Raw genomic sequence first — 57,671 nt, 5'->3', positions numbered from 1 at the left:
CGACATCGGCGCGATGATCGACCGCAAGCAGCCGTTCGACTGCGCGCGCGCTTTCTTCGCGGAGGATCAGGGCGTGTACATCGTCACGATCAACGACCACGCGCTGCTCGATTTCCTGGGGACGGCGCACGCCGCCGGGGTGGAGGTCGAACCGCTCGGCCGGACCGGCGGTAAGCGGCTGATCTTCGAGCGGCCGGATCGCGACGACGTGGTGACGCTGGACGCGCTCAGGCAGGCGCACGAGGCCTTCCTGCCTGCGCTGATGGGAGCCGACGCCGCGCTGGCCTGATGCGAATTGTTCGCGAAAAGGCTTGCGAACGTTTCTCATTAGCTGCTACCTCCTCCGTCACGGAGCGGGAGCGAACATGGTCGTCTGTATCTGCAACGCCATTCGGGAAAGTCAGGTGCGTGAGTGCGCGCGGGCCGGATGCGAGACGCCGTGCCAGGCATTCGACTCGCTCGGCCGCAAGCCGAAGTGCGGTCAATGCGCCGGCGCGGCGCGGGCGATCATCAACGAAGAGCGGGACGCCGCCTGACCGAAAACCTCTCGCCATCGGGTTGCCCTGCCCCTCCTTCCGCGGTTAGGTGCGTTGAACGGAGGAATACGGCATGGCAGTCAAAGGCGATCCCAAGGTCATCGACCTTCTGAACGAAGCGCTCAAGAACGAGCTGACCGCGATCAATCAATATTGGCTGCACTACCGCCTGCTCGACCATTGGGGTGTCTACAAGCTCGCCCAATATGAGCGGATGGAGTCGATTGACGAGATGAAGCACGCCGACTGGCTGTCGGAGCGCATCCTGTTTCTCGATGGGCTTCCCAACTTCCAGCTGCTCGGCCGTCTGCGCATCGGCGAGACCGTCGAGGAGGTCATCCGCTCCGATCTCGACATGGAGCTGGAGGCGGTGAAGCAGCTTCGCGGCGCGATCGCCTATTGCGAAGAAGTACAGGACTTCATCAGCCGCGACCTGTTCTCCCGCATCCTTGCGAGCGAAGAGGAGCATGTCGACACGCTGGAACGGCAGTTCGAGATGATCGGCCGCATGGGCATCCACAATTACGTGCAGCTCAACTCGCTGCCCGAACACGACAAACCCCAGGCTGGCGCCGCCCCCTACCTCAAGGGTGAGTGATCAACCGGCGCGGCCGAACCCTCCGGGGTTCCGCCGCCCGAAACCGCCGCCCGGCCCGCCTGGCGGCGGACGTCGTTCGATCAGCGGGTTGGCCTCCCGCTCCAGCAGGGTCAGTGTTTCCTCGAAGCACGGGCGCAGCTTCACCACGAGTTCCAGCGCCTGATCGGGCGTATCGTGCGCCTCCACGCAATCCCGCGCGATCGTCTCGATCTGTTCGGCCAAGTCGCCCAGCGGCTCCGCGCCGAACTGACGCGCCTCGCCCTTCAGGGTGTGCGCCGGGATGACGAGCGCGGTCGCATTCGCCGCGCGCATCGCCGCTTCGATCGCGGCGACCGACTTGACGCCGTCCTCGCGGAAATATCCGAGGATCCGCACGAAACCCGCGCCCAATTCGCTACGTGCCTGGGCGAAGATGGTCCAGTCGACCAATGTGCTGCCTTCGAACGACACCTGCGCCTCCTTTGTCGACCGCAGGGCGCGGCAACGGTTGCGCGAATGCCTTAACGGTCAGGAGTAAACAGGCGGTTGCCGTCAGCCCGACTTGTTGCCGAACGGGTTTTTCGGCGCGCGTAGTGTCATCCGGATCGGCACTGCGCCGAAGCCGAGTTCGCGTCGGGCGGAATTCACCAGATAGCGTTCGTAGCTGGCGGGCAGCTGGTCCACCCGCGTCCCGAACACGACAAAGGTTGGCGGCCGCGTCTTGACCTGTGTGACGTAGCGAAGCTTGATACGTTTGCCGCCGGGCGCGGGCGGCGGGTTCGCCTCGATCGCGCGTTCGAACCAGCGGTTGAGCTCGCCGGTGCCGACCCGCTGCGACCAGGCCGCGCGTGTCTCGAACGCCACCTGCAACAGCACGTCCAGCCCTTTGCCCGTGTTGGCGGACACCGTCAGCAGCGGCACGCCCTTGACCTGGCTGAGGCCATCCTCAAGCGCCTTGCGCACACCGTTGAACAGCGACGACGCGTTTTCCGCGACATCCCACTTGTTCAGCGCGATGACCAAAGCGCGTCCTTCCTCCAGCACGCGGTCGGCGATGCGCAGGTCCTGCGCCTCCAGCCCCAGCGTGGCGTCGAGCAACAGCACCACAACCTCCGCGAAGTCGACCGCGCGCAGGGCGTCGGCGACGGACAGCTTCTCCAGCTTGTCCTGCACCTTGGCGCGTTTGCGCATGCCGGCGGTGTCGATCAGGCGCACCTGACGCGTCTTTCCGTCGGGCGCAACCCAGTCCCAATCGACAGCAATCGAATCGCGGGTGATCCCCGCCTCCGGTCCGGTAATCAGGCGGTCCTCGCCCAGCATCTTGTTGACCAGCGTCGACTTGCCGGCGTTCGGACGCCCAACGATCGCGAGTTTCAGCGGCGCGTCGAGGCTCTCGTCCTCTTCCTCGATCTCCGGCGTTTCCCATTCGCCGATATGCGGCAGCAGCGCCTCGAACAGGTCCGCGACACCCTCGCCATGCTCGGCCGACATTTGCACCGGATCGCCGAAGCCGAGCGCGAGAGCCTCCAACACGCCTTGATCGCCGGCCCGGCCTTCCGCCTTGTTGGCGACCAGGATGACGGGCGTGTCCGCGGTGCGCAGCCAGCGGGCGATCTCCTCGTCCAGCGGCACCACGCCGGCGCGCGCGTCGACCAGGAACAGCGCCACATCCGCCTCGTCCACCGCCGACTGGGTCTGCCGGCGCATGCGACCCGGCAGCGTGTCCGGGTCCTCATCCTCGTACCCGGCCGTGTCCATGATGCGGAAGTCGAGCCCGAGCAGGTGCGCATCACCCTCCCGGCGGTCGCGCGTCACCCCCGGGCGGTCATCGACCAGCGCCAGCCGCTTTCCGACTAGACGGTTGAACAGAGTCGACTTGCCGACATTGGGACGACCGACGATCGCGACGGTGGGAAGATGAGACATGCGCTGCCCTTAGGCGGGATCGTCGCCGACGGCAAAGCGCGCCAGCAACTATCGCGTCCGCGTCAGCGGAATGCGGTGATCCGGCCCCGGCCGTCCAGCGTGTACAGCGTCTGATTGGCGACCACCGGCGGCAGCGTGATCGACGTCTTCGTCTCCGTCGTGCCGAGCAGCTTGCCGTCGGCAGGCGAGACATAGCCGATCTGGCCGTCGCTGTTGGTCAGCACCAGTCGGCCACCCGCCAGCACGGGACCGAACCAGGTGATCGGCCCCTTCTTCTTCTTGGCGTTGCGGAATCCGGGCAGCTGGACGATCCAGCGCGCCTTGCCGTTGGTGCGCGCCAGGCAGACCAGGCGGGCGTCGTCAGTCACAACGTAGAGCCAGTCACCCGCGATCCACGGGGTGGAGATCCCGGCGAAGTTCTGCTCCCAAAGGCGCTGACCGGTCGACAGTTCCAGTGCAACCATGCGCCCGCCCTGCCCGACCGCATAGACGCGACCATCGTCGATCACCGGATCGGCATCGATGTCGGCCAAGCTGGACACGGAGGTGGTGATCGACGTGCGCGACAGGGCGTCCTGCCACAGCACACGGCCGTTCTCGTAGCGATAGGCGTTCAGCTCACCCGACGAAAAGCCGGTGACCACGGTCCCCTGGCTCGCGGCGGGCGCGGCGACGCCGAACACCCCCTGCGATTCCAGCGTGCCGGATTGGGTCCACACGACCTTGCCGTCGTTCTGGCCCAGCGCGAAGATCTGGTTGTCCTGGCTGAGGACATAGACGTTGCCGTTGGAGATCGTCGGCGCGCCACGCAGCGGCCCGCCCGGCTTCGACCGCCAGACCTCCTTGCCGTCGGCCGCGGTCAGCGCGACCAAGTCACCCAGCCCGTCCGTGGCATAAACGTTGCCGTCGTCGTAACTGACGCCGCCACCGAACAACGCGGCGTGGTTCTTCTTGTCCTCAGACAGCGTGGTGCTCCACAGCACCGCGCCGGTATCCGCCGAAAAAGCGTGTACGGTCGCATCCACGTCGATCACGAACAGCTTGCCGTCGGCGATCACCGGCGACGATCCCAGGCGCTCGCGATTGGATCCGCCGTTGATCGTCGCCTGCCACAACCGCACAGGTTGTTCGCCCAGCGCCAGGTGGCCCATAGACTTTGAGGCATTGCCGCCGCTCTGCGTCCAACTGTCGTTGGGCGCGGGCGCGGGCAAGGTCACTTCCACCGCCGCCATCGACGGATCGGTTTCGACGCCGTTCTCGGAGGTCAGGATCGGCACGCGGTTGCCGACGGTGGGCGTCTTCTTCGGCGCGCCCTTGAACACGCCGCACCCCGACAGCATCGCGAGCGCGGCCAACGCCACGCCCGCCCGGAACCCGCCGCGCCGCACGTTGGAAATCATCGCGTTTTGACACCCTTGTTACTGGCCACGGCGTCGACGCCCATGGCGCCGGCCATCTGAACCGCGCGTTGACGGATGGAGTCTGGCACGTCCTTGTCGTTGGCGATCTGCCCGAACAACTGGCCTGCCAGGTCACGCCGGCCGGCACGCAGTTGCGCCATGGCGACCATCTCGGCCGCGCTGCCGAAGAACGGGTTCTCCTTGGCGGTCAGGGGTCGCAGGCGCTCGATCACCACCTGCGGCTTCAGCTGGTCGAACTCGGCCGCCGTCTGGCGAACAAGCGCCAGGTCGCGGAACGGCTGCGCGATGGACGTGTCGTTGGCGATTGCCGCGAACTTCGCAGCGGCCCCCTTCAGGTCCTTTTTCTGAAGCAGGATGTCCGCCTCGGTCTGCAACGCCACCGCGCGGTAACCGCCACTGTCCGACTTTGCGAGATTGGCGAGCGTGCCTTGCGCCTTTGCTGGCTGGTCCTGCGCGATGTCCTGATAGGCGGACGAAAGCTGTTCGCCCTCCACACCAGCCGCGGCCTGCTGACGATGCTGCCAGAACAGCCAGCCACCAAACGCCGCCAGCGCGCCGACGACAGCGATCATCAGCCACAGCCCCCATTGGCGCCAGAAGCCGACCAGCTGGTCGCGGCGCAGTTCGTCATCGACCTCGCGCAGCAAGGCTTGGTTGTTCTGGGGAGTGATGGCCAACAAAAGGCTCCGGATCAGCAACGGGACAGGAAAGGCGCGAGCATTAGGGCCGCGCGCGGCGTCCCGCAATGGGGGCCCTCACGGATGCCTACGCGGGCGGCTTCGCGGCGTAGACCTGGCCCTCGCCCGGGAACGCGCGGGACCGCACGTCCTCGGCATAGGACGCAGCGGCGCCGTCGATCAGCCCGGCCATGTCCGCAAACCGCTTCACGAAGCGCGGCGTGCGTTCGAAAAGACCCAGCATGTCTTCGGCAACCAGCACCTGGCCGTCGCATTGGGCGGAGGCGCCGATGCCGATGGTGGGACAAGCGACGCCATGAGTGAGGTCCAGCGCGACCGGCTCCACCACGCCCTCGATCACCAGCGCGAAACAACCGGCGTCCGCGACCGCGCGACCGTCCGCGACGATCTTCGCCGCCTCCTCCTCGCTGCGACCACGCGCACCATAGCCGCCCAGCACGTTGACCGCCTGCGGCGTCAGGCCGACATGGCCCATCACGGGAATGCCGCGCTCGGTCAGGAAGTGCACCGTCGGCGCCATCGCCTCGCCACCCTCCAGCTTCACCGCTGCGGCGCCCGTCTGCTTCAGCAGCCACGCCGCGCTCTCGAACGCCTTTTCGGGACTGGCCTCATAGCTGCCGAACGGCATGTCGACCGTGACCAGCGCGTGGAAGCTGCCGCGCACGACTGCCGCGCCATGCGCCGCCATCATCTCCAGCGTCACCGGCACGGTGGAGGGCAGTCCGTAGATCACTTGCCCCAGGCTGTCGCCCACCAGCAGCATGTCGCAATGCGGGTCCAGGATCTGCGCCGTCCTCACCGTGTACGCGGTCAGCATCACCAGCGGCGTGCGGCCCTTGCGCTGCCGGATCGCGGGCACGGTCAGTCGCTTCATCGGCGCGGGCGTAGGCGTCGCTCGACTGGTTCCGGTGTCGATTGTGAAGGTGGTGGACATCGGGCAGATTGTAGCGGCTGGCCGCCCGAGCGGCTAGCCATGCGGTGTGCCTACCCGAACAGTTGCGCGTACCGCTCCGGTGACCAGCCGACCACGATCTCATTGTCCAGCACCAGCACCGGCCGCCTGATCGCCGACGGGTGGGCGATCATGATCGCGATCGCCCGCTCCGCATCCAGGTCATGCTTCGCATCGTCGGGCAGCTTGCGGAAAATGGTGCCCGAGCGGTTGAGCAGCGCCTCCCAGCCCACGCGCTCTACCCATTCCCGCAGCGTGGCGGGATCGACGCCGGCCTTTTTGTAATCGTGAAAGGCATAGTCGACATCGTGGCTGCCGAGCCACGTCCGCGCCTTCTTCACGGTGTCGCAATTGGGGATGCCGAACAGGGTCGCGTTTGTCATGCATGCTCCCTGACCCACCGGCGCCCATACTCGCAAGCCCCGCTCGCTATCGTTCCGCTGCGCCCCACGTTAGTAGGGACCATGGCCGATCATCCCTTCTACGCCCTGTCCAGCCACCAGATGCTGCGGGTCGCCGCCGCGACACCTCAGGCGACGGTGGGCGATACCCAGGCCAATGCCGACGCCACGATCGCACTGGCTCGCGACGCCGATGCGCAGGGTGTCGACGTGTTGGTGTTTCCGGAGCTGAACCTGACCAGCTACGCCATCGACGATCTTCACATGCAGTCGGCGCATCAGCGCGCAACCCTTTCCGCAATCGAGAGAGTCCGGGTCGCGAGCGAGACGTTGCGGCCGTTGCTGCTGGTCGGTGCCGCGCTGATCCGGCATGGCCGGTTGTACAACTGCGCGCTGGCGATTGCAGCCGGCCGGGTGCTGGGCGTCGTGCCGAAGACCTTTCTGCCGAACTACCGCGAATATTACGAGAAGCGCTGGTTCGCGAGCGGCATGAACCTGACCGGTTTGTCGATCGAGCTGAACGGGGCGGAGGTACCGTTCGGAACCGACCTGTTGTTCGCGGCCGAGGATCGCCCCGGCTTCGTGGTGCATGCCGAAATCTGCGAGGACTATTGGGCTCCAACTCCACCCTCGACGGCGGGTGCGCTGGCGGGGGCGTTGGTGTGCTGCAACCTGTCGGCGTCCAACATCGTCATCGGCAAGGCGCGCGAGCGGATGATGCTGGCGGCGGCGCAATCGGCGCGGACCAGCAGCGCGTACATCTATTCCGCCGCCGGCATCGGGGAGAGCACGACCGACCTGTCTTGGGACGGACAGGGCTTCATCTACGAACTGGGTGAGTTGCTGGCCGAGTCGCAGCGCTTTTGCCGCCAACCGGAACTGGTGGTCGCGGATCTGGATCTGGAGCGGCTCTCCCAAGAGCGACTGCGCAACGGCACCTTCAACGACGCCGCGATCGCCATGGGACACCCGGAGCGCCGCTTTCGCCGGATCGGCTTCTCCCATCCTGCCGACGACGGCGACATCGGGTTGATGCGCGACATCCGCCGCTTCCCGTTCGTGCCGAACGACCCGGCCAAGCGCGATGCGGATTGTTTCGAGGCGTTCAACATCCAGGTGGAGGGGATCGCCAAGCGGCTGTCGGCCTCGGGCGCGAAGCGAATCGTGATCGGTGTGTCGGGCGGGCTCGATTCGACCCACGCGCTGATCGTCGCGGCCAAGGCGATGGACCGGCTGGACCGGCCACGCAGCGACATCCTCGGCTTCACCATGCCCGGCTTTGCGACCGGAGAAGGCACCAAGGGCAATGCCTGGGCGCTGATGCGCGCGCTGGGGATCACGGGCGCGGAGATCGACATCCGGCCGGCGGCGAAGCGCATGCTGGAGGACATGGACCACCCCTTCGGCCAGGGCGAGCCGGTCTACGACGTGACGTTCGAGAATGTGCAGGCGGGGTTGCGCACCGATTACCTCTTCCGGCTGGCCAACCAGCGTGAAGGGCTGGTGCTGGGCACCGGCGATCTGAGCGAACTGGCGCTGGGCTGGTGCACTTATGGCGTGGGCGACCAGATGAGCCATTATGCCGTCAACGCCGGCGTGCCCAAGACGCTGATCCAGTTCCTGATCCGGTGGTGCATCCGCACCAACCAATATGACGCTGACACCGACGCGGTACTTGCGGCGATCCTTGCGCAGGAGATCTCGCCCGAACTGGTGCCAGCGGATGCCGAGACCGGCGCGATGCAGAGCACCGAGGATCTCGTCGGCCCGTATGCGCTGAACGACTTCTTTGCGCATTACGTCATTCGGCACGGACTGGCACCGTCGAAGATCGCGTTTCTGGCATGGCACGCCTGGCGAGACGCGGAGGCTGGACGCTGGCCGGCAGACTTTCCGGTGGAAGCGCGGGTCGCTTACGACCTGCCGACGATCCGTCACTGGCTGGCCAAGTTCCTGCGCCGCTTCTTTCAGCTGAGCCAGTTCAAGCGCTCGGCCATCCCAAATGGGCCAAAGGTATCGGCAGGCGGCGCGCTGTCGCCGCGGGGCGACTGGCGGGCGCCGTCGGACGGAACGGCCGCCTCCTGGCTCGCGGAGCTGGAGGCGAACGTCCCGTCCTGATTGGATGCCGCTCAGCGCTTCGGTGAGAACGAGAAGAGCTGCGTCCGGATCGATGGCGGCGCACCCGGGGTGAACCACTGCGTGTCTTGGATGTGGCTGGCGGTCACGTAGATGCGTCCGTCCGGCCCCTCGGAAAAGGTATCCGGCCAGCGCAGGCGACGGTCGGTCAGCACCGTCTCCGTATGGTCCTTCACCAGCCGCGTGATCGAATAATCGGTGGGCGAGGTCAGGTAGAGGACGCCTGCCTTGCTCATCCACAAACCGTCGGCGACGTGGGTTGTCGCAACGCGCCGCACGCCCGCCGCCCGATCGGTCTCGCTGACATCGGGACGCAGCCGGGCCGTATCGATCGCGTACAAGGTCTTGCCGGTAAGCGCCTGATAGTAGAGCGTCTTGCCATCATTGGAGATCGCGATGCCGTCGGATGCGAACATCGGCTGACGGCCATCGGGACGGACCAGCGGCTTTCCATCCAGCGTGACCTTCACCGACTTCTCGACCTGCGTAGACGGGTGCCCATCCAGGGCGCGGAACCCCCGGCCGCTGTCCAGGTCGATAACGATGATCGCACCACGCGTGCCGCTGTCGGTGATGTAGGCGGTGCGCCCGTCCGGTGAGAAGCGGATGTCGTTAAGGTACGTCCCCTGCAGGGCGACGTCGGCCGCGACGGGGATGACCTTGCTGACGGTGTTGGTCGCCAGATCGATACGAACCAGCTTCGGCGCGCCCTCTAGGATGCGCTCGTTGCCCGGCGCTCCGGCGTCGACGACCCACAGATGCCCTTGGTTGTCGGGCACGATGGACTGCACGCAAACGAAGTGATCGGCCACCGAAAGCTCGCCCGCGCGCACGTTGCGCCAGCTGTTCCAGTTCGCATCCGGGTACGGCTTCAGGCTGCCATTAGGCAAAACCTCCGCCACGGAAATCGGCGCATCGTCGGTCCAGCGCGGGAAGTTGACGAAGCGTCGGCCATCCTGCGCGACCGCGACGCCCGTAACCTGATGGTCGAAGCTGGCAACCAACGTGGCGGGGCCGCTCGATTGTGCAAAGGCGGCGCCGCCCAGCGCGACGCCGAGTGCCGCCGCTCCCGCCAGCGCCAGCGCGACTGTCCGTGTCCTGTTCATGATCCTGCTGTCCGCCTGTTGTTTGAACAGTGCTCAACCCATTGAAACGCAATCGGTTCATGAACGGGGTTCTTTAAGCAGCGCCCGCCAGTCGGTCGCGCTCGGCCGCGCGCGACAGATATGCCTCCAACTCCGCGGCGCGGTGATTCGCGGTGTGCTCCGCCAGGACCCGCGCCCTCGCCGCTTCCCCGATCGTGGCACCGTCCGCTGCCGAAAGGGCTTCGATGACGGCGTCCGTCGTGTCGGCCAGGATGATCTCCGTACCCGGCTGCAAGAGGCTGTCGATGCCTTCCCACCGGTCGGAGATGATCGGACAGCCACAGGCCGCCGCCTCGAACAGGCGGACCGAGGGGGACCAGCCCGCCGCGATCATGTCCGCGCGCGTGACGTTCAGTGTGAAGCGCGAGGCGGAATAGAATTCCGCATGCTCCGATGGCGGCAGATGCTCGATCCGCTCGACATTGTCGGGCCACGCGATGGTCCCGGGATATTGCGGGCCCGCCACCACGAAGCGTTTGTCCGGCATGGCACGGGCGGTCTGGATCAGCAGGCGCTCCAGCGTCGGTTGCCGGTCATCGCTATAGGTGCCGAGATACGACAGGTCCCAGCGCTTCGATACATCGAGCGGGCGATAGGCTTGTCGGTCGACGGAGCAATACAATGCCCTCGCCGCGGGAGAACCATATTGCCGCTCGATCCGGGTCAGCGTCGGGCCGCCCGTGAACGACAGGTACACGTCGTAGCCGGGGATGACCTCCGGAGAGAGATATTCGAAGTCGTTCCGGTCCAGCTTGGCCAGCGTGACCGGTGTGTCGATGTCATAGAATGCGGTCGTAACCGCATGTTCGCGCACGAAATGTGCAACCGCCACGCCATCAGGAACGTAGGAGCCGACGATCACGGCATCCGCACCCGCGATCTCCGGCGTGAAGCGCGCCAGATCGTCGACGTCCTTGTAGAAGCACAAGGTACAGAAATCGGGGTCGGGCAGATCGCGATGCGCGGCGTACCAGGGGACGTCGCGTTCCAGGAACAGGATGTCGTGCCCGCGCGCGGCAAACGCCTTCAACAGCGCACGGAACGTGGTGGCGTGGCCGTTGCCCCAGCTGGACGACAGCGACAGCCCCAGGACGACCAGCCTCATGCCGCGTCCCGCGCGGCCGACAGGTGCTCGCTCCACAGGCGGTGCACCTGCTCCGCGCGCAGCGAATAGGTATGTTCGGCGAGGACACGGGCCAGTGCCGCGTCGCCGATCGCACGCGCGCGTTCCGGCGTCAGCGCGGCAAGATGGTCGGCAACGTCCTGTCCGTCGCGTGCCACCAAGACCTCGGTGTCTGGCTTCAGGAACTGCTCGATCCCCTCCCACGCGTCGGTGATGAGGCACGCGGCGGCGCCCGCCGCCTCGAACACGCGGGTCGCCGGGCTGAACCCGATGTTCGCCATCGAATCACGGGCCACGTTCAGCACCGCCTTAGGCGTGCAATTGAAGGCGTTGTGCTCGGCGGTGTAGACATGGCCGCGATGGCGGACGTTGCCCGGCATCGCCTTGCTCTCCCATCCGTTGCCGCCGATCAGGAACTGGCGCTCCGGCAACAGCGATGCGGGGCGCAGGAAGAATTCCTCCACCCGCGCCTCGCGGTCGGGCAGGCGATTGCCCAGGAATGCCAGGTCGCACGCGAACCGCGCATCGGGTTCGACCGGATGATGCGTGTCAGGGTCGAGCGCGTTGTAGACCGGAACGCACAGCGCCGCACCGAACCCGGTATAGGCATCGACGACCGGTGGACCGCCGCCATAGGTCAGCACCATGTCGAGGTCCGGCAACGCGCGCAGCACCGGGTGCGAAGCATCGCCGCGCATCTCGTCCAGCGTCGCCGCGGCATCGACATCCCAGAAGATCTTAAGCGCCCCTGGCCGGGCATGGCGCGTGATCCCCTCGATCAGTTCCGCATCGAACACGCCGACTCCGGAAGCCTTTATGACGATGTCGGCCTGCGCCGCCTCCGCCAGTACGCCGTTCAACGCGTCCGTGGTTGCGGTATAGACGACACTCTTGGCGTAGGCCGGCGGATCGATGTCGCGGTGCTGCTGGCGGTCGAACGCGTCCGGCTCGTAAAATGTGATGTCATAGCCATGGGACGCCAGCGCGCGCAGGATGCCGCGATAATAGGTCGCCGCCCCGTTCCAATAGGAGGACACCAGGCTTGATCCGTAGAAAGCGATCTTCATGCGGCACTCCGAAGGGATGGGGTGTCGAGCTGCTCCGCGATCGCCAGCAATTCGTCGACACGATGGGCGCATGTGTGACGCGCCAAGATGGTTTGAAGACCCGAGGCGGCGAGCGATGCCCGCAAAGCCGGATCGTCGCGCAGGTCGGTGAGGTGGCGGGTCATCTCCGCCCCATCCCGCGCGACCAGATAATCGGTGCCGGGGCGGAACAGCCCTTCCGCATCGTCCCAGGGCGCGGATACCAGCGGTATGCCGCAGGCCAGCGCCTCGAACACGCGAATGGTCGGGATGCCGGGCAGGATTGTCGAATAGTAGCGGCGCGGCACGTGCACCGTGGCCGTGTGCCGCGCAAAGATCTCCGGCGCGCGAGCATTCGGTGCCCAGCCGTGATAGGTCGCGCCATAGCGGGCCAGTGTCGCGCGGGCTTCGTTGGGATACCGCACGCCGTAGATGTCGAGCGGCAGGCCGGCGTCCGAAGCGGGCGCAAACAGGAAGCTTTCCAGTTCGCTTGTCCGCTCACCGTCGCCCCAATTGCCGATCCACACCAGGCCGGTGCGCTCCGCCTCCTGCGCCGGCGGGTGGAACAGGCGGGTGTCCGCCGCCTCGTGCCAAGTCCAGACGTTGCTCCAGCCCCACTCGCGATACACCCGCGAGATGGTTTCGCCGAACGCCAGCACCCCGTCATATCCCGACAGGTCGAACGCCTGCATCTCGTGCGGCGCGCTGACGACCCGGTGGTGCGTATCGTGGAACAGGAGGCGGAAGTCTCCTCCCGCAGCCCTGAGGCGCCCGACATCGGCCACGAGCGCCGGGTCGTTCCATTCGTGCACGATCACCAGATCGGCGTCACCGACAAGTTCCTCGACGGGCGTGTCGGTGGCGAAGCTGTTGGAGGACAGCTCGGGATAGGCGCGACGGAACGGATCAAGGCCACCCTCCCCCGCATCGGCCAACAGGTTGGCCAGGCTCCAGTTTCCCGCCGGCTCATGTACCCGCACGTCGTGCCCGCGCGCGGTCAGGTCGCGCAGCACCCCACGAAGGAAATGCGCGTTGCCGTGGTTCCAGCACGACAGAAGCGAATGGGTGAAATAGGCGATCTTCATGCGGCCCTCGCCGTTCGGTTGCCGAGCACGTCGGCGTACAATGCCGCCATCTCCGCGGCGACCCGCTCGGGGGTGTAGCGCAGCGCCCGTTGCGCGGCGGCGCGGCCCTCGCGGTCATGTCGCTGCGGATCGGCGAGCAGTGCGGAGACGGCGGCGGCGAAGCCGTCCTCGTCATCAGGATCGACGAAGGTCGCGGCGCCGTCCCACAACTCGCGAAAACTGGCGATGTCCGACAGGACCAGCGGGCAGCCGGCCTGCGCCGCCTCAAGCACGGCGAGCCCGAACGGCTCGAACCGCGCGGCGGAGACGTAGATCGGGCGGCTCGCCAACTCCGCACCGATCGCCATGCCGGACAGCTTGCCGAGCAGATCGAGATGGCGGGTCGTGACGGTTTCGCCATGGGGGGCGATCACCGGCCCGGCGGCGCGGAATGGCGCGTCGATCCGCCCCGCCACATTGTCCAGCAACGGCGTACCCTTCACGGGGTCCCACAACCGACCAGCGGTAAAGGCGTGGTTCGCGACGAACGTTCCGATCCCCGACGACCCCCGCCGTCCGTTGTGAACGGCCGCAGGCTGCTCAGGTAGCGCGTAGGTCGCGGCCACATCGGCTGCGAAGGCTCTGGTCGGTGCCACCACGCGCTCCGCCGCCAGCAACCCCTGTCGTGTCAGGTCGGCATGCCATGCCAGCCCGGCATCGATCGCACCGCCGCGTGCCGCCCGCCACCAGGTCGCGACGCAGCCATGCGCAACCGCCACAACCGGCTTGGTGAAGGCTCCACTCGCAGCCAATGCGGGCGAGTTAAGCTGGACGATGTCCACCCCACGCGCATCCGCCAGCGCCGCCACAGCATCGCCTGCAGCGAGGACGGATGCGGCACCTCGGGCCAGCCAGTCGAGCGGCAGGCCGGTCGCGACCATCTCCACGCCATCCGGGATCATCGCGCGCTGATCCTCATCGGGCGCCGGGCCGAGCACGGCCAGGATCGTCTCCACGGCATGCGCGCGCAACCCGGCCGCCAAGTCGACCGCGTAGCTCCACACACCGCCGACGGCATCGGCGGTCATCAGCAGGCGTGTCACGACGCCAGTGCCTGCTCCGCCTGAACGCCGACGGGGAAGTTGATGCGCCGCTCCTCTGCCAGCCAGTTGGCCAGCTTTGCGACGCCGTCACGCCACGGTACTCTGGGCGTCAGGCCAAGCGCGCTCTCCGCAGCGCGCGCATCGGCGACGAAATACCGCTGGTCGCCTGCACGCCAGTCGGAGAACTCGGTATCCACCTCGCGGCCGATCAGGTCGCCCATATGCGCGAGCAGTTCGCGCAACGACACCGCGTTGCCCGGTCCGCCGCCGAGGTTGAAGGCCCTTCCCTGCACCGCGTCGATGCGGCGCCACGCCTGGATGTACGCCTCCACCGCGTTCGACACGTCGAGGATGTCACGTACCTGATAGCCGTCGCCGTACAGCGTGATCCGCTTCCCCTCCAGCGCCCGGATCAAGAAATGGGCGACCCAGCCCTGATCCTCGGTGCCCATCTGTCGGCGACCGTAGATACAGCTCATCCGCAGCACGGCCGTCGGGATGTCGAAGCTGCGCGCATAGTCCAGAACATATTGGTCCGCCGCACCCTTCGACACGCCGTAGGGGGTGTGGAAGTCGAGCGGCCGCGCCTCGGATATCCCGTTCGCGCGCACCTCCGCGTCGGCGGGATGATAGGCGTCGCCCTCGCGGACGAACTCCAGGTCGGCGAGATCGCCATAGACCTTGTTGGTGGATGCGAAGATCAACGGCGTGCGTTCCCCGGAGCGGCGGATAGCTTCCAGCAGGTTGAAGGTGCCGCCGATGTTGATGTCGTGATCCTCACGCGGGTCGACCATCGATGTCGTCACAGCGACCTGAGCGGCCAGGTGGAACACGGCCTTTACCCCGCGTGCCGCCTCCGCCAGCGCATCCGCGTCGCGGATATCCCCAACCACTGCCTGGATGCGATCGCCGTGGTTCGCCTGCAACCATTGCAGGTTGCGCTCCACCCCGGCGCGCGAAAGGCGATCGAAGACCCGGACCACATGGCCCTCGGACGCGAGACGATCGGCAAGGTTGGAGCCGATGAAGCCCGCCCCGCCGGTGACCAGAACCGGGCGGGGATCGGTCGCCGGATCGGCCCGATCCGTCATGCCCGGTTCGGAATCCAGCGCGCTCACGCCACCAGACCTCGTGCTTCCAGTTCGGCGCGCATCTGTTCCGCGCGGTCGACCGCGGTCTGCTCCGCCACCCACTCCGCAAGCTCAGCCAGGCCCGCACCGAAATCCTGCCGCGCCTCGAAGCCCAGCTTCTCGCGGCTGTTGCTCGTGTCGCAGAAACAATGGCGAATGTCACCGATCCGCGCCTTGCCGACGATCTGCGGGGTGATGTCGTTCTTGCCCATCGCGCGCGCAAGTTCGGTCGCCACCTCGCTGACCGAGCGGTCATGGCCCGACCCGATGTTGAACGTACCGCCCGCCGCCTGCGGCAGCACCAGTGCGTCGGCAAAGGCGCGCGCCACGTCGGACACGTGCACGAAGTCGCGGCGTTGTTCGCCATCTTCGAAGATCATCGGCTGTTGCCCGTTGAGCAGGCGCGAGGCGAAGATCGCGAGGACGCCGGTATAGGGGTTCGACAGCGCCTGACCCGGACCATAGACGTTGAACAACCGCAGGCACACGCTTTCCATGCCATAGGGCGCGCCCATGATGTGGGTCGTGCGCTCCTGCACATATTTGTTGAGCGCGTAGATCGACGACAGGTTCGGCCGCTTCCACTCCGGCGTCGCCACCGGCGACAGCGGGCGCCCCTGCGCATCGACGGGTTCCCAGTTGGTCAGTCCATCCTTCAGCCCGTGCCGCTCGGCATCCTCGACCAGCTTGCCATCGGCATCCTTGTACAGCCCCTCGCCATAGATCGACATGGACGACGCGGTGACGACGCGCCGCACCGGACGATCGATCAGCGCCTCGAACAGAACGGCGGTGCCGACATCGTTGGTGGAGGTATAGCGTTCGACCTCGTACATCGACTGGCCGACCCCGACCTCTGCGGCCAGGTGGACGACGGCATCGACCTCCTCCAGCGCGCGGCGCACCGCGTCCTTGTCGCGCACGTCGCCGCGCAGCAGTTCGGCATCGCGGTTCAGAACCTCGGACCCGTCGACATCGCCATGGACCTGTTCGATCAGGGCATCGAGAACACGGACCTTGTTGCCCCGACGAAGCAGCTCGTCGGTCACCGACCGACCAATGAAACCCGCGCCGCCGGTCACCAGAACCGTTTCACTCATGCCGTACTCCTTGCCCCTGAAAACGCCGCGCCCATCCGGCGCGGCAGCATTGTTCTACATAGAACCGTTGCATCCCCGCGACGCAAGCCATTATGAAGCCTTGTGGAACGAAGCTTCTTCTTCTTTGTTCCTGCCGACGTGGTCCCATGTGACCCGGCTTCAGCAACGGTCGCTCGCCAGCCGGCGATGCGCCAACCGGGATGACCTCATCACGTGGCGGCGACCCTATTCCTTGTCAGGCACGCGGCGCACATCCACCTGAACCTGCGACTGTCCGGGCGGCTGGCCGACATCCCGCTGAGCGAGGCGGGACGGCAGCAGGCGAGCGCCCTTGCGATACGGCTCAGTCGCGCATCGCTGCGGCATGTGTTTTGCAGCCCGCTCGACCGCACGCGCGAGACGGCCGACGCCATCGCCGCCGCTTGTGGCATCGGTCCGGCGGAAGTCGCGGAACCGCTGATGGAGATCGACATGGGCGACTGGACCGGTCGCGCCTTCGACACGTTCGGCGACGATCCCGCATGGCGGGCGTGGAACGAGCAGCGCGGCACTGCACGCATTCCAGGCGGCGAGACGATGGCGGAGGCTCAGGCGCGGATCGTAGGCTTCATGACGGAGGTGGCGGCGCGCCACGACGGACAGGCGGTCGCGCTGGTCAGCCATGCGGACATGATAAAGGCAGCCGTCTGCCATGTGCTGAACCTGTCGCTCGATGATGTGGGGCGGTTCGACATAGACCCCGCATCGGTGACGCAGGTGGTGCTGGGTGATTGGGGCGGGCGCGTGATGCGGTTGAACGAAGGGGTTGAGTGAATGGTTACGCGATCGCGGGAAGAGCTGCGCGAACAGGTGCAGGCGCTGGCCCCCTGGTTCCACAATATCGATCTGGGCGATGGCATCCTGACCGCGCCCGATCATTTCCTGGGCGATTACCCGCGGTTCAAGTACGCCAAGTTCGCCGGCGTCATTCCTGCCGACCTGACCGGCAAAAGCGTTCTGGACATCGGCTGCAACGCCGGTTTCTACTCGGTGGAGATGAAGAAGCGCGGCGCCGACCGTGTGCTGGGCATCGATTCCGACGATCGATATTTGGCGCAGGCACGGTTCGCCACGGAAGCGCTGGGGTTTTCGGGCGTCGAGTTCCGCAACCTGTCCGTCTATGACGTTGGCGCGCTGGGCGAGACGTTCGACCTCGTGATCTTCATGGGCGTGCTGTACCATCTGCGTCACCCGCTGCTCGCGCTGGACCTGATCCGCGAACATGTCGCGCGCGACCTGATGCTGTTCCAGACGCTGCAACAGGGATCGCGTGACACGGTGGAGGTGCCGGAGAACCACCCCTTCTACATGCCCGGTACGGTGACTCCGCCGCCCTATTTCGACGATCCCGCTTATCCGAAGATGCATTTCATTGAGAAGCGGTTCGCCGACGACTGGACCAACTGGTGGGCCCCGAACCGCGCCTGTTCGGAGGCGATGCTGCGCGCCGCAGGGTTCACGGTGGAGGCGCAGCCGCAGAACGACGTTTATCTTTGCCGTGTCACGGACGTGCCGTACAGCGACCAGGGTGCGGCGGCCGTTTACCCCGCCAAGGAGAGTGCCAAGTGATCGAAGCCGCGATGATCTGGAACGAGCCGAACAACAAGTCCCATTGGGACCCGGCGCTCGATCCCGACTGGTCGCGCTTCTCCGACATGGTGACGCGCGCCGGTTCCGCCATCCGTCAGGCCAATCCCGACGTGACGCGGGTGCTGGGCGGCATGTCGCCGATCGATCCGCTGTGGCTGCAACGGGTCGAGGGGCATGGCGGGCTGGACGAGGTGGACGTGATCGCCATCCACGGCTTCCCGCTCGACTGGAACCTGTGGCCGATCCACGCATGGCCGGACAAGATCGCGGAGATCGAGGCGGTGACCGAGAAGCCCATCTGGGTGACGGAGGTGGGCGTCGGCTCCTTCGGGGCCGAGGAGGTGCAGGTGTTCGGCGTCAATCGCACCGCCGAACTGCTGATCGGGCGGGTGCCGCGCATCTTCTGGTATTCGCTGTTCGACCTGCCGCACAGCTGGGGCGCCGAAACCCGCCACCGGGAGGCGGAGGGGTCCAGCTATTACCGCCATTTCTACATGGGCCTGATCCGGGAGGATGGCACGCCCAAGCCGTCGCTGGACGATTATGCGCGTGTCGCCAGCGAGATGGGCCTAATGCAATGGTTCCATTATCAGGACCCGCGCTTAGACGATGCGGTGGCGTGGATGAAGCGGCTGGGCACGCGCCATCTGCGTACCGGCCTGTCCTGGGCCGACAGCTTTCGCCCGAACGCGACCGACTGGTTCGACCGCCAGATGGACGCCTTGGCGGACTTCGACGTCACGCTCACCTTCTGCTTCACACCGGAGCATCTTGGCGACGGGCAGCACCACACCAGCCCGCCGCGTGACCCACAGCAGTTCGCGGACTTCTGCGGCTGGGCGATCGACCGCTACGCCCCGGCAGTCACGCGGACGGCCGTCACGGCGTAAGGCCGCGCCGCCACGGGGACGTGATGATCATCAGTCGCGGACCGGCGTGCGCGACCAGGGCGGCGCGCAGCCGCTGGGCGCGCCGGCCGTGCAACAGGCGTTCCCACCAATGGTTGAGCGCCAGTTCGGGGATCAGGATCGCGACCGCACGGCCGGGGGTCGCCTCGTCGATGCGCTCGACCAGTTCCAGCACGGGCCCCTCGATCTCGCGATAGGGCGCGGGGATCTGCACCAGCCGCGGCGGCGTCAGCCCGCGGGCCGCCACCGGCTGGGCGATGTCGCGCTCGAACGCGTCGTGCAGGCGTGCGATCTCCTCCTCCTGCTCCGGCCCGCTCAGCCTCAAAAGATGAACGGCGAGGACATCGGGGCTGAGGGTCATCGCGAACTGCAGAGCCCGGTCGGTCATGCGATTGCGCTCCTCGTACGCGACCAGCACGGTGGGGCGATCCACATCGTCCAGCGCAAACGGCACGGTGGCCGCCATGCCGCGGCCAAGGCGATCGTAATAGCGCCGGATCAGCAGCAGGATTGCGATGGTCGCCGGCACGGCCAGGACGACGATCCACGCGCCCTCGACGAACTTCGCCGCGCCGATCACGAGCAGAGCGAAGAAGGTGGTGACGGCGCCCAGGGCATTGATCGCCAGCCGACCGGCGTTGCGCCCCTGCTGCTGCCGCCAGTGCGCCACCATGCCGACCTGACTGACGGTGAAGGTCAGGAACGCGCCGATCGCGAACAGCGGGATCAGATGATCGGTGATACCCCCGAACGCGACCAGCAACCCGCCGGCCGTGACGGTCAGGAAGATCACGCCGACCGAGAACACCAGGCGCCGGTCGGCCACCGCGAAGCCGCGCGGCAGATAGTCGTCCAGGGCCACCAGGCGACAGATGCGGGGAAAGCCGACAAAGCTGGTATTGGCCGAAAGGCACAACACCGCGAGCAGGCTGGCCATGGCGACATAATAGATGACGCCGCGTCCGGCCACCGCGCCGGCAAGCTGTGACAGCACGCTCTGGTACGCCGCCGCCGTCTGGTCCATCGCGCCCAGGCCATAGCCATGCGCCACCGCCGCGATCCCGGCCAGCAACAGTCCGAGCGAGACGCAGATCACTGTCAGTGTGGCATGTGCGTTGCGCACTACCGGTTCCTTGAACGCGCCGACGCCGTTCGACACCGCCTCCACGCCGGTCATGGCGGTGCAGCCGCTGGCGAACGCGTGCATCAGCAACCACAATCCCGCCGCCTCCATCGTGTGGCCCAAAGGCGGTGGGGCGATCACCGGATGCGGATGGCCACCGCTCGCCACCATCTGTACCAGACCCCATCCGATCAGGCCGAGAAAGCACAGCAGGAACAGGTAGGTCGGCAATGCGAACAGCCACCCGGCCTCTCGCGTGCCGCGCAGATTGGCGATCGCCACCACGGCCAGGATGCCAAGGCAGAGTTCGAGCGTCCATGGCTGCAAGCCCGGCACCGACGATGTCAGCGCCCCGACGCCCGCCGAAATGCCGACGGCGACGTTCAGCACATAATCGATCATCAGCGCGGCCGCGGCGAGCAATGACGCCATGGGGCCAAGGTTCTCCTTGGCCACGGTGTACGCTCCGCCGTTCGACGGATAGGCGAGGATCGTCTGCCGGTAGGAGAAGTACAGCACCGCCAGCAGCGCCACGATCGGCGCAATCACCCAGCCGATCCAGGCCAGGCTGGCCGCGCCCAGCGGCATCAGGATCGTCAGCGCTGCCTCAGGGCCGTACGACGACGATCCCAGCCCATCCAGGCCCATCGCGGGCACGCCCGCGATCCAGCCTATCTTCTGTTCCCCCTGCTCCCGGTTGGCGAGGCGTCGACCGATCAGCGCGTCCAGCATCTTCATCCTGCCGCCAACGTCCGCGCGACCTTTTCGTGCCGCATACGTTCCCTGGCTCTGGACGCATCCGTGCCTACCGGGCATCGGGGCGCCGTTCATGTCGCGGAGGACGAATGACGAGGATGCAGGCGGCGGTACTGACCGCGCCCAAGACGATGGAGACGACCAGCGCCGCCGCGCCCGAACCCGGCCCCGGCGAGCTGCGCATCCGGCTGGAGGGGTGCGGCGTCTGTGCGTCCAACGTCGAGCCGTTCGAGGGGCAGCCATGGTCGACCTTTCCGTCCGAACCGGGCGCGATGGGGCATGAAGGCTGGGGCGTGATCGATGCGGTCGGCCCCGATGTCACGGCATTCGCGGTCGGTGACCGGGTTGCGGCACTGTCCGGCAAGAGCTTCGCAGAATACGACGTGGCCCGAGCGGATCAGACGGTCAAGCTGCCATCGGAACTCGCGGGCAAGCCGTTTCCGGGCGAGCCGCTGGGATGCGCGTTCAACATCTTTCGCCGCGCCGACATTCGCGCCGGACAGACGGTGGCGATCATTGGCATCGGGTTCCTGGGCGCAGTGTTGACCCGCCTCGCAACCGAGGCCGGTGCGCGCGTGATCGCCATATCGCGCCGCGACTTCACGCTCGATCTCGCGCGCTCCTATGGGGCGGCGGAGACGATCCCGATGCACGATCATTGGGCGATCATCGAACGGGTCAAGGAACTGACCGGCGGCGCGCTGTGCGAACGCGTGATCGAGGCGGTTGGCAAGCAATGGCCGCTCGACCTTGCGACGGCGATCGTCGGCTTTGGCGGCAAGCTGGTGGTGGCGGGCTATCACCAGGACGGCCCGCGTCAGGTGAACATGCAGGAATGGAACTGGAAGGGGATCGACGTCATCAACGCGCATGAGCGCGATCCGGCCGTCAACCTGCGTGGGTTGCAGGAGGCGGTGGATGCGGTCGCCAGCGGCCGCCTGGACCCCTCTCCCCTCTACTCGCACCACTATCCGCTGGATCGTCTGGGGGAGGCGCTGGAGGCGACGCGCGACAAGCCCGCCGGATTCGTCAAGGCGCTGATCGATTACTGATCGTGCGTCTGGGAGCGGCTCGCACGCCGCCGAAGAGCATTGCATGGAGTGTTTCGCGTGAAGCCCAGACTTGGTTTCCTCGGGGTAGGTTGGATCGGGCGCAACCGCATGGAGGCGATGCTCGCGACCGGCCGTGTCGAAGCGGCCGCGATCGTGGAGCCGAACGACGATATGGCCGCAGCGGCGCTGAGTGCCGCCCCCGACGCCGCGCGGGTCGGCAGTTACGACGAGATGCTGGCCATGGGGCTGGACGGCATCGTCATCGCGACGCCAAGCGCTGCGCATGCCGAACAGTCGATCCGCGCACTGGACGCGGGTGCTGCCGTGTTCTGCCAGAAGCCGCTCGGCCGTTCCGCCGCGGAGGCGCGTGCCGTAGTGGACGCCTCTCGCCGCGCCGACAGGTTGCTGGGCGTCGACCTGTCCTATCGGTTCACGGCGGCCATGAACGCCGTCGCTCCCTTGGTCAGGAGCGGTGAGCTAGGCCACATCCACGCGATCGATCTCGTGTTCCACAATGCGTACGGGCCCGACAAGCCGTGGTTCTACGACCGGGCGCTGTCGGGCGGCGGATGCGTGATGGACCTGGGCGTACATCTGGTCGATCTGGCGCTGTGGACGATGGGCTTTCCCGAGGTGGACAGCGTTCATTCCGCCCTGTCGATCGGTGGCAAGCCGATCCCGGCCGGTGATCCGCAGGTCGAGGATTATGCGGTCGCGACCTTGACGCTGGCGGGTGGCACGGTCGTGCGTCTCGCCTGTTCGTGGCGCCTGCATGCGGGGCGCGAGGCGGCGATCGAGGCGAGCTTCTACGGAACGGCAGGCGCCGCCGCGATGCGCAACGTGGGCGGCTCCTTCTACGACTTCGAGGCGGATCGTTACGCGGGCACGCAGAGCAATCGCCTGTCGAGCCCTCCCGACGCATGGGGCGGGCGCGCAGCCGCCGACTGGGCCGTGCGGCTGGCGGATGGGGAATGCTTCTGCGCCCGGTCGGAGGAATTCGTACGGACCGCCGAAGCGCTCGACGCGATTTACGCTTCGGCATGAGCGGGGACGGACAAATGTGGCGCCATGATCCCGCGGCGCTCAGAGCCCGATCTGCCACGCGCAGGGTCGGGATGGGCTTGGCTGCGGCCGGGACGCTTCTGGGCTCCCTCGCCCTCTATTCGGCCAGCCGTGGCGTACGTGCCAGGCGGGAGGTCCCCCGCGACGGCCGGATGATGGTGATCGACGGCACCCCGCTGCACGTTGTCGATCGTAGCCAAGGCCCGGCGATCGTGATGATCCACGGCCTTGGCGGACAGCTGCGGAACTTCAATTATGGGGTGGCAGACCGACTGGCCGAACGCCACCGCGTGATCCTGATCGACCGGCCGGGCGCGGGTTATTCGAGTGTGATGTCTGACGGCCGGACGGGGATCGTCGCGCAGGCGGACCTGATCGCCCGGTTGATCGAGGTCATGGAACTGGACCGGCCCCTGCTGGTCGGCCACTCGCTCGGCGCGGCGATTGCCCTGGCGTTGGCGGAACGGTGGCCGCATTTGGTGCGAGGGCTGGCGTTGATCGCGCCGCTGACACAGCCGCTCACCACCCTGCCGCGTGCGACGGAGACCCTGGCCGCCCTACCCCGTTCGCTGCGCCTCGCGTTGGCGGCTATGGTGGCGGTGCCGCTGGGCCGGTTGGCGGGCGAGCGCACGATGGCATCGGCCTTCGCGCCGGAGCCGGTAGCGCCGGATTTCATGACGCGTGGCGGTGGGATGCTGTCGATGCAACCGGGTGTGCTCGCATCGGCGCTGACCGACATTGGCCGGGCGCAAGGGGAGATGGCGGAGATCGCCGCTGGCTTCCCGACGATGTCGCTCCCCGCACACATCCTGTTCGCACGAGAGGACCGCGTGCTGGAGCCCGATCTGCACGGTGCAAGGACGGCGGCTGCCCTGCCGAACGGCCGGCTCGAAATGGTCGAGGGCGGTCACATGCTGCCGATAACGCAACCGGACCTCACCGCCCGGTTCATCGAAGGTGCTTGGCGGGAGAGTGCCTCACCGATTTCATGAGGAGGCGACCTCCGGCTTATTCCGGGAAATCGGCAGCCAGGCTGGTTTCCTGATCCGCCTCCATGCCGCGCAGCCGCTCGCGTAGGCGATCCGTGACGGCATTATACCCGAACTTGCCGAGTACCAGGTGTCGTGGCGGATCGCTCCGTTCCGCCGCCGCGATCATCGCCTGTGCGGCGCGAGCCGCATCGCCGGGCTGCGTGCCGCTGTAACCCTTTGTCTGGTCGAGCCGTGCGCCGGCCGTCGCGGCATAGGCCTCGATCTGCACCGGCGTCTGATGAAGCGAGCGCCCGGCCCAGTCGGTGCGGAACGGGCCCGGCTCGACGCAGGTCACGGCAATGCCGATCGGCGCGCCCTCCGCCGCAAGGGCATCGGAAAAGCCCTCCACGGCGTGCTTGGATGCCGCATAATAGCCCGAGCCCGGAAAGCCGACCAGTCCGGCGACGGACGTGATGTTGATGACGTGGCCGCTGCCCTGCTGCCGCATCAGCGGGAGCACGGCGCGCGTCATCGCGAACAGGCCAAAGACGTTCGCGTCGAACTGCGCGCGGATTTCCGCATCGACACCCTCCTCAATCGAACTCTGATAGCCGTAACCGGCATTGTTCACGAGCACGTCGACCCGGCCGAAACGCTGCCGCACCGCGTCCAGTGCGACCGCGATCTGCTCCGGCTGTGTCACATCGAGATCGAGGGCAAGCGCGCGTTCGTCCGCACCATGGGTCAGGTCCGCCACCCTCCCTTTCTCCCGAGCGGTGACGACAGCGCGCCAGCCGCGCGACAGCACGGCGCTCGCCAATTCGCGGCCGAAGCCGGTGGAGCATCCCGTGATTAACCAGACGGGATCGTTGGGCAGAGGCATGGGATGAACTTTCGAAAAGGTGCCGACTGAACGTTCCGCGAACGCCGGTTGATCCCACCGCTCGGAGGTTTCTCGAACGGCCTGCCCAGACTGGCGAGACTATCCGACCGACTTTGCCAGTTCGGCCTTGGACATGCGCGATCGGCCCGGCACGTCCTGATTCTTTGCGCGCTCGTACAGCTCCGCCTTGGTGGGACCGCTGGCGCTCGACCCGCCGCGTTCCGTTCGGGCGCGGTTTCGCTTGTTCTGCGCCGGTGTCTTCTGATCCGACGCGCCGGCTTCGGACAGGCCGATCGCGACCGCCTGTCGCCGGCTGGTGACCTTGTCCCCTGCGGCGGTTGTGAGTTCTCCATGCTTGAACTCGTGCATCACCCGCTCGACGATGGCCTGCTGGCCCTTGCTTTCCTTCGCCATGATGCACCTCCTGCGGCGATTAACGCCCATCGCCGCCGCGCGTTGCCTGACGACGGTTGGTGCACTCCGTCAGCTTGGCGGCACGGTGTCCGATCCGCGCCGGATCAATTCGAAGGCGAGCAGGCGATGCTGCGCCTGTGGCTCGCCCTCCTGATCCGATTGCCGGATCGCGTCGACCAGCATCGTCATGCCCTGCCGCGCCATGTCGGCGATCGGCTGGCGGATCGTGGTCAGCTCCGGCCAGATCGCGGTCGCCAGTGCAGCATCGTCGAAGCCGCAGACGCTCAGCGCGCCCGGTACCGCCATGCCGCGCCGCTGCGCCTCCGCCGCCGTGGCCGCAGCCATGTCGTCGTTGCTCGCGAAAATCGCGGTGGGCGGCACGGCGAGGTCGAGCAGGCGCCGCGCCCCCTCCAGCCCAGAGCGATAGGTATAGTCGCCCCCGACCACCAACGTGTCGTCCGGCACTATGCCACCTTCTCGTAGAGCCTGGCGATAACCGGCCAGCCGATCGCCGCTGACCGACACGTCCATCGCGCCGGTGACGAAGCCGATTCGCCGATGGCCCAGGGCGATCAGGTGCTGTGTCATCGCTGCCGCCGCCGCCGCGTCGTCGATCCCGACCGCCGGCAGTCCCTCGGCCGGCCGGCTGCTGCCTACTATCGTCAGCAGGCCGCCGCCGCTCACCACCGCATCGACAAGCCCGGGCAGGTCGCCGAGCGGCGGCGTCAGCATCATGCCGTCCACACCGCCATCCATCAGGCGCCTGGCAGCGACAATCGCGCCATCGCCCAGCTCGCATCGCTCCACCAACAGCTGCACCCCCAACCGGCTGGCCGCCTCTAGGCTGCCGACCAGGAATTCGCTGAGGTACGATGCGCTGGGATTGCCGTACAACAGGCCGATGCGAAGCGGAGCCGAGCCTGCAAGGCGCCGTGCCGCGACATTGGGCTTGAACGACAGGGCCTCTACGGCCGACAGCACGGCGGTACGTTTGGCGCCCCGGACGGTGTTCTCGCCGTTGATGACCCGCGACACGGTGGTCGGCGACACGCCCGCGTGGCGCGCGACGTCGTTGATCGTGGGCGGCCGATATGCCCGTCCCGACCCGCGACCCGCCCGCCCCTTTCCGCCCAAGTTTGTTACCCCTTTGTCGCCCGCGTTATACGCCCGATCCCGTTCGCACCAAAGACGGGTCGACCGGCAGAACCCGCCCCGCCTCGGCCGCCGTTCGCGCGAGCTCTACTATGCGCAGGGCGAGCAGCGCGTCCTCAGCGATCACCGGCGGTGGCGCCTCGCCGCGGATCGCGTTCAGCATGCCCCGGTAGAAGCATCGCCAGTCGCCGCGTTCGCTCGGCACCGCCATCGTCCGGCCATCGGGATCGGTCAAAGTTCCGTGCAGCGCAGGTTCCTCCTGACCGAAACTCGCCCAATCGATATGGCCCGCGCGCAATGCCGCCTCCTGCGGATCGATGCCATGCTTGACGAAGCTGCCCGCATCGCCGTGCAAAGCGAAGCGGGGACGCGTCGCGGCGACCAGCGTGGAGGACGCCAGCCTTACCCGCATGCCCCCATAGTGCAGCACCACGTCGAAATAATCGTCCACCACCGCCTGCGGCCGCTGGATCAGCACGTCCGCGCCGACCGCATCCGGGATGCCGAACAGCTGCAGGGCCTGATCGATCAGGTGCGGGCCAAGATCCGCCAGCAGCCCGCCGCCGACCCGCTCGCGTTCGCGCCATCCCGGCTTGATCGCGGGGCGGAAGCGATGCCAACACATCTCTGCCAAGCGAACCTGGCCAAGCCGGCCTCCTGCGAGGAGAGAACCGACCGTCAGGAAATCCGCGTCCCAGCGCCGGTTCTGGTACACCGACAGCACAAGGCCGGCCTCGCGAGCCGCCTCGATCAGCGCGTCACCATCGGCGTTATCGGTGACGAAGGGCTTGTCGACCACCACGTGCTTGCCGGCCCGCAATGCCGCTGCGGCGATCGGCGCATGAGTGGCGTTCGGTGTGGCGACAACTATCAGATCGACGTCCGGGCGTGCAAGCAGGTCGTCCGGCGTGCCCACCACGGCCGCGTCCGGCCAGTCGGCGTGCGCCTCCTCCCGACGCGACGTCATGATCGCCGCGATGCGGAAACCCGGCACCGCGGCGATCACTGGCGCATGCAGCCGGGCACCCGCCAGGCCGAAACCGACCAGCCCAACGCCGGTGGTGTCGCTCAAGCGGGAACGCCCTGAGTCGCCGGCATCTCGGTGATGTCACTGGACCCCGACCAGATGTTGATCGCACCATCCGCCGCATGGCGGTCGATCTCCGCCAGCTCCTCCGACGAAAAGGACAGCGCCTTCACGGCATCGAGCGAGTCGTCGAGCTGCTCCACGGTGCGTGCGCCGATCAGCGCGGAGGTGACGCGCGGGTCGCGCAGCACCCAGGCGATCGCCATCTGGGCGAGGCTCTGTCCGCGCCGCTCCGCGATCTTCGCGAGCGCGCGGACACGGTCGAGGTTGTCGTCGCTGAGCAGTTCCGTCGACAGCGACCCGCCGCGCGCCGCACGCGCATCGTCGGGCACGCCGTTCAGATACTTGTCGCTCAGCATGCCCTGCGCCAGCGGGGAAAAGGCGATGCAGCCGGTGCCCAGATCGTCCAGCGTGGCGAGCAGATCCCGCTCGATCCAGCGGTTCAGCATCGAATAGCTGGGCTGGTGGATGAACAGCGGCACCTTCTCCTCCGCCAGGATCGCGGCGGCGCGCCGGGTCAGGCCGGGATCGTAGGAGGAGATGCCGACATACAGCGCCTTGCCCTGACGATGCAGATGCACCAGCGCGCCCATCGTCTCCTCCAACGGAGTCGTGGGATCGACGCGGTGGGAATAGAAGATGTCGACATAATCCAGGCCCATCCGCTTCAGGCTCTGGTCGCAGCTGGCGACGAGGTATTTTTTCGACGACCCGATGTCGCCGTACGGGCCCGGCCACATGTCCCACCCGGCCTTGGTCGACACGATCAGCTCGTCGCGATGCCGGGCGAAGTCGTCGCGCATGACGCGCCCGAAATTTTCTTCGGCGGAGCCGTAGGGCGGCCCGTAATTGTTGGCGAGATCAAAATGTGTCACGCCACGGTCGAACGCACGGCGCAGGATCGCGCGACCCGTCTCGAACACGTCGGACCCGCCGAAATTCTGCCACAGTCCCAGACTGATCGCCGGCAGCTTCAGGCCGCTGCGCCCGACGCGTCGGTACGGCATGCGCCCGTCATAGCGGTCGGGATCGGCGTGGAAGGGTGCGGGAAAGGGCATCGGAGTCACCTTGTTCGGAATTTCGTTGCCGAACTAGACCCCTAACCCCTTCCCGCCAACCGTCAGCGAACCATGGCCGCCGACTGATCCACCGCCACGACCGGCAGCAGGACCCGGCTGGGCGTGCTGCCTCCGCGGACGATCGTCACCGTCGCCTTCTGATAATCGTCCTTCTTCGCCAGGAAGATGTTGGGGACATAGCGCTGCGGATTGCGATCATAGACCGGGAACAGCGTCGACTGGATCTGGACAACCATGCGGTGTCCCGGCTGGAACACATGGTTCACCGTCGGCAGGCGGAAGCGATATTCCTGGACCTTGTTCGCCGGGATCGCGCTTGGATGTTCGAAGCTGCTGCGATAGCGGCCGCGGAAAATGTCCATGCTGATCGGCAACTGGTACCCGCCCATCTTCGGGTCGGCCACATTCTCGTCCGGATACTGGTCTATCACCTTGACGACGAAATCGCCATCGGTGCCCGTCGTCCGCGCGAACAGGTCCGCGATCGGGGCGCCGGACACCCGGACCGGCGCCGTCAGCACGGGCGAGGTGTAAGTCAGCACGTCGGGTCGGCCGTCCGCGAACCGCTGATCCGCGACCAGATACTCGCCCCACCGGCCATCGCCGAAGTTCACCGGACGCGGCAGGTGCGGCACAGGATTCGCCGGGTCGGAGACGTAGCTGTTACCACCAGCGGCCGGTGCGCCGAAGCCGGCCGAGCCGCCGGCACCCAGGTAGAAGGGCGTGAGGCCGGACGCACAGCCGCTCTCACACGCCAGCGGCCAGGTGGAAAACCGATCCCAATGATTCTCGCCGGTGTTGTAGATCGCGGCGGTCGGCAAGGTCACGGCCGGTCCGTCCTTCAGGTACCGGTTGAAGAAGGGCAGCACCATGTCCTCGCGGAATTGCGCGGCGGTGTCGCCGTTCCACTGGAACACACCCAGGCTGCGTCCCTCGCGGTTAACCTGGCTATGCCGCCACGGCCCCATCACCAGGAAGTTGTTGCCGACCTTGCCCTTCGCCTTCAGCGCTTCCCAGCTGGTGATCGCGCCGTACATGTCCTCCTGATCCCACAGGCCCTGTTCCCACAGGGTCGGGACGTTCGACGGGTTCGCGGCGAGCAGCTTGTCCAGGGCCTGTCCCTGCCAGAACCCGTCATAGGCGGCATGCTGCACCATGCGGTTCCAGAACGGCAGTTGATCGTACCCGGATTTCTTGGCCCATTCGCCGGCGGAGCCGACCTGACGGAAATTATCGTAATCGTCCCAACCGCCCGTCGAAGGCGCCTTGCCCTCTCCCTTGTAGCCGGTCTGCGCGCCGATCCAGGCGATATTGGCCAGGCGGAACGCGCCGTAGTGGAACCAGTCGTCGCCCATCCAGCCATCGACCATCGGGCTTTCCGGAGCGGCGACCTTCAGCGCGGGGTGCGGGTTGAGCAGCGCGTTGACGACGGTGAAGCCTTCATAGGACGAACCGATCATGCCGACCCGCCCGTTCGATTCCGGCAGGTTCGCCTTGTTTACCAGCCAGTCGATCGTGTCGTAGGCGTCGGTGACGTGGTCGACCTTGGTATGGTTCAGCGGCCCGATCACCGGCCGCGTCACGACGTATTCGCCCTCGGACCCGTATTTGCCGCGAATGTCCTGATAAACGCGGATGTAACCGGCCTTCACGAAGATCTCGTCCGCCAGCGGCAGCGTGTTCAGCATGCTGGCACTTTCGGACCGGCTCGCCCGCCCCTTCGCGTTGTACGGCGTGCGGGTCAGCACGATGGGGGCATTAGCGATCCCCTTCGGCACCACGATCACGGTGTAGAGCCGCGTGCCGTCGCGCATCGGCACCATCACCTCGCGCTTGTCGAAATCCTGCGCCTGCACCGGCGGCGTGAACTTCTGCGGGATATCCGCGCCGGCCTCGCTGCGGACCGCGGCATCCTTTGGCGCGGCCTGCGGTTGCTGCTGCGCCATCGCGGGCGAGAGAATGACGGCCGCCAGCGACACGGAAACGAGCCATTTGGACATGAAAACCAACCCCTGAAGAACCTCTGGGCCGCACGGTGGCAACACCGCGCGATCGATGCAAGGCGCCGCGCGTCGGAACCGCGCGCCAACTGACACGCTTTGCCCCGCTCACATTTTTGACCGGAGTCCTTCATGAACCATGTCGCCGCAGCGCACACCCAGCACCGCAGCCTGAAGGATCGCCGCGTTCTTGTCACCGGCGGGACGACGGGCATCGGTCGGGCGATCGCGATCCTGCTGGCGGCGGAGGGGGCTCACGTCTTCGTGGCGGGACATGATCCGGATCATCTGGACGATGCCCTCGCCCAGATCCGTAACGTCGGGCGCGGCGATGGGATGACGATCGACCTTGCCGATCCGGACAATGTCGGCCGCTTGTTCGATGCGGGCGAAAAGGCACTCGGCGGCCTGGACGTCGCGGTCATCAACGCCGCCGTCCCCGCACAGGGGCTGACCGACATGGACGAGGCGGCGCTGCGTAACGCCATCGCCGTCAACTTCACTGCCTATCTGCTGAGCGCGAAGCACGCGTCGCAGCGCATCGCGAAGGGCGACATCGTCCTGACCGGATCGATGAGCGCGCATGTGCTGGGGCCCAGCTCCACCGTCTATGCCGGGATCAAGGCCGGCATCGCCGGTTTCGCCGAAGCGCTGCGCCGCGAGCTTGGTCCCAAGGGGATCAAGGTGTCGCTGGTCGAACCAGGCAAGACGTCCGCGGACTTCCAGTATCCCGACCTCTCGGATGACGAACAGCAGGAGATGATCGCGCAGGAGACCATGCTGCGCGCCGAGGATATCGCGGTGGGTGTCCATTATCTGCTGACCCAGCCGATGCGGGCGATCGTCCAGCAACTGACGATCACCCCGCGCATGCAGGAAGGCGAATAGAGGGTTCGTTGCGGCCTCCCTCCGAACGATCGGGGGCCACACAGCGCTTTTCCTTTCAGGGGTTTGACCCCTGCCCGGCGGGCTCCTAGGCAGGTCGAAACGCGATTCTTCCGGGAATGAGGGTGGCTTGGCTCAACTGTTCCGTCCCGGTGCCAACACCTATGCGCGCCTGCTGCTTGCGCTGCCCTTGCTGGTGGCCGGGCTGTTGTTCGCCGGGATGGTCGTCGCGCGCTCCGGTACCGCCACGGGCGAAGGGCGCTTCGTCGAGCAGCCGGTCCCCTTCAGCCACCAGCATCATGCCGGCGAATTGGGGATCGATTGCCGATACTGCCATGCCGGCGTGGAGACGGGTGCACATGCGGGCGTGCCGCCGACGCATACCTGCATGACCTGCCATTATCAGCTTTACACCAATGCGCAAATGCTGGCGCCCGTTCGCGACAGCCTGGCCAGCGGACGCCCGATCGCGTGGCGGCGCGTCAATCGCCTGCCGGACTATGTGTATTTCGATCATCACGCGCATGTGAACAACGGGGTGCCGTGCGCCGCCTGTCATGGCGACATCCGCCGCATGCCGCTGACCCGTCAGGCGACGCCCATGTCGATGGGGTGGTGTCTGGATTGCCACCGCGCACCGGAGGAGCGGATCGTCGCGCCCGACCGGGTCTATTCCGATGCGCCCTATCAGCGTCGGAGCGGTGCCGACCGGGCGGCGGCACGCGCGACGACGATCCGCATCGCGCATAGCGGGCGCAATTTGACCGATTGTTCGACATGCCACCGATGAGCGCCGACCTGCCCGATCGCCGGTCCGTGCTGCGTCTGATCGCGGCTGGCGCAGCGGCAAGCGTCTCCGCCTGCCAGCGGCCGGACGACACGATCCACCCGATGGTCGACCAGCCGGAGGGCACATTCCCCGGCCAGGTGCGCCGCTATGCCACCGCCCTGCCACTTGCGGGTTACGGCCGGGGTGTGACCGGACTTGTGGTCGATGGTCGCCCGATCAAGCTGGAGGGGCTAGCCGCCCACCCCGCCAGCCTGGGCGCGACCGAGCCGTTCATCGAGGCGGGCATCCTCGACCTGTACGACCCGCAGCGGCTGCGTGCGCCGAGCGGCCCGTCGGGTCCGGCAAGCTGGTCCAGCCTGGCGCGGGTGCTGTTCGAGAGTGTCGCGCCACGGCGTGGCAAGGGACTGGCCCTGCTGACCGGGCGCGTCACCTCGCCCACGCTGCTTGCGCGCATTGCGGCGTTGCGGGTGCAACTGCCAGGCATGCGCCATGTGCGATGGGAGCCGTTCGACGACGACCACGCCCTTGCGGCGGCGGACGCGGCTTTCGGTCGGCCGCTGACTCCGCGACCCCGCCTGGCCGACGCCGATGTCGTGCTGTTGCTCGACAGCGACCCGCTCGGCCCCGGTCCCGATCAGATCGCCCATGCGCGCGGGTGGAGCCTGCGACGGCGACGCGCGCCGATGCACCGGATGTATGCGGCGGAGGCGACGCCCAGCATCAGCGGCACCATGGCCGATCACCGCATCGCCGCGGGGCCGGCCGATCTGGCGGCGCTGTGCCATGCACTTGCCGCGGCGATGGGTGGCGCGCCCGCGCGGATCGCCATGCCGGACGAGTTGGCGCGCTTCGCCGCCGACGCGGCGCGCGACCTGTTGGCGGCGAAGGGGCGCGCTCTGGTCATGGTCGGCGATCGACAGCCGCCCTCCATGCACGCCTTCGCTGCCTGGGCGAACGGATTGCTCCGCGCACCGCAACAGTGGATCGCGCCGGTCGATCCCGATCGGTCCTCCCATCGCGATAGCCTGTCTGGCCTGGCGGCGGACATGCACGCGGGGCGTATCGACACGCTGGTCGTGCTCGACAGCAACCCCGCCTACGCAGCGCCGCCGCAACTCGCCTTTGCGGAGGCCATGGACCGCGTGCCGCTGACCGTCGCCGCCACACTGTTCCCGGACGAGACCAGCGCGCGCGCGAAGTGGAAGGTGCCGATCGGTCATCCGTTGGAGGGGTGGCACGACTGGCGCGCCCCGGACGGGACGGTTTCGATCGCCCAGCCTCTCGTACGGCCATTCTGCGACACGAAGACGCCGGTCGAGGTGGTCGACCTGATCCTCGACGCGGCGGGCGGACCCGGTGCGCTCGCGCGACACCGCACGCAGTGGGCGGCGTTGGACGACGCGGGATGGCGCCATGCAGTGGCGACGGGCGTCGTGCCCGACAGCGCCGCCGCAGCGGAACATGTCGGCGAAGCGCCATTGGTGCTGCCGGCTGTCGCGCCCGGGCGGTGGGCGGTGGATGTCCGGCCCTCCCCCTCCCTGTTCGATGGGCGGCATTCGACCAATGCCTGGGCGCAGGAATGTCCCGACCCGATCACCAAGGAGGTGTGGGGGTCGAGCGCGCGCATGCACCCGGCCGACATGGCCGCCCTCGACCTCGCAAACGGCGACATGGTCGCGGTGCGGCATGGCGGACGCGTGGTGCTGCCGGTGCGATCAGTCGAGGGGCAGGCACGCGGCGTCGTGACGGTCGCGACCGGCTATGGCCGGGAAGGCGCGGGGCCGGTAGCGGACGGGTTCGGGGCCAATGCCTGGGTTCTGCAAGGAACGGGCGTCCCGCAGGTGAGCAAGGCGGCAGGCCGGATCGAGGTGGTTTCCACACAGCCCTTCTTCGAGCTGGATGGTGAACTGGCGAAGCTTTTTCCCGTCCTGGCGCCAAGTGCCGCTATGCCTGCCGCGAAGCCCCTGCCGACGCTGTTGCCCAATCCGCCGGCCAAGGGTGCGCCGAAGCAATGGGCGATGGCGATCGACACCGACCTGTGCATCGGCTGCAACGCCTGCATCCTGTCCTGCCAGGCGGAGAACAACATTCCCGCGATCGGGCCGGAGGAGATGGCGGTCGGTCGCGACATGCACTGGCTGCGCGTCGACCGGTATGAGGACAAGGGAGCGGGCGGTTTCCAGCCCGTTCCCTGCATGCAATGCGAAACCGCGCCGTGCGAGCCGGTGTGCCCGGTCGAGGCGTCGGTCCACGATGCGCAGGGTCTGAATGTGCAGGTCTACAACCGCTGCATCGGTACCCGGACATGCCAGGCGAACTGCCCGTACAAGGTCCGGCGCTTCAACTTCCGCGACTATGCCGGGTCATCCCTGTGGGGCGACGCAGGCGACGCGTCGGTGTCGGCCCAGCGCAACCCGGACGTATCGGTGCGCGCGCGGGGCGTGATGGAGAAATGCACCTACTGCGTGCAGCGGATCGAAGCGTCCAATCGGGAGAAGGACGCCGGCGGTGTGGCCGCCCCGGTCCAGACCGCGTGCGCGGCCGCCTGTCCGACCCAGGCGATCCGCTTCGGTACGCTGGACGACGCGCCGATCCGCGAGGCGCGCGCCGATCCGCGCCATTACGCCTTGCTGGAGGAGCTCGGCACGCGCCCGCGCACAACCTATCTCGCGCGCCGCCGTAATCCGGGCGAAGGTGCATGATCGCGCCGCATGTCGTCGACAGCGGCCGGCGATGGACCCTGCCGTTGATCGCCACGCTGGGCGACGTGACGGAGGCGGTGGCAGCGCCGCTGATGGACAGGAGGCCCGGTCGCGCATGGTGGCTGTCGGTCGGCGCGTCGGCGGCGGTGACTTTGGTCGGGGCGGTCGCGATCTGGTTCAGCCTGACGCGGGGGCCGGGGCTGTGGGGCAACAACTCCGCCGTAGTCTGGGGTTTCCCGATCGCGAATTATGTCTGGTGGATCGGCATCGGCAATGCCGGCACGCTGATCTCTTCGCTGCTGCTGCTGACACGGCAGAAATGGCGCGCGTCGTTGAACCGCATGGCGGAGGCGATGACCCTCTTTGCGGTATCGATGGCCGGGATCTTCCCGATCCTGCACCTGGGTCGGCCGATGTATTTCTATTGGCTCGCGCCCTACCCCAACAGCATGCAGTTGTGGCCGCAATGGCGATCGGCGCTGGTGTGGGATTTCTGGGCCATCGTCAGTTACCTGCTGTTCTCGATCATGTTCTTCTATGTCGGCCTGCAGCCAGATTTGGCCACGCTGCGCGACAGGGACGGATCGCGCGGATGGCGGCGGATGTACGGCGTCGCAGCGATGGGATGGCAGGGGACGCCGACGCAGTGGCGCGCACAGGAGCGGCTGCACCGCACAATGGCAGCGATCGCAGTGCCGCTGGTCTGTTCCGTACACTCGATCGTCGGGCTGGATTTCGCCGCCAGCCTGATGCCCGGTTGGACCGAAAGCATCTTCCCCCCCTATTTCGTGGTCGGCGCGCTGTTCTCCGGATTTGCGATGGTGGTGCTGATCGCGCTGATCATGCGGCGCGCCATGGGCTTGGAGGGATTGATCGTGCCCGATCATTTCGACGCCATGGCGCGCGTGATTCTAGCGGCCTCGATCGTCATGGGTGCGTCCTATTCGGCGGAATGGCTGTCGGCCTTGTGGAGCGGTGAGGCGGCGGACCTGCGCGTGGTCCGCTTCGCATTTACGGGGCCGTACGCGCCCTTCTATTGGGCGATGCTGATCGGCAACGTCGCGGCCCCTCAGCTGTTCTGGGCGAAGCCGCTTCGGACCAGCACACCGGTCCTGATCGGAGTGTCAGTCGCCGTGCTGGTGGGCATGTGGCTGGAGCGCATTCTCATCATCACCAATACGCTGTCGATCGGCTACGAGCCCAGCTTCTGGCGGCTCTATGCGCCAACGATCGTCGACTTCCTGATCCTGGCGGGAACGCTGGGCGGGTTCGTGCTGCTGATGCTGGTGTTTGCACGATTGCTGCCGGTCGTGTCGATGCATGAAACGCGCAAGCTGTTGGCGGAGGAGCGCGGGTGACCGTCGTGGCGATCGCGACCTTTGCCGACGAGGGATCGTATCTGCGCGCGCGAGTGCGGGCGGTGGCGGAGGAACGGCGCATCGTCGGCGAATGGCTGCCCTATGCGGCCACCAGCCTGGGCGCAGGGGACGGTGAGCAGGGGATCAGGGCGGCGGCCATCGTAATCGGGCTGATCGGCGGTGCGGCGCTGATGGCGGTGACGATCTGGAGTGCGGTGGTCGCCTACCCCTTCGACGCGGGCGGACGGCCGGTGTTCAGCTGGCCCGCCTTCATTCCGGCGCCGGTAGAGTTCGGCGCGCTGTGCGCTGGCTTCGCCGGCCTGGTGATGCTGTTCAGAAACGCGCGCCTCACCCGCCTGCACCATGCCGCCTTCGACTTCGACGAGGTGGCTCGCGCGGCACAGGACAGCTTCGTGCTGGCGCTCGCCTGCGACATGGGGGCGGACGCAAACGGTGCGCTGGCACTGATGGCGACCGCCGGGGCGGCGCACAGCCGGTTGATCGGCGGATGAGGCGCGCTGTCCCGCTCGCGCTGCTGCTGCTCGCCGGTTGCGACCTGTCGATGCGCGAACAGGCACGCGGCGATGCGCAGGGGGCGGACACCTTGTGGCCCGGCGGGCCGATGCGATCCGCACCGCCGGCCGGAAGCGTCGCGGTGGACCAACTCGCCCGCGATGCCGCTCTCGACCGACCGCCGCCCTTGTCGGCAGCACTGCTCGATCGCGGCGAGGCGCGATACGGCATCTACTGCGCGATGTGCCACGGCGAGCGGGGTGATGGTGACGGAACCGTGGTGAAGCGTGGCTTCCCGGCGCCGCCATCGTACCGGGAGCCGCGATTGATGGCGGCCTCCCCCGCCTATGTGGTGGATGTCATCACCAATGGACACGGCGTGATGTATTCCTACGCGGATCGCGTCGCTCCGGCCGATCGGTGGGCGATTGCCGCTTACATCAAGGCGTTGCAGCGCATTCCTGCCGAAAGATCGCATCGATGAGGGATGCCCTCATGCTGGTCGCGACCGCCTATCGCACGCTGTTCCTGATCGCCGCCGCGCCGGTTATCGGGTCCATTCTCCTGTTGGCGATCGCCCGCGTCACGGGTGCCGCATGGCACGGCATCGGCGGCCCGGCACGTCATGCCCCCATCCTCACCTTTGGGGCAGGGTTGCTGGGGCTGGCGCAGCTCGCCACACCTGCACCCGATCATCTGGTGGCATGGATGTCGCCCTGGGCGGTAGCGCTTCGTGGAGGGTTGGGCGGGGTTCTGCTGACCCTTGCCGCGCGACGATTGCGTGGGGGTGCAAGCGTAACCTTCGCCGCGATCGTCCTCGCCGGCTATGCGGTATCGGTGACGGTCCTCGCCGGCGACTGGATGCTGGGCCATGTGCCCGGCCACCCGGTATCCGCAGTGGGGATGATGCTGAGCGTGGCCGCCGTCGGAGGCGCGGCCGCGACGACGCTGGTGAGTGGCTCTGGCGATGTACGGACGCGTGGCGACATGGCGCTGCTGGCCGTGGCGGCGGCGCTGGGGCTGGGATATCTGGCGTTCATGGACTTCCTGATCGTCTGGTTCGGCAACCTGCCCGCGCGCGTGCCCTTCTACATCGATCGGGGTACGCCGGCGGCAAGCGTGCTGGCGCTGGCAGCCGTGGTTGTCGGGATCGCCGCACCGATCGCACTGCTGACGTTGATGCGGCACCTGACGGGGCAGCGTCTTGCCGGGGCGGCAGTGCTCGTCGGTCTGGCGCTGTTCGACGTGTGGTGGATCGGCGGCGGCCCGGCGGCGCTGATCGGCGCGGCGGCGGGGTTGATCGTGGTTGCGGCCGGCCCTCTGCGGCAGGCAAGGCGTGAGGGCGCGCATGGCTGAACGCGACGATGTGCCGGAGGGATGGTCGGTGAGGCACCGCCCCGCGCTTGTCGCGGCGTTGGCCACACCGCTGGTGCTGACGGTGCTGCTGGCAATCGCCGGCTGGCTATACTGTGAACGGCTGAGGCCGGTGGTGAGACAGCCGGTCACCGCATTTCCCGCCCCCGGGCTGGAGACGTTCGTGCACGATGGCGTGGCCGACCCATACAGGCCGTCCCGCCACACGCGGCCTGACCCCACGATCGCGGCGGCGAAGCGCTCCGTGGTGGATGGCGGTATTCGCGACTGGCAGGGCCGGCCATGATCCGCGCGGTCCTCTGTTCGCTGCTTATCGCCAGCCCGGCGGCGGCCGAATTGTCGCCACGGCAGCTTGCCGGGGCGGTTGCGCGCCCGGTGGCCGGGGCCATGCTGCCGGCGCGCCTGCCCTTCACAAACCAGCATGGCACCGTCACGACGCTGGGCAGAGTGGCCGGCGGTGTGCCGCTGGTCCTCGTGTTCGCGGACTATACCTGCCGCCATGTTTGCGCGCCGGGGCTGACCATGACAGCGACCGCCCTATCCGCGACGGGACTGCGGCCGGGACGCGATTACCGGCTGGCGGTGATCGGGATCGATCCCAACGATACGCTGGCGGATGCGCGGCGCATGTCCGGCGTGCTTCGCGCCTATCCGAAACTCGCGCGCGGCACGGCCCTGCTGACCGGCACACCGGCGGCGATCGGCGCGGCGACGCGTGCGCTGGGCTATGGCTATGTCCGCGACGCGGCGACCGACCAGTTCGCGCATGAGGCGGCCGCCTATGTCTTCGGCCGCGACGGGAAGCTTGTCGCGTTGCTGCCCGAACTTGGCGGAGACGCAGCGCCGCTGCTCACCGCGATCAAGGGACAGGCGCGCGATAGCGACAGCTGGGCCGGGCAGGTCGCGCGGCTGTGTTACGGTCTGGACGGCGCGCACGGCCGCTATGGCCGGATCGTGACGATCGCGCTGCAACTCCTTTCGGGGGCGCTGCTGGCCGGCGTGCTGGCGATGGCGTGGCGGCGGAGGCACGCGCGATGAGGCCCGTAGAGGCCTCGACCTACGCGCCACGCGTCGACAGCATCTTCTGGATGCTGACGGCAGCGTCGGGCGCGGTGATCCTGCTGGTCGGGACGTTGGTGCTGTTCTTTTCGATCAAATATCGACGCGGCACCGCGACACCGCGCGGGCCGGTTCCCGATCGGCTGAGCCGCGAGGTGGAGATCGGCTGGACCGCGGCCACCGCCTTCGCCTTCCTGTTCTTCTTCTGGTTCGCGGCGGTCGCGGAGACGACGCAGTTCGAGATCCCGCGCAAGGCGATGGAGATCCACGTCGTCGCGAAGCAGTGGATGTGGAAGCTCGAACATCCGAACGGGACGCGGGAGATCAACACGCTGCACGTCCCCGTCGGCGTGCCGGTGCGGCTGGTGATGACGAGCCAGGACGTGATCCACAGCTTCTTCGTGCCCGCCTTCCGCACCAAGCAGGACGTGCTGCCCGGCCGCTATGTGGAGGCGTGGTTCGAGGCGTCGAAACCTGGCACCTATCACCTGTTCTGCACCGAATATTGCGGCACCGACCACAGCCGGATGGGCGGCGGCATCGTCGTGCAGAGCCAGTCCGACTTCGCCCGCTGGATCGATGCGCAGCCACAGGGCGACAGTCTGGCCGATCAGGGCGCGGTGCTGTTCCGGCGCATGGGTTGCACCGGTTGCCATGGCGGGTCGTCGCGCATTCGGGCGCCCTCCCTCGCCGGCGTGTTCGGGCGCCAGCAACCGCTGGAGGGTGGCGGCTTCGTGACCGCCGACGAAAGCTACCTGCGCGACTCCATCCTGCTGCCCAACAAGCAGGTGGTGGCAGGATATCAGCCCGTGATGCCCAGCTATCAGGGCGTCGCATCGGAGGACGACCTTATTCGCCTGATCGCTTATCTGAAGTCGCAAAAGGTCGTTTCACCCCGTCCAGAGGTTGGCCCTTGAGCACGCTGGAGGACACGGGCGCGCTTGCCCGCGAGCCGGGCCGCACCAGCTTCCTGACGGAGGGTGGCACCACCGTTCGGTCGTGGCTGCTCTCGACCGATCACAAGCGGATCGCGTTCCTGTACGCGGCCGGCATCACCTTTTTCTTCTTTCTGGGCGGGGCGGCGGCGACGCTGATCCGTGCCGAACTGGTGACCCCGGCGGGCGACCTGCTGACGGCCGACGAGTATAACCGCCTGTTCACGCTGCACGGCGTCATCATGGTTTGGTTCTTTCTGGTGCCGTCGATCCCGACCACCTTGGGCAATTTCCTGCTGCCCCTGATGATCGGCGCGCGCGAGGTCGCCTTTCCGCGCCTGAACCTGTTCAGCTGGTACCTGTACATGGGGGGCGGGTTGCTGACGCTGTTGTCGCTGCTCCTGGGCGGCGTGGACACGGGCTGGACCTTCTACACGCCGTTCTCCACGCTCTATTCCAACAGCTATGTCCTGTTGGCGGCGGCGGGCGTGTTCGTGGTCGGTTTCTCGTCCATCGCGACGGGCATCAACTTCCTCGCCACCATCCACCTGTTGCGTGCGAAGGGCATGACGTGGATGCGCATGCCCTTGTTCGCATGGGCGATGTACACGGTCAGCCTGGTCATGGTGCTGGCCACGCCGGTGCTGGCGATCAGCCTGTTGCTGATCTTCGCGGAACGGGCGTTCGGGCTGCCGATCTTCGATCCCCGTTCAGGCGGCGACCCGCTGCTGTTCCAGCACCTGTTCTGGTTCTACAGCCACCCGGCCGTGTATATCATGGTGCTGCCCGCGTTCGGAGTGGTGTCGGAGATCATCGCCTGCGAGGCGCGGCGGCGCGTGTTCGGGTACGAGTTCATGGTGTACGCGATGGTCGCCATCGCCGTGATCGGGTTCATGGTGTGGGGCCACCACATGTTCGTGTCCGGCCAGTCGCCCTTCGCGAGCCTGGTGTTCTCGTTCCTGTCCTTCGTCGTCGCGGTGCCGAGCGCCATCAAGGTCTTCAACTGGACGGGGACGCTGTACCGCGGCCAAATCCGCTTTTCCGCGCCGATGCTGTACGCGTTGGGCTTTGTCGGGCTGTTCACGCTGGGCGGGCTGACCGGGTTGTTCCTGGCCTCCATCCCGATCGACGTGCAGGTGACGGACACATACTTCGTGGTCGCGCACTTCCACTACATCATGGTCGGCGGATCGGTGTCGGCGTTCTTCGGCGGCCTGCATTTCTGGTGGCCGAAGATAACCGGGCGCATGTATTCGGAGACGCTGGCGAAGTTCGCGGCCGTCAGCATGTTCTTCGGGTTCAACTTCACGTTCTTCCCGCAGTTCATCCTGGGGTACATGGGCATGCCGCGGCGGTATCACGAATATCCGCCGGAGTTTCAGGCGTGGCACGTAATGAGCTCGACCGGCGCCGTGGTCCTCGCATTCGCGTATCTCTGGCCGCTGTTCTATCTGGGCTGGAGCCTGGTGAAGGGCGAGCGGGCAGACGACAATCCGCACGATGCGACCGGCCTGGAATGGCAGACCAGTTCGCCGCCGCCCAAGGACAATTTCGCGGAACCGCCCATCGTGACGGGCACCCCCTATCGCTATCACGCGGAAGGGTTCGCGCCGCACGAGGTGCGGCCGATCCACGCGCCGCAGGACCCGCAATGACGGGCGGTCCGCAATGACCGAGGTGACGCTGCAGGAACCATGGGCGACGGCCGAGCGGCAGCGGGTCGCCGTCCAGTTCGGCATGTGGCTGTTCCTGGCCACGGAGACGCTGTTCTTCGGCGGCCTTTTCCTGACCTATGCGGTGGCGCGGTTCAGCCACCCCGCCGGCTTCGTCGCGGCCGCACGGGAAGCGGAGGCGATGTTCGGCACGATCAACACCGTCGTGCTGCTGACATCCAGCCTGACCATGGCGATTGCGGAACGGGCGGTGCGCGAAGCCTTGGTGCCGCTGGCCCGCGCGATGTTCGCCGCGACGCTGATGCTCGGCGTCGCGTTCCTGGTGGTGAAGGGGTTCGAGTACCGGTCGGATATCGTCAAGCATCTAGTGCCGGGCCCAGAGTTCACGCTGAGCCAGACCGGGGCCAGCCAGTTCTGGGCCTTTTACTGGACGGCGACCGGCGTTCACGCGTGCCACATGCTGATCGGGCTGGGGGTCGTGACGCGCATGCTGTTGATCCCCGCCGCCGACCTGCCCGGCCGATCGACGACGGCCGAGGGGTCCGCATTGTACTGGCACCTGGTCGACCTGATCTGGGTCATCCTGTACGCGCTAATCTATCTGGTGGGGCGATGACCCGCGAACAGCGCGCCCAGGTCATCGGCCAGCCGCTGCGTGTGTTCGCGGGGCTGCTCGCGTTGCTGCTGGTGACGTTCGGTTACGCCTATCTGCCCGGCGGGCCGCTGAAGACGGAGGTGGCGCTGGCCGTGGCCGCAGCAAAGGCGTTGCTGATCGCAACCTTCTTCATGCAGTTGCGTCAGGCGGTGTGGCTGGTCCGCTTGGCGGCGCTGGGCGGTCTGGTATGGGCGTGCTTCCTCTACATCATCACCTTTTCCGATTACCTGACCCGCTGACGTCCAGCCGCGGCCAGCCCTGTTCAAGAGAGTGTCATGCGCAGTTCCAGCATTCACCGATCGATCGCGGCCGCGCTGGCCGCTGCCGCGTTGCTGGCATCGGCACCCGCATTTGCGCGCACGATCCTGTTCGTCGGCAACAGCTTCACGTTCGGTGCGAACTCTCCGGTGGAGCGGTACCGGCCCGACCTGGTCAATGATCTGAACAATGAACGGGTCGGCGGCGTGCCGGCCCTGTTCAAGACCTTTGCTGATGAGGCGGGACTGGACTGGAACGTGTCGCTGGAAACGTCCGGCGGAAAGGATCTGGCCTATCACCTGAACGAGAAGCGGGCGGTGATCGACCGGGTGTGGGACGTGGTCATATTGCAAGGGTACAGCACGCTCGATGCGCAGCGGCCCGGCGACCCACGGCGCCATGTGGCGGCGGCCCGTGCGCTCGCGTCGATGTTCCACCGTCGCAACCCGAACGCGCAGGTCGACCTGGTCGCCACATGGTCGCGGGCGGACCAGACGTACAAGCCCGGCGGTCGCTGGTTCGGCCAGCCGATCACGCGCATGGCCGACGATCTGGGACTGGTCACTCGGCAGGCGGTGGAGAAGGGGAACGGGCTGCACGCCGCGATCCCGGTCGGCACGGCTTGGAACCGTGCGATCGCGGAGGGGCTGGCCGATCCCAACCCCTATGACGGCGTCGCCTATGGCCAGATCGACCTGTGGACCTGGGATCAGTATCACGCGAGTGCGGCCGGATATTATCTGGAGGCTCTGGTGACCTTCGGCATCGTGACCGGCGTCGATCCACGTACCCTGGAGGGCAAGGAGCGTGCGGCGGCCGACCTGGGGCTGGAGCCGCGCGTGGCGACGCGCCTTCGTTCGATCGCCGCGGCGGAGATCGCCGCACAGCGCACCGAGCGCTGATCGGCCGCGACCGGCGGCGATCGTATGAGCGAGGGGCAAACAGGAACACCGGCCGGCGCGGCGACATCGACGCCGTCCGTCGATACGGCAACACTGGTGCTGTTTGGCGCGGGTGACTTCGCATTCAACCTGTATTGGCAGGCGATCGGGTTCTTCCTGCTGTTCTTCTATATCGACGTCATGGCCCTGCCGCCCTCGGTCGCTGGGACGGTGTTCATGTTGGGCGCCGTGTGGGACGGAGTGGCGGATTTCGCGGCCGGCGCATCGGCGGAGCGGCTGCGGATGTCCTATCGGCGGCTGATCGGCTGGGGCGCGGTACCGCTGGGGCTGGCCTTCGCGGCGATGTTCGCGGTGCCGGCGGGCGCGGCGGCTTGGGCGCTCGCCGCGCAGGTGGTGTTTCGGACGCTCTACGCCTTCACCAACATCCCCTATGCCGCGTGGACGGCGCGTCTGACGACGACCAGTCGGGAACGGTCGCTGCTCGCAGGGCTGCGCATGGGGTTCGGCTCGCTGGCGGCGGTACTGGTGGCGGTCAGCACGCCACATCTCGTCCGCCTGCTCGGCGGATATGGCGGCGCCACAGCGGTGTTGGCGGCGATCGGTACGCCGTTGCTGCTTGTCATGACACGGCGCGTGCCCGAGCCGCAGCCGAGCATCTCATCGTCGCCCGCGATGACCACCCGTGATGCATTGGCGCTGCTCGTCCGCAACCGTGCGTTCGTGGCGGTCAACCTGGCCACGGCGGCGGCAGGCGCGGCGGCCGCGCTGACCAGCCAGTCGGTGCTGTATTATTTCCGCTACGTCCTGCGATCCGGTTCCGACGGCCCGAATGCGCTGGCCGGCATGGCGGCGGTCGGGCTGGTGGCGGTGCCGCTGTGGACCGCACTCGCCCGGACGCGTGGGGCGCGATGGGCTTGGCTGGCGGCAGCGGTGCTGGCGCTGGTCGTCACGCTGATCTTCGCAGTGTACCCGGCGCCCAGCCGCGCCGCGACTGCCGCGTTCCTGCTGCTGATGCAGGCGGCCTTTGCCGGCTTTTCCCTCGCCTCGTGGACGCTGCTGCCGGACACGGTGGAATGGGGAGAGGCGCATGGCGGGCACCGGGTGGAGGCGCTGGCCTTCGGTACGTTCGCGCTGGTGCAAAAGGTGGCGCTCGCCGGTGCCGGGTTCGCGATCGGCGCGATCTATCAGGCGGGCGGCTTCGTCGCGGGGGCGGCGCAGGGACCGAGCAGCCTGGCGGCGATCCGCTGGGTGATGCTGACCGGTCCCGCCCTGCTGGTCACGGCGATGCTGGTGGCGGTGATCGCCATCCCGCTTCGCCGCGACACGCTGGCTGTCCTCAGGCGAGCGTAAACGCGCCCGACAGTCCCTCTGCCTGAGCGGAGGGGGCCACCCAAAGTTGGAAGCGACCCGGCTCCACCGTCGGCTTCAGGTCGCGGCCGATAAATTGCAGATCGGCGCGGCGCAGGGTGAACGTGACCTGTTGCCGCTCCCCCGGCTTCAAGGCGATCTTGCGGAACGCCTTCAACTCGCGGATCGGGCGGGTGATACTGGCGGCGACGTCGTGCACGTACAACTGCACCACCTCCTCCGCCGCATGGGTGCCCGTGTTGGCGATATTGGCCCGGATAGTCAGCACGCCATCGGCGGACAAACGTCCGTCGCCGATATCGAGATCGGTGTAGCTGATGGTGCCATAGGTCAGGCCGTGGCCGAACGGGAACAGCGCCTCGTTCGCGAACTCGCGGAAGTGCGCCTTGTACGGTTGCAGCGGCCCAGCCGGGTTCGGGCGCCCGGTGATCTTGTGATCGTAGTGATAGGGTTCCTGCCCGGTCGCATGCGGAAACGACACCGGCAGTCGCGCGGACGGGCCGACCTTTCCGAACAGGACGTCGGCGATCGCCGGCCCATCCTGCGACCCCAGGAACCAGGGGACGAGGATCGAGGGTGCGTTCAGCACGGCCCCGCTCAACGCCAGCGCACGCCCCGTGCGCAGCAGGATCACCACCGGCTTCCCGGTCGCGGCCACCGCCTCCGCCAGCGCCATCTGGGCGGGCGGGACGACGATGTCGGACCGGGACTGCGCCTCGCCCGACATGGACTGGCTCTCGCCGATCGCCAGCACGGCGATGTCGGCCGCATTGGCCGCCGCAACCGCCGCCGCGATCCCGTCGTCCAGCGCGTCGTTGATGCCCGATCCCGCCGTGACGCTGACCATCGCGGCGTCCGACACGGCGGCACGCACGCCGGTGGCCAGGTCGACCGCCTCGGCATCGGTGCCGTACACGTTCCACGGTCCGATCAGGTCATGCTGCCCCGATGCGAACGGGCCGATCAGCGCGATGCGCTTGCCCGTGCGCGGCAAGGGCAACAGGTCGCCGTCGTTCTTCAGCATCACGATCGACTTGGCACCTGCCTCGCGGGCGAGCGCCAGCGTCTCCCGCGTGCGCACCCGTGTCTTTTCCCGACGTGGATCGATGCGCCGAAATGGATCATCGAACAGGCCGAGGCGAAGTTTCAGCGCCAGCACGCGACGCACCGCCTCGTCCAGGCGCTCCATCGGCACTTCACCGGCCGCAACCAGATCCGGCAGGTGTTGAATGTAGAAGCCGCTCTGCATGCTCATGTCGACACCGGCGAGGAAGGCGAGACGCGTCGCCTCTCGCGCATCGGCTGCGAAGCCGTGGCCGATCAGCTCTTCGTCGCCCGTGTAATCGGACACGACCAGCCCGTCGAAGCCCCATTGACGGCGCAGCACCTCCGTCAGCAGCCAGTCGTTGGCGGTCGCAGGTACGCCCGAAATCTCGTTGAACGACGCCATCACCGTGGGCGCACCGGCCCCGAACGCGGACTGGAACGGCGGGAAGTAGGTCTCGCGCAGTGTCCGTTCCGACACGTCGACGGTGCTGTAGTCCAGACCCGCCTCTGCCGCGCCATAAGCGGCAAAATGCTTCGCACAGGCAGCGACAGCGTCCGGCGCATCGAGACCGCGATCGCCCTGGAACCCACGGACGCGCGCGTCGGCCATCATGCGGCCGAGCAGAACGTCCTCGCCCGATCCCTCCACGCCGCGACCCCAGCGTGCATCGCGAGCGATGTCGACCATCGGCGCGAACGTCCAGTCGATGCCGGACGCCGCCGCCTCCGCACCGGCCGCGCGGGCGGTACGGCGGGCAAGATCAGGATCAAAGCTGGCCGCCTCCGCCAACGGCACCGGGAACACGGTGCGGAACCCGTGGATGATGTCGGCGGCGAATAGCATCGGCACCTTCAGCCGCGATTCGCGCATCGCGACCGTCTGCATCCGCTTCGCCATGGCGGCACCATTGCCGTTGAACACACCGCCGAGCCGGCCGGCGCGCACCTCACCCAGTTGCGCGTCGAAGTTCGATGAGGCTCCGGCGGGATTGAGCGACACGGCCGCCCCGCCTGCCCAGGCCGCCGCCATCAGCGTCAGCTGCCCGGCCTTTTCCTCCACCGTCATCCGACCGATCAGCGATTCGGCGGCGGCGGGTAGTGCCCCCTGCCCCGCCGCCGCCAGCAGCGCCCGCGCCGGGCTGCTGGCCCAGGCCACCGCCGCGCCTGCACCGACCAGCGCCGCGCGCCTGGAAATCCGCCAATCCTTCATCCGCTACCTTCCCCTTAGACCCAGCGATCGTGCCGCCCACGATTTCGCCAGACAAGCATATTGAAAGCCGTTCATGGTTCATGTAACCGGTTACATCAAGAACAAGGTGCCGGCGCGCACCATTGTTCAGGTGGATCGGCGCGCACGACCTGCGCCGCGGAGAGGGTGGACGAGGGGGGCATGTCGAACGCGACGATCCGCGATGTGGCACGCGAGGCGTCGGTTTCGGTCGCTTCGGTTTCGCGTGCCCTGAACGGTCACAGCAACATCCGACCGTCCCTTCGCGAGCACATCGAATCTGTGGCGACGCGTCTGGGTTACGTGCCGAACGCCGCCGCGCGTCACCTCAGTATGGCGCGATCCGGCGCGATCGGCGTGGTGCTTCCAGACCTGCACGGCGAGTTCTTCTCCGAATTGCTGCGCGGCATGGATCGCGAGGCGTCGGAGCGCGGACTCCACCTGATGCTGATGGTGATGCACGGCGAGGCGGAGCGCGGTATCACCGCGCTGAACACGATGCGCGGCCGGGTCGACGGGCTGGTGGTGATGGCGCCGCAGGTATCCTCTGATGAGCTGCTCCAGCATCTGCCGCCGGGATTGCCCACCGTACTGGTCAATTGCGCGCCGCACGAGGCGCGGCGTGCCGAACTGCGGATCGACAATGCCGCAGGTACGGCGGCGCTGGTCGACCATCTGGTTGCAACCGGACGCCGCCGGATGGTCCACATCAAGGGGCCCGATGGCAACATCGATGCCGAGGAACGGCTGCGCGGCGCGCAGGACGCGTGCGATCGCGCAGGCCTTTCGCTTCGTGTCCTGCCCGGCGACTTCAACGAAGCGTCCGGCGCGCGGTCCGTGGCGACCCTGCTCGGCGAAGGATGGCAGGGCGATGCCATCCTTGCCGCGAACGACATGATGGCGATCGGCGCGATCATGGCGTTGAAGCGTGCGGGCGTGTCGGTGCCCGAGCGGGTGGCCGTCACCGGCTTCGACGACATTCCGCTCGCCCGGCTGATCTCGCCCTCGCTGACCACCGCCAGCATTGCGATCGCCGATTTCGGCGCGGCTGCCGTCACTCGCCTTACGGCGGTGATCGACAGCACCGACCACCTCGCCGTGGAGCAGGTCACGCCGATCGTGATCGCGCGAGAATCCACTCAACCCACCATCACCCACTCCAACACGCAGAACCCGAAAAATCGGGAAACAGGGGAACACGCATGAACAAGACGATGTTACGGGCCGCCCTGGCCTCCATGACCGCACTCGCCACCGGCGCGGTGCTGGCACCCGCGCCCGCGCAGGCGCAGGTCGGCCAGGCGTCGCTGCGCGGCACGATCACCGCACCCGCCGACAATCCGGTGGTCGACGTGACGGCCATCGAGGTCGCCACCGGCATCCGGCGCGTGTCGCCAGCGGGTCCGGACGGCAGCTACAACTTCGCCTCGCTTCGCGCCGGCACCTACCGGCTGGAAATCCGGCTGAAGACCGGGACGCGTAGTTCCGACGCGTTCACGCTCAACGTCGGCCAGAACGCCGGCCTTGATTTGGACCTCACGGCACCGGCGACCCAGGCCGCACAGAACGGACAGCCCGTGACGGAGTCGACCGAAGGTGCGCAGACGGCGGACACAAGTGGCGACATCATCGTGACAGGCAACCGAATCCGCTCGCTGGCCGGTGGGCAGGTCGGGATCAACATCACCCAGCGCCTGATCGAGCAGCTGCCGCAGAACAACCGCAACTTCCTCGCCTTCGCCGACCTGGCCCCAGGCGTGCGGTTCATCGAGGGTGCGGACGGATCGTCTCGAATTCAGGGCGGCGGCCAGGACAGCCGCACCGTCAACGTGTTCATCGATGGTGTCAGCCAGAAGGACTATGTCCTGAAAAACGGCATCACCGGCCAGGATTCGAGTCCGGGCAATCCGTTCCCGCAGCTCGCGATCGGCGAGTATCAGGTGCTATCGTCCAACTACAAGGCTGAGTTCGACCAGGTCAGCTCCGTCGCGATCACGGCAATCACCAAGTCCGGGACCAACCAGTTCCATGGCGAAGGCTTCTTCGACTACACGGACCAGAAGCTGCGTGAGCGTCGGCCTTCCGAAATTTACCCGGAGAAGGTGGACAAGGTCACAACGACGAACAAACAGTTCGGCGGCGCGCTGGGTGGGCCGATCATAAAGGACAAGGCGCATTTCTTCTTCAGCTATGAAGGGAAGCGTATCGATAATCCTTACGATGTGCGCCCTGAGAACGGGGTTTCACCCGGCACTCTGCCCTCTCAATATCAGCAGTATTTCGGAACATTCTCGAGCCGGTTCAACGAGGATCTTTACTTCGGCAAGATCGACATCGTGCCGACCGACAAGGATCTGATCGAACTGTCGGGCAAGTACCGCAACGAATCTGGCGTCCAGATCTCGACCGGCATCAACGCACCCGACACCGCGACCCTGAACAAGGTCAAGGACAGGCGTGGCCTGTTGCGTTGGCAGCATACCGAGGACAACTGGATCAACGACGCGCGCTTGTCGTATGAGAACTCGAAATGGGCGCCGACGCCTGCCACGAACGGCATTACGACCTTCTTCCAGTCCACGCAGCGCACGGTCACGGACCAGGGAACATCAACTTCCCGAACCGACCTCTTGCGCTTCGGCGCGGGTAGCAACTTCCAGGACAAGGGTCAGAAGGGCTGGACCGTCCAGGACGACTTTACCTGGACCGGTTTCGAGCGCCACACCATCAAGGTGGGCGGCAAGGCCAAGTGGGTGAAGCTCAATTCACTGGAGCAGAACCTCAGCAACCCGCAATATACCTATGACGTCAACGCGTTCAGCCAAGCCGGTTTCAACGCCACGCAACCCTATCTGCTCGAGTTCGGGGCCGCAGTGGGTGATCGCGACCCGCGGATCACGTCGAAGAACTTTCAATTCGGCATCTACGCCCAGGACGACTGGGACGTAACCGATCGCCTGACGCTGAACCTCGGCGTGCGCTGGGATTATGAGCGCACGCCCGCTTATCTCGATTTCGTCACACCTGCCGAAAACGTGACGGCAGTGTCGGCCGCCAACTACCCTAATCTCGCAAGAGCCGACTATAACATCAACGACTACATCTCCACCGGCAGCAACCGGAAGGCATTCAAGGGCGCATGGCAGCCTCGCCTTGGCTTTACCTATCGCTTCGATGAAGCCGGTCGGTTCTCGATGTTCGGGGGCTACGGTCGGTCTTATGATCGCAACCAGTTCGATTTCATCCAGCAGGAACTCAGCCAGGGGACCTACTCGGTTCGTCGCTTCAACTTCATCGGCAACGACTCGCTCAACCCTTGCGACCCTGTGGCTAATCCACAGACCTGCGTCGCGTGGAACCCGATCTACCTGACCGATGCCGGGCGCCAACAGTTGTTGGCCGGCGCGACGGGCGGCGGTCGCGAATTCCGCTTTATCAATAACGACCTCAAGGTTCCGTACTCGGATCAGTTCAGCCTTGGCCTTCGCGGCCGTTTCGGCGCGTTGCAGACCGAAGTGGGATACACTCACATCGAGAGCAAGGACGGCTTCGTGTTCCTGTTGGGCAATCGCCGGCCGGACGGTTCGTTCTTCTTCAACGATCCCAACAATCCTACGGACACCCCGCAATCGCCGTTCAGCTTTGCACCCGCTGGCTACGGCTCCATCATTCTGGGTGACAACGGGCTGAAGACGAGCTCGGACGCCGCGTATCTCAAGCTGACGAAGACATACTCGCCTTCCTCGCCGTGGAGCATCGATGCGACCTATACTTACACCGAGGCCGAGGAGAACCGGCAGTTCGGTGAGGTTTACTCGCTCGATTATGCGCAGATCGATGATTATCCCACCCTGCGCTCGTCGGGCGTGCCGCGTCACCGCTTCGTGGTCGCGGGCAGCGTCGACACGCCGATCGGCATCACCCTGTCGAGCAAGTTCCAGATCGAATCGCCGACGTTCGTGAAGGGCTTCATCGACAGCAGCTCACCGTTCGCCCGTACCCTGGTGGGCACCGTCACGAGCGGTAACGGCGATCGCTGGGGCCGGCGTCAGCTGGACTTCGCGTTCACCAAGTACATCCCGCTGAACTTCGTCACCGATCAGACGCGCATTCGGCTGCGCCTCGACATCCTGAACGTGATGAACGATCGGAACTTCGTCGACTTCAACAGCAATCCTGGCGATGCGAACTTCGGTCAGCAGGTCGGCTACAGCGTCGGCGGCAATCCGCCGCGCACGATCAAGCTGTCGGCGGGCTTCTCCTTCTAAGGTCCCCCTCATGACGGGAGCGCGCGCATGGCGCGCTCCCGTCACTTTTCCATGATGTACGGGTAGAACATGATCGATCGCAGGCAGGTTATCGGCGGCGGCGCCCTCGCTCTGGCCGGCCTTGCGTCGGGTTGCAGTACCTATCCGAAGGCTCTTAACGGCTCACCAGCGACGCCGATGGCGCCGGATGCACTGGTGTCCGATCTGCATCAGCGCAGTTTCCGCTTTTTCTGGGACACCACCGATCCCGCGACCGGCCTGGCGCCGGACCGCTGGCCCACGCCATCCTTCGCGTCGATCGCCGCGGTCGGGTTCGCGTTGACCGCCTATCCGGTCGGCGTGGTCAATGGCTGGATCACGCGGGCACAGGCGCGCGAGCGGACGCTGGCCACACTGCGCTTCTTCGCCAACGCTCCGCAGGGTGATAGCGCCAGCGCAGACAGCGGCTTCCACGGCTTTTTCTACCATTTCCTCACCAATCCTGGCGGCCGGCGGTTCGCACGATGCGAGCTGTCGACGATCGACACCGCATTGCTGATGGGCGGCGTCCTGTTCGCGCAAAGCTGGTTCGACGCCGATCATCCGGACGAGGTGCAGATCCGTAGCTTGGCGGACCAACTCTACCGCGCGATCGACTGGACCTGGATCACGCCGCGACCGCCCTTCGTGTCGATGGGCTGGCACCCGGAAAGCGGCTTCATCGCCAGCGACTGGAACATCTATAACGAAGGGCTGCTGCTGTACGTGCTGGCGCTGGGATCGCCGACCCACGCGTTGCCGGCCGACACATGGGATGCATGGACCAGCCGGTTCGACGCGCAGTGGAACACGAAGGGGCCGGGCGATCCGTACTTGCACTTTCCCGCGCTGTTCATCCATCAGTACAGCCACTGCTTCATCGACTTCCGCGGCATCCGCGACCGCTACATGGCAGCGAAGGGCCTCGACTATTTCGAGAACAGCCGCCGTGCCGTGCGGGCGCAGCGCGCCTATGCCATCGCCAACCTCGGGCGTTGGGCCGGCTATGGTGCGGACATCTGGGGCCTGACCGCATGCGACGGACCGGGCGATTTCACGCTGGAGGTGGGCGGTCGCCGTCGCGAGTTCTTCAGCTATTCGGCCCGTGGGCCCGGCGACCGCGACGACGGCACCATCGCTCCCACCGCCGCGGCGGCGTCGATCGCGTTCGAGCCCGACCTGTCGACGCGTGCCATCACCGCCATGCACGCGCGCTATGGCAGCGGCATCTACGGCCAATACGGCTTCTTAGACTCCTTCAATCCGACCCTGGCGTCACCCTCCGCTCCATTGAAGCATGGCGCGATCCGGCCCGGCGTCGGCTGGGTCGACGGCGACTACCTGGGGATCGACCAGGGTCCGATCGTGGCGATGATCGAGAACCATCGCAGCGGCCTGGTCTGGCAGACGATGCAGCGGAACCCGCATATCCGTCGCGGACTGCAACGCGCCGGGTTCAGCGGCGGTTGGCTGGCCTGACCAGCACGCTGTCGCTGCGTGTCCTGCTCAACGAGGGTCTAGCACGCACGGCGATTGCCGACCGGACTAGGCATTGTCGCGTTCGGTCCGCCGATCGACCGCGACTATCCCCGGACCCGAAGGCCGGCGGGCGCGAAGTTGAGCATCACAAACGCCACCCCCGCCCCCAGCATCGTCAGCCCTGCCCAGGCGATAGGACCGAATATCCACCCCAACAGGTCGATGGCGAGCGGGAAGCAGCATCCGATCGCAGCCCAGCCACCGATCCGCATCGCTCGCCTGGACGAAGCGGCGCACCGTCGACCGAACCGACGCAGGTGGTGGTCGTCGGTGGACAGGCCGAACAGCAGAAAGCCGACCGCTGCGAGGGGGAGGACAAGCCAGATCATGCCATTGCGTCCATCGATATCGCCGCACGGCGCGTCCTGACCCGTATCGTGGGACGGTGCCGCGCCACCCGTCTGGCGATCAGCAGAAACGCGATCCCGAACACGGCCAGCGTCAGGTCGGTACCCACCCACAAACTATCCCCCCCCAAGAACCGCGCGAACATGCCCGGCCGCAGGGTCGCCAAGTCGAACAGCGCCAGTGCGATCAGCGCCGCGCCCGTCCCACCGAGCAGCGCCTGCCATCCCCAACGGGGGCGCAAGATCAGTCCGGCCACAAAGGCAACGCCCCAAACGACGAACAGGACGGTCACCTCGCGCTCCGCACGCCCCGCGTCTGCGGTCGGCAGGAGGCGATTGGCCCAGAAGAAGCCGGCGACGGCAAGCGGAAAACCGCCCAGCACGCCAAGGTTCAACCGCTCCACGATCCGGAAGCCCAGATGCGGACGCGCCGGGTCGGGCAACCGCTCGCGCCTCTTCACGGTCCACAGCACGAGTCCGCTCGCGACCATCACCGTGCCCGCGACTCCGCACAGGAAATAGATCCAGCGCAGGCCCAGATCGGCATAGCGTCCCGCGTGCAGACCGATCATCACGCCGGCGGTTGCCGATGCTCCGTCTGGCGGTGGCGATTGCCAGATCGGGCGCCCTGTGACGCCGTCATACGCGACCGAGGCCCCGCGTGTGTTGAGCAGTGTCGCGGGTGACCGTGTGACGGTGATGCGTGCCGACGCGTCGCCCGGCTCTCGCACCTCCACATAGGCGGCAGCGCCGCCCAGCCGACGCTCCGCATCCCGCACGACGGGCACCAGGTCGACCAGAGGCGCCGGCCGGTTCGATCGTTCCGGCACCTCGACATGCGGGAACAGCGCCTTCGATATCTTGGCCTCGTCAGTGTAGTTGGCGACCGCACCCCAAGGCATCAGCATCGCCATCAGCGTCACCAGCCCGGTATAGGTGATCATCAGGTGGAACGGCAGCGCCAGCACGGCGGTGGCATTGTGTCCGTCCAGCCAGGAACGCTGCCCCTTTCCGCGTCGCAGCGTGAAGAAGTCGCGGAAGATCTTCTTGTGTGTGACGATGCCGGTCAGGATCGCGACCAGCATCATCATGGCGGCGACGCCGACGATCCAGCGCGCCCAGAGCACGGGCATGTAATGAAGATCGAAATGGAAGCGGTAGAAGAAATCGCCGCCCCGCGTGTCGCGCGCGACCACCGCCGTCCCGTCGGCACCGACCAGGGCCTGCGTATCCGTACCCCGCCGGCGCCGCCCTCGACCGGAGGGTGCATCGGCATCTGTCTTGGGAATCCAGAACAGCGTCGCGACCGGCATCCTGTCGCTGGGCATGGTGATGTACCAGCTTTGCCCATCGGGCACGGTACGCTGGAGGAACGCCTGCGCGCCCGACAGCACGCGCATCGGTTGCTCGATCCGGGGCAGCTCCGGCCGCATCCATCGGTTCAGCGCCTCTCGCCAAAAGGCGATGGTGCCGGTCGTAAAGACGATGAACAACACCCAGCCGAGCAGCAGCCCCGACCAGGTGTGGAGCGTCGCCTGCGACTGGCGGAACGGCCGGCTCACAGGCGACCCGACGCCGAAACCGACGCCCACACGATCGCCGCCGCCACGACCCCAAGCAGGCACAGGACCAGCAGCGCCCGCGCCCCACTACGCGCCCCATAGGCATACATCGCTGCGGCCGCACACAGCGCCAGCGCGATCAGGGCACCGGCCACCGTAGCGCCGACGCGCGAACCGGGCAGCACGCGGGCCAGTGCCGCCGCCCACAGGCTGGCGACCGCATAGCCAGCCGGCACCGCGGCTATGAACCGCAGCGCATTATCTCCGCGCCTGCGCCACTTCACGGCGCGCCCGGTCGCCCGCGCGATCACGACAGGCTGTACCGAAGCGTGGCGAACACCGTGCGCGGACTGCCGAAATAGTTGCCGCGTCCCGTCGACGACAGGCGCGCGTAGTAAGTCTTGTCGAACAGGTTGTTGACGTTGACGGACAGCGACAATCCGTCGTTCAGCCGGTATCCCGCGCGCAGGTCGAACACGGCATAGCTGCCCTGCCGGACGATGGTGGACCGTGTCGCCACCGTGCCGTCGGCTCTGAACACAGCCGGGTTTCCGCCGTAGGTGGAGCTGAACACGGTGGCGCCGCCGCCGATGCTCGCGCCCGCCAACGCGCCGCCCTGAACCGTGTAGTTGGTGAACAGCTTGCCCATGTGCCGGGGCACGACCGGGACCAGCGGCAATCCCTCGAACTGCGCGTTCGCATCCTCCAGATACCGCGTCTTGGTGTAGGTGTAGCCGCCGTTGATCCGCCATCCCGGCAGGATCTCGCCATTCGCCTCCGCCTCGATACCCTCGGCCCTCACCTTGCCGATCTGCAGCACGATGTCCGCAAGATTGGGGTCATTGAACAGGCGGTTGGTCTGGTTGATGCGGTACCCCGCCAGCGACAGAAGCAGCCGGTCGTTCATCAGCGCCAGCTTCGTGCCGACCTCGAACTGATCGCCGATCAACGGCTTGATCTGGTCCCCGTCCGGACGTCGCCGACCGGCTGGTGCAGCCTGCGGAGTGAAGCTGTCGGCGTAGCTGGCATAGACGTTCAGCGCCGGCGTGACGTCCCACACGATCCCGCCATAGGGGGTCAGCCGGTTCTCGATCGTGTAGCCGACGGGGGCCAGCGGCTTGGGCAGCAACGTCGTCACGTCCGTGTCCCACCAGGTCAGGCGCCCGCCCCCGACCAGCGTCAGGCCCTCAATCGGACTGAGCCGCATCTGCCCGTACAGGCCATATTGCTCGACCTGCGTGTTGGTCGCACCCTGTCCGCCCTTCACCAGCACCGGCTCGGCTGGGGACACGGGATTGTAGACGTCGATGCGGGCGAAGCCGTTCAGTCGGTTGAAGTAGGAATCATAGTCGCTGGCCTGATAATCCGCGCCCAGGATCAACGTCTGATCGCGACCGAACAGCGGGAAACTGCCCACACCGTTGAAGTCGAACGAGCGCGTCTTCTGGTGATTGTCCCCCCGAAACGCGATCTGCGTGGTCAGGCCGTTTGTCGGTGTCACCGGCTGATTGCCGATATAGCTGTACAGGTCGATCCGGTCGACATCGACCAGCAGCCCGGTGGCGCGCAGCGTCCAACGATCGCTGATCCGGTGCGCCAGTTCCACGAATGCCGAATAGGTTTCGGAGCTGAAGCGGTTCCAGTCCGCACCCAGATAGGTGGAGCGATCGACGTCCAGCAGCCGCCCCTCGCTGCCGTCCAGTCCGCCGATGATACCGGGCAGGCCGGACTGGATGGCCGGCCTGAACCGATCGTAATTCGCGCCGACGGTCAGCGTGGTGCGCTCCCCGATCTCCAGATCGGCGACGGCATAGGCGTCCACCCGGTTGCGATGCGCCACCTCGAAGAACTGATCCTGATCCTGCGCCATCAGACCGACGCGCAAGCCGGCCCGCTGCCCGATCGGCGTCGAGGCATCCAGTTCGAGCCGAAGATTGTCGTAGCTGCCGTAACCGGCCGACGCCTGCATCTTCGCGGTGTCGAGCGGACGCTTTCGCACCAGGTTGATGCTGCCCGCCGGATTGCCCGACCCGCTGAACAGCCCGGCCGGCCCGCGCAGCACCTCTACCCGGTCATAGAAGAACAGGTCCGGCACGACACCCGGGAAGCCGAACGATAATGTGGGCACGCCGTCGATCAGATAATTGTTGATCGTGAAGCCGCGCGAGATGAACGAGGCATCCTCGCTGCCGATGCCGGTCACCGTGACGCCGTTGGTCGCGGTCAGCGCGTCCTCCAGCGTGAACAAATTCTGCGCCTCGAAACGCTCGCGATCGACGACCGTGATGGTGTTGGGCACATCCTTCAAGGGCGTAAGAGTCTTGCCGACCGAGTTGCCATAGCTCTTGCCGACAACGACGATGTCCGGCTCCCCGCCCCGTGTCTGGCTGGAAGCATCGCTGCCGGTATCAATGATCTGCGCATTCGCCGCACCCGCGCACAGGGCCGCCGTGGCGGCTCCCAGCGTCAAACAAGTCCTGAACAATTCAAGCTCCCCGGTATTCGAGGGCCTCTTAGAACGACCTTTCTTGCGAGTCACTATCAAAAGCAACAAGGAGTGTTGGCCGGCGAGTTGCCCTTCGACCTGCGACAGGCGACCTCAGGAAGACGGGCTTTTCGAAAAACCTGAAACGGCGATCAGCCGGCTGGCCGTAGCAGGTTGACGATCAGAACAGGC

General features: G+C 66.7%; 54 protein-coding genes (2 of these 54 cut by a window edge). 28 read left to right on the top strand and 26 right to left on the bottom strand.

All coding sequences use genetic code 11. The features are described from left to right. The 3 genes from purL to bfr all read left to right on the top strand — a co-directional run. Positions 1–289: the end of a phosphoribosylformylglycinamidine synthase subunit PurL gene (gene purL, locus BMX37_RS03465; RefSeq protein WP_093664027.1), read on the top strand. It extends 1,952 nt beyond the left edge of the window; only the last 289 of its 2,241 coding nucleotides appear in the window; its start codon lies beyond the left edge, outside the window; it ends in the stop codon at positions 287–289. A 76-nt stretch (positions 290–365) separates the two neighbouring features. Next, positions 366–536 (top strand): (2Fe-2S)-binding protein, encoded by a 171-nt coding sequence (locus tag BMX37_RS03460; protein ID WP_093664026.1) that lies wholly within the window; start codon positions 366–368, stop codon positions 534–536. A 73-nt stretch (positions 537–609) separates the two neighbouring features. Continuing rightward, positions 610–1,134, top strand: coding sequence for a bacterioferritin (gene bfr / locus BMX37_RS03455; protein WP_093664025.1), 525 nt, complete (start codon positions 610–612; stop codon positions 1,132–1,134). Here bfr and BMX37_RS03450 read toward each other — a convergent pair whose 3' ends face one another. From BMX37_RS03450 to BMX37_RS03425, 6 genes are all read right to left on the bottom strand, one after another. Beyond that, positions 1,135–1,584, bottom strand: coding sequence for an Hpt domain-containing protein (locus tag BMX37_RS03450; protein WP_093664024.1), 450 nt, complete (start codon positions 1,582–1,584; stop codon positions 1,135–1,137). It abuts the gene before it with no gap. A gap of 81 nt (positions 1,585–1,665) precedes the next feature. Beyond that, positions 1,666–3,039 (bottom strand): ribosome biogenesis GTPase Der, encoded by a 1,374-nt coding sequence (gene der, locus BMX37_RS03445; protein ID WP_093664023.1) that lies wholly within the window; start codon positions 3,037–3,039, stop codon positions 1,666–1,668. Between the two features lie 62 nt (positions 3,040–3,101). Then, positions 3,102–4,439, bottom strand: a complete 1,338-nt coding sequence (locus tag BMX37_RS03440) for an outer membrane protein assembly factor BamB family protein (protein ID WP_093664022.1) — start codon at positions 4,437–4,439, stop codon at positions 3,102–3,104. Then, a complete protein-coding gene (locus BMX37_RS03435) occupies positions 4,436–5,137 on the bottom strand; it encodes a tetratricopeptide repeat protein (protein ID WP_093664273.1) in 702 nt (233 codons plus the stop codon). Before BMX37_RS03435 ends, BMX37_RS03440 begins: the two co-directional genes overlap by 4 nt. Before the next feature lie 88 nt (positions 5,138–5,225). Beyond that, complete coding sequence (gene panB, locus BMX37_RS03430) at positions 5,226–6,092, bottom strand: 3-methyl-2-oxobutanoate hydroxymethyltransferase (protein WP_093664021.1); 867 nt, start codon at positions 6,090–6,092, stop codon at positions 5,226–5,228. Positions 6,093–6,142: 50 nt separating this feature from the next. Next, entirely contained in the window at positions 6,143–6,493 is a 351-nt protein-coding gene (locus BMX37_RS03425) for an arsenate reductase (RefSeq protein WP_093664020.1), read from the bottom strand. 81 nt (positions 6,494–6,574) lie between these two features. Between BMX37_RS03425 and BMX37_RS03420 the strand changes: the two genes are divergently transcribed. Beyond that, the gene (locus tag BMX37_RS03420) at positions 6,575–8,629 is read left to right on the top strand and encodes an NAD(+) synthase (RefSeq protein ID WP_093664019.1); all 2,055 of its coding nucleotides are present in this window, start codon (positions 6,575–6,577) and stop codon (positions 8,627–8,629) included. Positions 8,630–8,640: 11 nt separating this feature from the next. Here the strand turns inward: BMX37_RS03420 and BMX37_RS03415 are convergent, their stop codons facing one another. The 7 genes from BMX37_RS03415 to BMX37_RS03385 form a co-directional block, all read right to left on the bottom strand. Next, positions 8,641–9,753, bottom strand: a complete 1,113-nt coding sequence (locus tag BMX37_RS03415) for an L-dopachrome tautomerase-related protein (RefSeq protein WP_170841813.1) — start codon at positions 9,751–9,753, stop codon at positions 8,641–8,643. A 73-nt stretch (positions 9,754–9,826) separates the two neighbouring features. Further along, the gene (locus BMX37_RS03410) at positions 9,827–10,897 is read right to left on the bottom strand and encodes a CgeB family protein (RefSeq protein WP_093664272.1); all 1,071 of its coding nucleotides are present in this window, start codon (positions 10,895–10,897) and stop codon (positions 9,827–9,829) included. Next, positions 10,894–11,982: a CgeB family protein gene (locus tag BMX37_RS03405; RefSeq protein WP_093664017.1), complete on the bottom strand. Its 1,089-nt coding sequence runs from the start codon at positions 11,980–11,982 to the stop codon at positions 10,894–10,896. The genes BMX37_RS03410 and BMX37_RS03405 overlap by 4 nt, the downstream gene beginning before the upstream one ends. Beyond that, positions 11,979–13,085, bottom strand: a complete 1,107-nt coding sequence (locus tag BMX37_RS03400) for a CgeB family protein (RefSeq protein ID WP_093664016.1) — start codon at positions 13,083–13,085, stop codon at positions 11,979–11,981. The genes BMX37_RS03405 and BMX37_RS03400 overlap by 4 nt, the downstream gene beginning before the upstream one ends. Then, positions 13,082–14,167, bottom strand: coding sequence for a glycosyltransferase family 4 protein (locus BMX37_RS03395; protein ID WP_212611386.1), 1,086 nt, complete (start codon positions 14,165–14,167; stop codon positions 13,082–13,084). The genes BMX37_RS03400 and BMX37_RS03395 overlap by 4 nt, the downstream gene beginning before the upstream one ends. Beyond that, positions 14,164–15,285 (bottom strand): SDR family NAD(P)-dependent oxidoreductase, encoded by a 1,122-nt coding sequence (locus BMX37_RS03390; RefSeq protein WP_244501358.1) that lies wholly within the window; start codon positions 15,283–15,285, stop codon positions 14,164–14,166. The genes BMX37_RS03395 and BMX37_RS03390 overlap by 4 nt, the downstream gene beginning before the upstream one ends. After that, positions 15,282–16,397, bottom strand: coding sequence for an NAD-dependent epimerase/dehydratase family protein (locus BMX37_RS03385; RefSeq protein WP_093664015.1), 1,116 nt, complete (start codon positions 16,395–16,397; stop codon positions 15,282–15,284). The genes BMX37_RS03390 and BMX37_RS03385 overlap by 4 nt, the downstream gene beginning before the upstream one ends. A gap of 213 nt (positions 16,398–16,610) precedes the next feature. On the opposite strand from BMX37_RS03385, the gene BMX37_RS03380 reads away from it, so the two are divergent. The 3 genes from BMX37_RS03380 to BMX37_RS03370 are packed head-to-tail and all read left to right on the top strand — an operon-like array spanning position 16,611 to position 18,916. After that, positions 16,611–17,210, top strand: coding sequence for a histidine phosphatase family protein (locus BMX37_RS03380; RefSeq protein ID WP_093664014.1), 600 nt, complete (start codon positions 16,611–16,613; stop codon positions 17,208–17,210). Then, positions 17,211–18,005 carry a TIGR04290 family methyltransferase gene (locus BMX37_RS03375; RefSeq protein ID WP_093664013.1) on the top strand — a complete coding sequence of 265 codons (795 nt, stop codon included), beginning with the start codon at positions 17,211–17,213 and terminating at the stop codon, positions 18,003–18,005. After that, positions 18,002–18,916 (top strand): glycoside hydrolase 5 family protein, encoded by a 915-nt coding sequence (locus BMX37_RS03370; protein WP_093664012.1) that lies wholly within the window; start codon positions 18,002–18,004, stop codon positions 18,914–18,916. Before BMX37_RS03375 ends, BMX37_RS03370 begins: the two co-directional genes overlap by 4 nt. Here the strand turns inward: BMX37_RS03370 and BMX37_RS03365 are convergent. Continuing rightward, complete coding sequence (locus BMX37_RS03365) at positions 18,906–20,795, bottom strand: APC family permease (RefSeq protein ID WP_212611385.1); 1,890 nt, start codon at positions 20,793–20,795, stop codon at positions 18,906–18,908. The two genes, BMX37_RS03370 and BMX37_RS03365, sit on opposite strands and share 11 nt — an antisense overlap. A gap of 107 nt (positions 20,796–20,902) precedes the next feature. Here BMX37_RS03365 and BMX37_RS03360 point away from each other — a divergent pair, with 107 nt between their 5' ends. The 3 genes from BMX37_RS03360 to BMX37_RS03350 are packed head-to-tail and all read left to right on the top strand — an operon-like array spanning position 20,903 to position 23,919. Then, positions 20,903–21,865 carry an MDR/zinc-dependent alcohol dehydrogenase-like family protein gene (locus BMX37_RS03360; protein ID WP_212611384.1) on the top strand — a complete coding sequence of 321 codons (963 nt, stop codon included), beginning with the start codon at positions 20,903–20,905 and terminating at the stop codon, positions 21,863–21,865. Between the two features lie 57 nt (positions 21,866–21,922). Beyond that, a complete protein-coding gene (locus BMX37_RS03355) occupies positions 21,923–22,909 on the top strand; it encodes a Gfo/Idh/MocA family protein (protein ID WP_093664268.1) in 987 nt (328 codons plus the stop codon). Continuing rightward, positions 22,837–23,919 carry an alpha/beta fold hydrolase gene (locus BMX37_RS03350; protein ID WP_093664010.1) on the top strand — a complete coding sequence of 361 codons (1,083 nt, stop codon included), beginning with the start codon at positions 22,837–22,839 and terminating at the stop codon, positions 23,917–23,919. Before BMX37_RS03355 ends, BMX37_RS03350 begins: the two co-directional genes overlap by 73 nt. 16 nt (positions 23,920–23,935) lie before the next feature. On the opposite strand, the gene BMX37_RS03345 is transcribed toward BMX37_RS03350, so the two are convergent. The 6 genes from BMX37_RS03345 to BMX37_RS03320 form a co-directional block, all read right to left on the bottom strand. After that, positions 23,936–24,781 carry an oxidoreductase gene (locus BMX37_RS03345; protein ID WP_093664009.1) on the bottom strand — a complete coding sequence of 282 codons (846 nt, stop codon included), beginning with the start codon at positions 24,779–24,781 and terminating at the stop codon, positions 23,936–23,938. A gap of 99 nt (positions 24,782–24,880) precedes the next feature. Beyond that, complete coding sequence (locus BMX37_RS03340) at positions 24,881–25,195, bottom strand: DUF6496 domain-containing protein (protein WP_093664008.1); 315 nt, start codon at positions 25,193–25,195, stop codon at positions 24,881–24,883. A 69-nt stretch (positions 25,196–25,264) separates the two neighbouring features. Continuing rightward, on the bottom strand, positions 25,265–26,329 hold the full coding sequence (locus BMX37_RS03335) for a LacI family DNA-binding transcriptional regulator (protein ID WP_170841812.1): 1,065 nt from the start codon (positions 26,327–26,329) through the stop codon (positions 25,265–25,267). Positions 26,330–26,354: 25 nt separating this feature from the next. Beyond that, entirely contained in the window at positions 26,355–27,419 is a 1,065-nt protein-coding gene (locus BMX37_RS03330; protein WP_093664007.1) for a Gfo/Idh/MocA family protein, read from the bottom strand. Then, a complete protein-coding gene (gene mgrA, locus BMX37_RS03325) occupies positions 27,416–28,492 on the bottom strand; it encodes an L-glyceraldehyde 3-phosphate reductase (RefSeq protein ID WP_093664006.1) in 1,077 nt (358 codons plus the stop codon). The genes BMX37_RS03330 and mgrA overlap by 4 nt, the downstream gene beginning before the upstream one ends. Positions 28,493–28,554: 62 nt before the next feature. Continuing rightward, complete coding sequence (locus tag BMX37_RS03320; protein WP_093664005.1) at positions 28,555–30,513, bottom strand: CocE/NonD family hydrolase; 1,959 nt, start codon at positions 30,511–30,513, stop codon at positions 28,555–28,557. A gap of 132 nt (positions 30,514–30,645) precedes the next feature. Between BMX37_RS03320 and BMX37_RS03315 the strand changes: the two genes are divergently transcribed. The 15 genes from BMX37_RS03315 (at position 30,646) to BMX37_RS03245 (ending at position 44,967) form a co-directional block, all read left to right on the top strand. Then, on the top strand, positions 30,646–31,401 hold the full coding sequence (locus BMX37_RS03315) for an SDR family oxidoreductase (protein ID WP_093664004.1): 756 nt from the start codon (positions 30,646–30,648) through the stop codon (positions 31,399–31,401). A gap of 127 nt (positions 31,402–31,528) precedes the next feature. Beyond that, on the top strand, positions 31,529–32,188 hold the full coding sequence (locus tag BMX37_RS03310) for a cytochrome c3 family protein (protein ID WP_093664003.1): 660 nt from the start codon (positions 31,529–31,531) through the stop codon (positions 32,186–32,188). After that, positions 32,176–34,890: a 4Fe-4S dicluster domain-containing protein gene (locus BMX37_RS03305; RefSeq protein ID WP_093664002.1), complete on the top strand. Its 2,715-nt coding sequence runs from the start codon at positions 32,176–32,178 to the stop codon at positions 34,888–34,890. The genes BMX37_RS03310 and BMX37_RS03305 overlap by 13 nt, the downstream gene beginning before the upstream one ends. After that, complete coding sequence (gene nrfD / locus BMX37_RS03300; protein ID WP_093664001.1) at positions 34,887–36,248, top strand: NrfD/PsrC family molybdoenzyme membrane anchor subunit; 1,362 nt, start codon at positions 34,887–34,889, stop codon at positions 36,246–36,248. Before BMX37_RS03305 ends, nrfD begins: the two co-directional genes overlap by 4 nt. Next, positions 36,245–36,760, top strand: coding sequence for a quinol:electron acceptor oxidoreductase subunit ActD (locus tag BMX37_RS03295; RefSeq protein WP_093664000.1), 516 nt, complete (start codon positions 36,245–36,247; stop codon positions 36,758–36,760). Before nrfD ends, BMX37_RS03295 begins: the two co-directional genes overlap by 4 nt. Continuing rightward, entirely contained in the window at positions 36,757–37,245 is a 489-nt protein-coding gene (locus tag BMX37_RS03290; RefSeq protein ID WP_093663999.1) for a c-type cytochrome, read from the top strand. The genes BMX37_RS03295 and BMX37_RS03290 overlap by 4 nt, the downstream gene beginning before the upstream one ends. After that, positions 37,242–38,117 carry a hypothetical protein gene (locus tag BMX37_RS03285; protein ID WP_139197983.1) on the top strand — a complete coding sequence of 292 codons (876 nt, stop codon included), beginning with the start codon at positions 37,242–37,244 and terminating at the stop codon, positions 38,115–38,117. The genes BMX37_RS03290 and BMX37_RS03285 overlap by 4 nt, the downstream gene beginning before the upstream one ends. Then, positions 38,110–38,421 carry a hypothetical protein gene (locus BMX37_RS03280; RefSeq protein WP_139197982.1) on the top strand — a complete coding sequence of 104 codons (312 nt, stop codon included), beginning with the start codon at positions 38,110–38,112 and terminating at the stop codon, positions 38,419–38,421. The genes BMX37_RS03285 and BMX37_RS03280 overlap by 8 nt, the downstream gene beginning before the upstream one ends. Then, positions 38,418–39,173 (top strand): SCO family protein, encoded by a 756-nt coding sequence (locus BMX37_RS03275; protein WP_093663996.1) that lies wholly within the window; start codon positions 38,418–38,420, stop codon positions 39,171–39,173. The genes BMX37_RS03280 and BMX37_RS03275 overlap by 4 nt, the downstream gene beginning before the upstream one ends. Continuing rightward, positions 39,170–40,111 (top strand): cytochrome c oxidase subunit II, encoded by a 942-nt coding sequence (gene coxB, locus BMX37_RS03270; RefSeq protein ID WP_093664266.1) that lies wholly within the window; start codon positions 39,170–39,172, stop codon positions 40,109–40,111. The genes BMX37_RS03275 and coxB overlap by 4 nt, the downstream gene beginning before the upstream one ends. Continuing rightward, on the top strand, positions 40,108–41,784 hold the full coding sequence (gene ctaD / locus BMX37_RS03265; protein ID WP_093663995.1) for a cytochrome c oxidase subunit I: 1,677 nt from the start codon (positions 40,108–40,110) through the stop codon (positions 41,782–41,784). The genes coxB and ctaD overlap by 4 nt, the downstream gene beginning before the upstream one ends. 13 nt (positions 41,785–41,797) lie before the next feature. Next, positions 41,798–42,418 carry a cytochrome c oxidase subunit 3 gene (locus tag BMX37_RS03260; protein WP_093663994.1) on the top strand — a complete coding sequence of 207 codons (621 nt, stop codon included), beginning with the start codon at positions 41,798–41,800 and terminating at the stop codon, positions 42,416–42,418. Further along, positions 42,415–42,696: a cytochrome C oxidase subunit IV family protein gene (locus BMX37_RS03255; protein WP_093663993.1), complete on the top strand. Its 282-nt coding sequence runs from the start codon at positions 42,415–42,417 to the stop codon at positions 42,694–42,696. The genes BMX37_RS03260 and BMX37_RS03255 overlap by 4 nt, the downstream gene beginning before the upstream one ends. Positions 42,697–42,732: 36 nt before the next feature. After that, positions 42,733–43,617, top strand: coding sequence for an SGNH/GDSL hydrolase family protein (locus BMX37_RS03250; RefSeq protein WP_093663992.1), 885 nt, complete (start codon positions 42,733–42,735; stop codon positions 43,615–43,617). A 24-nt stretch (positions 43,618–43,641) separates the two neighbouring features. Then, complete coding sequence (locus tag BMX37_RS03245; RefSeq protein ID WP_093663991.1) at positions 43,642–44,967, top strand: MFS transporter; 1,326 nt, start codon at positions 43,642–43,644, stop codon at positions 44,965–44,967. Here BMX37_RS03245 and bglX read toward each other — a convergent pair. Further along, positions 44,954–47,242 carry a beta-glucosidase BglX gene (gene bglX / locus BMX37_RS03240; RefSeq protein ID WP_093663990.1) on the bottom strand — a complete coding sequence of 763 codons (2,289 nt, stop codon included), beginning with the start codon at positions 47,240–47,242 and terminating at the stop codon, positions 44,954–44,956. The genes BMX37_RS03245 and bglX overlap by 14 nt on opposite strands. A gap of 180 nt (positions 47,243–47,422) precedes the next feature. Between bglX and BMX37_RS03235 the strand changes: the two genes are divergently transcribed. The 3 genes from BMX37_RS03235 (at position 47,423) to BMX37_RS03225 (ending at position 53,025) form a co-directional block, all read left to right on the top strand. Next, complete coding sequence (locus tag BMX37_RS03235; RefSeq protein ID WP_093664265.1) at positions 47,423–48,466, top strand: LacI family DNA-binding transcriptional regulator; 1,044 nt, start codon at positions 47,423–47,425, stop codon at positions 48,464–48,466. After that, positions 48,463–51,528 carry a TonB-dependent receptor gene (locus BMX37_RS03230; RefSeq protein WP_342027842.1) on the top strand — a complete coding sequence of 1,022 codons (3,066 nt, stop codon included), beginning with the start codon at positions 48,463–48,465 and terminating at the stop codon, positions 51,526–51,528. The genes BMX37_RS03235 and BMX37_RS03230 overlap by 4 nt, the downstream gene beginning before the upstream one ends. 69 nt (positions 51,529–51,597) lie before the next feature. Then, positions 51,598–53,025 carry a glucoamylase family protein gene (locus tag BMX37_RS03225; protein ID WP_093663989.1) on the top strand — a complete coding sequence of 476 codons (1,428 nt, stop codon included), beginning with the start codon at positions 51,598–51,600 and terminating at the stop codon, positions 53,023–53,025. A 104-nt stretch (positions 53,026–53,129) separates the two neighbouring features. Here the strand turns inward: BMX37_RS03225 and BMX37_RS03220 are convergent, their stop codons facing one another. The 5 genes from BMX37_RS03220 to BMX37_RS03200 all read right to left on the bottom strand — a co-directional run. Further along, the gene (locus tag BMX37_RS03220; RefSeq protein ID WP_093663988.1) at positions 53,130–53,414 is read right to left on the bottom strand and encodes a DUF3325 domain-containing protein; all 285 of its coding nucleotides are present in this window, start codon (positions 53,412–53,414) and stop codon (positions 53,130–53,132) included. Beyond that, a complete protein-coding gene (locus BMX37_RS03215; protein WP_093664263.1) occupies positions 53,411–54,994 on the bottom strand; it encodes a PepSY-associated TM helix domain-containing protein in 1,584 nt (527 codons plus the stop codon). The genes BMX37_RS03220 and BMX37_RS03215 overlap by 4 nt, the downstream gene beginning before the upstream one ends. Continuing rightward, on the bottom strand, positions 54,991–55,278 hold the full coding sequence (locus tag BMX37_RS03210) for a hypothetical protein (protein WP_244501357.1): 288 nt from the start codon (positions 55,276–55,278) through the stop codon (positions 54,991–54,993). The genes BMX37_RS03215 and BMX37_RS03210 overlap by 4 nt, the downstream gene beginning before the upstream one ends. Before the next feature lie 23 nt (positions 55,279–55,301). Beyond that, a complete protein-coding gene (locus tag BMX37_RS03205; RefSeq protein WP_244501356.1) occupies positions 55,302–57,464 on the bottom strand; it encodes a TonB-dependent siderophore receptor in 2,163 nt (720 codons plus the stop codon). A 196-nt stretch (positions 57,465–57,660) separates the two neighbouring features. Next, positions 57,661–57,671, bottom strand: partial view of a hypothetical protein gene (locus BMX37_RS03200; protein ID WP_093663985.1) — the 3' portion only. The gene runs 1,714 nt beyond the window's last position; 11 of the gene's 1,725 nt are visible here — the last part of the coding sequence; the start codon falls outside the window, past its right edge; the stop codon is at positions 57,661–57,663.

This window comes from Sphingomonas gellani (assembly GCF_900110035.1).
Lineage (GTDB): Bacteria > Pseudomonadota > Alphaproteobacteria > Sphingomonadales > Sphingomonadaceae > Sphingomonas > Sphingomonas gellani.
This window is presented reverse-complemented; position numbering and strand designations above follow the sequence as displayed.

Coding starts and splice junctions, on each gene's coding strand:
- BMX37_RS03460 (WP_093664026.1), top strand. CDS start 366: ATGGTCGTCTGTATCTGCAACGCCATTCGGGAAAGTCAGGTGCGTGAG.
- bfr (WP_093664025.1), top strand. CDS start 610: ATGGCAGTCAAAGGCGATCCCAAGGTCATCGACCTTCTGAACGAAGCG.
- der (WP_093664023.1), bottom strand. CDS start 3,039: ATGTCTCATCTTCCCACCGTCGCGATCGTCGGTCGTCCCAATGTCGGC.
- BMX37_RS03440 (WP_093664022.1), bottom strand. CDS start 4,439: ATGATTTCCAACGTGCGGCGCGGCGGGTTCCGGGCGGGCGTGGCGTTG.
- panB (WP_093664021.1), bottom strand. CDS start 6,092: ATGTCCACCACCTTCACAATCGACACCGGAACCAGTCGAGCGACGCCT.
- BMX37_RS03425 (WP_093664020.1), bottom strand. CDS start 6,493: ATGACAAACGCGACCCTGTTCGGCATCCCCAATTGCGACACCGTGAAG.
- BMX37_RS03420 (WP_093664019.1), top strand. CDS start 6,575: ATGGCCGATCATCCCTTCTACGCCCTGTCCAGCCACCAGATGCTGCGG.
- BMX37_RS03415 (WP_170841813.1), bottom strand. CDS start 9,753: ATGAACAGGACACGGACAGTCGCGCTGGCGCTGGCGGGAGCGGCGGCA.
- BMX37_RS03410 (WP_093664272.1), bottom strand. CDS start 10,897: ATGAGGCTGGTCGTCCTGGGGCTGTCGCTGTCGTCCAGCTGGGGCAAC.
- BMX37_RS03405 (WP_093664017.1), bottom strand. CDS start 11,982: ATGAAGATCGCTTTCTACGGATCAAGCCTGGTGTCCTCCTATTGGAAC.
- BMX37_RS03400 (WP_093664016.1), bottom strand. CDS start 13,085: ATGAAGATCGCCTATTTCACCCATTCGCTTCTGTCGTGCTGGAACCAC.
- BMX37_RS03385 (WP_093664015.1), bottom strand. CDS start 16,397: ATGAGTGAAACGGTTCTGGTGACCGGCGGCGCGGGTTTCATTGGTCGG.
- BMX37_RS03375 (WP_093664013.1), top strand. CDS start 17,211: ATGGTTACGCGATCGCGGGAAGAGCTGCGCGAACAGGTGCAGGCGCTG.
- BMX37_RS03365 (WP_212611385.1), bottom strand. CDS start 20,795: ATGAAGATGCTGGACGCGCTGATCGGTCGACGCCTCGCCAACCGGGAG.
- BMX37_RS03360 (WP_212611384.1), top strand. CDS start 20,903: ATGACGAGGATGCAGGCGGCGGTACTGACCGCGCCCAAGACGATGGAG.
- BMX37_RS03350 (WP_093664010.1), top strand. CDS start 22,837: ATGCTTCTGCGCCCGGTCGGAGGAATTCGTACGGACCGCCGAAGCGCT.
- BMX37_RS03345 (WP_093664009.1), bottom strand. CDS start 24,781: ATGCCTCTGCCCAACGATCCCGTCTGGTTAATCACGGGATGCTCCACC.
- BMX37_RS03340 (WP_093664008.1), bottom strand. CDS start 25,195: ATGGCGAAGGAAAGCAAGGGCCAGCAGGCCATCGTCGAGCGGGTGATG.
- mgrA (WP_093664006.1), bottom strand. CDS start 28,492: ATGCCCTTTCCCGCACCCTTCCACGCCGATCCCGACCGCTATGACGGG.
- BMX37_RS03320 (WP_093664005.1), bottom strand. CDS start 30,513: ATGTCCAAATGGCTCGTTTCCGTGTCGCTGGCGGCCGTCATTCTCTCG.
- BMX37_RS03315 (WP_093664004.1), top strand. CDS start 30,646: ATGAACCATGTCGCCGCAGCGCACACCCAGCACCGCAGCCTGAAGGAT.
- BMX37_RS03305 (WP_093664002.1), top strand. CDS start 32,176: ATGCCACCGATGAGCGCCGACCTGCCCGATCGCCGGTCCGTGCTGCGT.
- nrfD (WP_093664001.1), top strand. CDS start 34,887: ATGATCGCGCCGCATGTCGTCGACAGCGGCCGGCGATGGACCCTGCCG.
- BMX37_RS03290 (WP_093663999.1), top strand. CDS start 36,757: ATGAGGCGCGCTGTCCCGCTCGCGCTGCTGCTGCTCGCCGGTTGCGAC.
- BMX37_RS03285 (WP_139197983.1), top strand. CDS start 37,242: ATGAGGGATGCCCTCATGCTGGTCGCGACCGCCTATCGCACGCTGTTC.
- BMX37_RS03280 (WP_139197982.1), top strand. CDS start 38,110: ATGGCTGAACGCGACGATGTGCCGGAGGGATGGTCGGTGAGGCACCGC.
- BMX37_RS03275 (WP_093663996.1), top strand. CDS start 38,418: ATGATCCGCGCGGTCCTCTGTTCGCTGCTTATCGCCAGCCCGGCGGCG.
- coxB (WP_093664266.1), top strand. CDS start 39,170: ATGAGGCCCGTAGAGGCCTCGACCTACGCGCCACGCGTCGACAGCATC.
- BMX37_RS03260 (WP_093663994.1), top strand. CDS start 41,798: ATGACCGAGGTGACGCTGCAGGAACCATGGGCGACGGCCGAGCGGCAG.
- BMX37_RS03255 (WP_093663993.1), top strand. CDS start 42,415: ATGACCCGCGAACAGCGCGCCCAGGTCATCGGCCAGCCGCTGCGTGTG.
- BMX37_RS03250 (WP_093663992.1), top strand. CDS start 42,733: ATGCGCAGTTCCAGCATTCACCGATCGATCGCGGCCGCGCTGGCCGCT.
- BMX37_RS03245 (WP_093663991.1), top strand. CDS start 43,642: ATGAGCGAGGGGCAAACAGGAACACCGGCCGGCGCGGCGACATCGACG.
- bglX (WP_093663990.1), bottom strand. CDS start 47,242: ATGAAGGATTGGCGGATTTCCAGGCGCGCGGCGCTGGTCGGTGCAGGC.
- BMX37_RS03235 (WP_093664265.1), top strand. CDS start 47,423: ATGTCGAACGCGACGATCCGCGATGTGGCACGCGAGGCGTCGGTTTCG.
- BMX37_RS03230 (WP_342027842.1), top strand. CDS start 48,463: ATGAACAAGACGATGTTACGGGCCGCCCTGGCCTCCATGACCGCACTC.
- BMX37_RS03225 (WP_093663989.1), top strand. CDS start 51,598: ATGATCGATCGCAGGCAGGTTATCGGCGGCGGCGCCCTCGCTCTGGCC.
- BMX37_RS03220 (WP_093663988.1), bottom strand. CDS start 53,414: ATGATCTGGCTTGTCCTCCCCCTCGCAGCGGTCGGCTTTCTGCTGTTC.